The following is a 47429-nucleotide window of genomic DNA, read 5'->3' as shown; positions in this document are numbered from 1 at the left end:
AACAGTACGTTATGAGTGTTTAAATCAGCAGTTATTTCGAGATATTGAAGACGTTCAGAACTATACAACAGCATGGCAATACTTCTATAATCATGAACGACCACATATGTCAGTTGATGGTAGACCACCTAATTTTAAACAATAATAAAGGCTTAGGATATTCTACTTATAGATTCGATTAATAATGGGGGTATTACCAATAAATATAGACAAAACAAAAAGCCAGAAAAGAATCAGCGCATTACCAAGCGTAATTCCACAATTAATCAAAAATGCGTTAGCACGATTACTGTTTAATATCGTCATCAACAATAAGAAAAAATCTGGTCCTGGTGATAACAATGCTAAAAAGTGTGTCATTGCGATCACAATAAATAATTCCATTAAAAGCTCAACCATAAAAATATGATGCAAGCTTAAATCCGAGGCCATAACCTTTATTGTATAAAAGTGCGCAAAGAACCCTCTTGGAATTGCTTAGGTGTTACCGCCACATATTGTTTAAATACTTTATGAAAATGACTTTGATCAATAAAACCTAATGTATGTGCAATTTGACTAATGTGTTGTCCTTGTCTTAATAATTGTCGTGCTTGCTGGATCTTCAAATTAAGCTGAAAAGCATGCGGTGTTATCCCGATATTTTTCTTAAAAAGACGAATGACCGCATAGCGACTCATCCCAACACTCTGCGCCAAATCATCCAAACCAATAAAAGTTTCAGCAGATACACATTGTTCCACTAATCTTTCAAATACACTTTGTCCATATCTAGGCTTAAAAGTTGGTTGCCACCGAAAATAAGGGAAAAGAATTTGGGTTAAATATTCTATCAACCCCTGTTCTTTTTCTATAATTAAAGCTGATGAATCAAACAACAACTGATTGAGTTGACAAAAGGACTTATACAAGTCGGGCTTTTGTAAAATATAAGGCTGCCATTGCGGTATAGCTTCAAATATATTTTCTGCTTGCAATTCATCTAGCAACACACTAAGCCAAGAGGCATCCAAGTGGAGCATTTGATAGCTCCACGCTTGCCCAGCTTGTGGATTACATGAATGCTCGACATGAGCAGGAATCACCACAAGACTGCCTTTTTGAATCACTTGAGCTTGAGCGAAATAACTACTAAATGTGCTCTCACCCTCATCAATAGCACCAATAGAAAAAGTTGGATGGCTATGTGATTGATAGCAAACCCGACTTTGACATGCTCGGCGGGTTTCAATATAAGGCATACGTGGATCTAGCCAAAACTCAACCGTTTTATCCATCCATCACCCATAACAGTACGCCAAATATCAACATAAAAGAAAATCAAATACCTAAAGCAGATTCTATGTCTGCCTCTAAATTTTCGGGTTTGGTTGTCGGGGCAAAACGATTCAAGACCGCACCATCACGCCCAACCAAAAACTTGGTAAAATTCCACTTAATTCGCTGACTACCTAAAATACCTTTGGCTTCGTGCGAAAGCAGACGAAAAATTGCATGTGCTTCAGGACCTTTCACATTTACCTTGGCAAACATTGGAAAACTAACACCATAATTTTTTTGACAAAATGCGCCAATTTCATTATTGGCAGCGGGATCTTGTCCACCAAACTGGTTACACGGAAACCCGAGCACCACCAAACCTTGATCTTTATATTTTTGATATAACTGTTCCAAACCTGCAAATTGCGGTGTAAAACCACATTTACTGGCAGTATTAACAATCAATAATACTTTACCCTGATATTCCGCCATGGGCTGAATTTTTCCATCTAATCGCTCGGCTTCAAACTGATAAATGTTGGTCATGGATAGGTATCCTCATCACTTTTTTGTTGTGTTTTTAATTCTAATGAAGCCGAATTTACGCAATAACGTAAACCGGTGGGTTGCGGACCATCTTCAAAAACATGACCTAAATGCGCATCGCACTGATGACAGACAATTTCAACACGATCCATCCCATGAGATAAATCTTCGTGCTCCTCAATAACTGTGTTATTTAATGCCTTAAAAAAACTGGGCCAACCACAGCCACTGTCATATTTTGCATCAGAAGCAAACAATTCTGTACCGCAGCAACGACAAGTATAAATTCCTGACTGATGACTATTCCAATATTTTCCCGTAAAGGGCGCTTCGGTTCCTTTTTGGCGTGTAATTCGATATTCTTCTGCTGATAATTCTCTTTGCCACTCTCTATCTGTTTTATTCACTTTAGCCATAAATTGTCCCTCATTCTTCCTTCCTGTTGACTGTCTTCATATTTACGTGATTCGTCAGCAAATTTCTAGCCCTTATAGCATAAATTATTAATCCAATTAAAAAGCAAAAAGAAAGCAAATTCACGGTAAATAAAAAAGCAATTTTATGTAAAAATACTTTTTAGTAAGCAACAATAGTGATAATCTTAGCTCGATCTAGACTTAGGCAAAAAAAATGTCGCAGAAAAAAAGTGTGCTGTTTAAGAATTTGCTACCCAATATCAGGCAATACCAAGACAATGGTTTTACCCATGAAAAAATCGTAACACTCCTTAAAACAGAACATAATCTTGACTTGGTCAGTATCGAAACATTTAAAAGTTACTTATATCGCTACGCCAAAACCACCCCGACGCCTTCAGAGAACGATAAGATGAATACCACGCCCCAAATTCCACGTGAAATCAAAAAATCATCGAAACTCGAGCATGTTTGCTACGACATTCGCGGGCCAGTTTTACGCGCCGCCAATGAAATGGAAGAACAAGGGCACAAAATTATTAAGCTGAATATTGGCAACCCTGCCCCTTTTGGCTTTGAAGCACCTCAAGAAATTATTAACGATGTTGCCTTTAACTTACCCAATGCCATTGGCTACACCGATTCACGCGGCATTTTCCCTGCGCGTAAAGCCATTTGCCAGTATTACCAACAAAAAGGCATTCTCAACATGCACGTCAATGACGTGTACATTGGCAATGGTGTTTCTGAACTAATTGTTATGTCGATGCAAGGCTTATTGGACGATGGCGATGAAATGCTCGTTCCAATGCCCGACTACCCGCTTTGGACTGCTGCGGTAAATTTATCGGGTGGTACCGCAATTCACTATAAATGCGATGAAGAAAATAGCTGGTATCCAGATATTGCTGACATGGAAGCCAAAATCACACCACAAACGCGCGGCATTGTAGTCATTAACCCGAACAACCCAACAGGCTCAGTATATCCTCGACATATTTTGGCGCAAATTGTGGCACTGGCGAAAAAATACGACCTGATTTTATTTGCCGATGAAATTTACGACAAAATTGTTTATGACGGCATCGAGCATGTAGCACTTGCCTCTTTAGCAGGCGATCAACTCTGCATTTCATTCAATGGATTATCGAAAGCCTATCGTATTGCAGGTTATCGTTCAGGCTGGATGGCAATTACGGGCAATAAATCTCGCGCAACGGACTACATCGAAGGCTTAGATATGCTAGCTTCGATGCGTTTATGCGCCAATCACCAAGCACAATACGCGATTCAAACCGCTTTAGGTGGTTATCAATCCATTAATGACTTAATTCGCCCGAATGGTCGCTTATACGAACAACGTAATATTGCATGGAATATGCTCAATGAAATTCCCGGAGTAAGCTGTGTGAAACCTGAAGGCGCAATGTATTGCTTCCCGCGCTTAGATCCCAAAATCTACCCAATTCAGGACGATGAAAAACTCATGCTGGATTTATTACGCGCAGAAAAAGTGCTTTTAGTACAAGGCACTGGGTTTAACTGGCCAACACCAGACCATTTCCGCGTGGTGTTCTTGCCTGCCGAAAATGAGTTAAGAGAAGCCATTACTCGCATTGGCCGCTACTTAGCCACCCTGCGCTAATTATAGAAACAAAAAAGCCAGTCCACACGACTGGCTTTTTTTATAGCAAAAACTTGGTCAATCATTATTAAAAATCAATAACACCACTGGATTAGATGATCACAGCATCATATTTACTCAGTCATTTTTATAATCACATAAAAAAACAGGCAATAAAAAAGCCCAACCAGAGGTTGAGCTTCTTTCAAATTTGGCAGAGGATCAAGGACTCGAACCTTGACGAACGGTTTTGGAGACCGTCATGCTACCATTACACCAATCCTCTATTTTATGAATACTAACATTTTAGCTTCATAAAAAAAGCAAGAGTTTTAATCTTGCTTTAAAACTTGGTGGGGGCGAAGAGACTCGAACTCTTACACCTCGCGGCGCTGGAACCTAAATCCAGTGCGTCTACCAATTTCGCCACGCCCCCAATAGCTCGCTATATTAGCGACCCAACCACGCTTTAGCAAGACCTTTTTAAATCAACTGGTTATAAAATAAAACATCTACTTTTTAATGGCTATTTCTTATTCAGAAAAATTTACACGCAATAAAAAAGCCCAACCATAACAGGTTAAGCTTCTTTTAAATTTGGCAGAGGATCAAGGACTCGAACCTTGACGAACGGTTTTGGAGACCGTCATGCTACCATTACACCAATCCTCTATTTTATGAATACTAACATTTTAGCTTCATAAAAAAAGCAAGAGTTTTAATCTTGCTTTAAAACTTGGTGGGGGCGAAGAGACTCGAACTCTTACACCTCGCGGCGCTGGAACCTAAATCCAGTGCGTCTACCAATTTCGCCACGCCCCCAATAGCTCGCTATATTAGCGGCGACACTTCAAATTGACAAGTATTATTTTTAAAACAGCCAACCAAGTGTTCAAATAAAAAACACCTTGTCTGAAAAAAGCACTTCATTCATGTGACTGTTATCGAATTCAGATACTGAATTGCTTGCTGTGAGGTTAAAAATCTGTCTTTAGCATGTCGAGCAAGCAAACCATTGATAAAATCTTGAAAAACCGAGAATGACTCATCAAGTAAAAAAGATGCCTGCTGACAGTGATACAGCGCCCAATCTTCATAGCGTTGAATTGCTATTTTTTGCTGCGTCAGCCATTCATATAAAATTATGCCTAAAGCATATAAATCAGTTTGTTGGGTTTTAGCGTTTAAATGAAACAGTTCAGGCGCCATATAACGTGGCGTCGCATTCATAACCAAAGCTGTTTCACCTAAGGCTAAATTTTGCGCTTGCTCAAAATCTAATAATCTTACGCGATGTTCATATAAACGCAGATGGGAAGGTTTTAAATCGCCATGTAACCAACCTGCCTGATGTAACTTCACCAAAGCTGCCAATATTGCATGCATTTTTTGTTTAATGTGTAAAATTGATAATCCATTTATCTCTAACAACGCCGGCGCTGCATGAACAAGCCTCAAAAAATTTGGCATATGTTCCGATGAATCTTTAGTAAACAATTGATATGGCAAGCCACAGCCATCTAATATGCCCTGCTGATATAACTGAATTTCGTTGTTAAAACTTAAAACAAATTGTGGATGCCCTTCTGGTTCTTGAGATTTCAACCAATAGCATTGATCGCCTTGTTTTAATAGATAAATTCGGCGTCCCAAAGCACGACTTGACTGCGGTGTTTTGTCGATCATGCAGGTATAATCTTGCGGTTGAAACTGTGGCATTTGCATACTTATTTCATAAACATCATTTAAGTCGTGCTTTTTCCTGTGCCTGCAAGTCATCCAAAACATGCTCAATGGTTTTACCAATCCGCGCATGTATTTCTATTGCAGAAACCTTCGGCCATGTGGCGCGCTCGCCTTCTTTTTGCAGCAATTGAAAAATATGCGGACGTGGATTTTGCAGCAGATACAGATAATGTTTTAAATTATGATGGGCAAAAATATTTACATCGCCATAATATCGTTGATCAACAATGCCGTGCACATTATCTAGCAAGCGCCGAACTTGTGGCACATAACCAATGCGCTCTCGGGTAAAATCCATAATCCCCTTAGTAATCACCTTGCCTTGGCGGCGAATAATGCGCTCTGGCCAACTCAGCAAATCACGACGGTAACGCTCTGCATCACTTTGCATAAACGGCACAATATGCGGATTGGCCTGACTGGCAATGGTGTAATTAATGTTATACAAACGGGACATTTTTTCTTGCGGAAAATCGCTACGCATGCTGCCATCAACCCAAAATGTATTAGCCATAAATGGCGTATGCGTTCCATCGTAACGTTTGGCGGTTAAGCGGATGGGCGGAAATAAAATAGGTACCGCACACGAAGCTAAGGTTGCACTCCATACCAATAAATCTGGTGCCGTAAAGCGATTCAGAATTGACGCATTTTGAGATGCATCATACGGCGCAACCGCGATATTAATATTTAAACCTGAACGTTTATAGGCCTCTTCAAAAGTAAAATCACCCAAATTTTCTACCAAGAATCGTTTTAAATGGCGTACATCGGCAAAACCACCACGTTCTTTCAACAAGGTTTTTAAGGAACGAAAATGAAAGGCATCGCCGACCACATGTTGTCCAGTTAAAATTCGGTCGGTTTGTTCAGGTTCAGATACGCCCAACATCGCCGCGATAATTGCGCCTGCACTTGAGCCAGACAACACGTTTGGCATCAGGTCTTGTTCACGTAGCACTTTACATACGCCACTATGAAATAAGCCCAGCGTTGCACCACCTGAAAACATTAACGCAGGCTGACCATAGGCAATTTTGCAATGTCTAAAAAAACTGATTTTGGCTTCAAAATTAAACTCGGCCGATTCAACTTGAGCCAGATATTGCAGACCTAAATGCACCTCATTGACATATTCTTCAATAATTTTTTTGGTTCCCATGTAGCAAACCACGAACAACATAGGATGACAAATATTGGCAATATCGTAAGTGAGTCCCTCACGTAAAATATGCATTAAGTCTTTGCTGCGGTTTTGTTGGCGATATTTTTTTAATAATCCTAACCGATACGAAATGACTTCAGCATCAAAATAAGGTGATGAATTTTCATATTTCCATTGTTGAATGCCAGATTCTTCATCCAACTGTAAAGCGATTTCTTTCCACTCTTGATAGTTTTGTGCATGCGCAAGCTGCTTTTTCAGCTCATTCATCCGAGATTTTTGAGTGTTTTCAGTCAATAGCTTAAGCATCTGTTTCCTCAGTCACCAAATCATCTTTATGGTTGAAGTTAAATGGTTATTCCTTTCAACTTAACTTAGGGCTAATATGAAGATCAATTGCTATTTTGATCATATCGCAAAAGAGTGATCTTGCGTTATTTTTTTCATTTATCTAAGCGAATCCCTATGGCACAGCTCGAACTTTCTAATGATATGCTCCATCTAATCAAAAATGTACTCGAACGATTGCAGCAGACGTTACCCCCCGTAGAAACTGAAATTGATTTCTCAGCACCGGCATATAAGTGGCAAAAACAACAACTTAAGCCGATTCATCAGCCTAAAAAAATTCGCTTGGCCGATTTAAAAGGCATTGAGCGACAAAAAGCAAAGATCATTCAAAATACCTTACAATTTTTAAATGGCTTCCCTGCCAATGATGTGTTGTTGACTGGCTCAAGAGGCACCGGAAAATCTTCGATGGTTCGGGCATTACTGACAGAATATGCCGATCAAGGCTTACGTTTAATTGAAATTGAACGTGATGATTTATCAGATTTGGCTGAAATTCAAAAACTTATTCAAGATCGTCCTGAAAAATTTATTGTGTACTGCGATGACCTTGCTTTTAATGCTGAAGATGAAAATTACCGCAGCTTAAAAAGTGTATTAGACGGCGCTTTAGAATCGGGACAGCATAATTTTATGATTTATGCGACCAGTAACCGCCGCCACTTATTGCCCGAATTTATGCATGAAAATACACCCATCACAAAGGTAGATGTTCCGCAATATACAGAATTGCATCCGCAAGAAGCGATTGAAGAAAAAATCTCTTTGTCTGATCGTTTTGGTTTGTGGTTGTCTTTTTATCCTATGGATCAAGCGTTGTATTTAGAGATTGTTGAATCGTATTTAGCACAAGCTGAAATTCCATTTAACACAGAAACTCGTGCAGAAGCCTTACGTTGGTGTCAAATGCGTGGACAACGTTCAGGACGTGCCGCTTATCAGTTTTCTAAACATTGGATTGGTTTGAATCAATTAAATCAACTGTAGTTTGCATGTGGCATCTTTTCTTTCATTATTTCAAGCAAAGCATTTGAGTTACTCATGCTTTGCTCTAGTTCAGTGTGATCAAAGATTTTTTTGTTGTTTGCACACACAAAGCAGATAAATCGTTCAATTCATCTGCTTTATTTTAGCTCTAAGATCGTTAAAGCATGTCTTATATTGCTTTAAATCACTTCACATCAAGGCTCGTGTAAAGCTTTTTTGCATAATTCTGAAGATCTTTTTGGGTAATACGATCTTTTTTACCCGCAATACTTTGGAATTGCTGTGTAAAAATCAGATCATATTCGCTCTTTGCTTTGGCAGAATGCTCATCATATCGTTGGGTAAATTCAGTGACATATTCTTGCTCAGACAATACCAAATCTTTATTGGTATCGGTTGCAAAAAATTGTTGGTCGCGATGGCTTAAATAATCGCCCAATGTCACATACGAGTTATTATTTACCGCATACATTTCGATAAAATCATTCACGGTAGATGGCATTGGCATTGAAAGTGGTGATTTGATTTTTAAGCCATCGTGCGTCCCTGTAGGGGTTTTGTCTAATTGTGCATCCGCCGCATTTACAAGACCATCTTGGTTTTTATCAAAATGATCAAAGGTTTTTAAACCCACCGCCTGATATTCTTTTAACGTAATTTTATCGTCTTTATTACTATTTAATACTCCAAAACGAACATGTGCTTGTTTCACCGACATATCACGGCGTTGCTGCATCACCGATGTTAATCGTGCCTGTTCAAATTGAACATATTGTTCTCGATTAACGCTTTTTTGATTTTTAAATAGGTCGTTATAGTCTTCAGCAAAGCTTTGACTAAATGTAGATGCATTAGTATTTTTTACTTCTGGATGATGCAGCGCGTACAAACCATAAGCTTGTGTTTGTAAAGAGTTGATTGTGGGTACAGCCATTGTCATGGAACTACATAAGACTGCACAACTCAATACGGCTAATTTAAGATTTTTCATACAAATTACTCAAAACATTTCTGACTAAAAATTAAAATTTAAACTCTAAACTTGCGACAACGTTACGACCCGGCATGGTGGCGCGGTCGATTAAATTGTCTGAGGTTAATGTGCCAACTGTTGCGTATTCCCAATATTTTTTATCAAAGATATTATTCAGATTTAGATTGATTTTCATAAATTTAGTGATATTCCAATAGCTCGATAAATCGTAAATACTATAACCTGCAACACGGCGATAGTTATTGCCAGAACTGTCAATACTGGCATCTTGTGTTGCCAATTTAGAGCCAACGGCTGTGGCTGTTAGTCCTAAGCCAAATACATGTTCTGGTGCATCATAACCAAAGGTAAAGCTGGCTTTTTCAGGCTGCACCGAATTCACACTGGTTTTATCCCCCGCACTATTTTTGGCATTGCCTTTGGTCTTCCCTGCCACAAGTGCCAAACTAAATCCATCGGCATGATCAATAAATTGCCCTAAATCAATCCGTGTAGAAAGCTCAGCCCCCCAAATATTTACATTGGCAATATTCTGTAATTGGTAAGTAAACATATCACGATCAAGCGCTTGAGGCAGTTCGGCATAATCAACAAAGTTATGATATTTCGTATAAAAACCTGAAATATTAAAACGAACACCTTCAATTGGTGTCATTTTTAAGCCCAATTCAAAGGCATCACTGGTCTCTTTTTTCAAATCGGTATTGCCAATAACAGAATAGCCACGCCCAGGGTTATAGCTTCCAGCCATTTCCGTAGCACTTGGCACACGCACACCACGGTTGTATTTTAAATAACTGTAATAATCAGGACTTAACTGATAAGAAATAGCAAAATTTGGCGCGACATAGTGACTACTGTTGGCTTGAACTTGATCTTGCTTTTGTGACGTTAACAATACCGTTGAAGTATTTTTAGGGTCGAACTTTTGATATTCTGCACGCAACCCAGGAATCACCTGTAAATCACGATCTGCCAGATTAAAAGTCATGGTGTCATTGAAATAAGCTGCATATTTTTGTGTGTCGGATGCCACCATAAAATTCGTATTCGTGACCGCACCAGTGGTTAAATTGGTCGAAATCCATGGTCGATCATCTTTACTTTGGTTGGCATCGAAACCGTAATTAAATTGATGGTTTTTCCATGTTTTTTGAGCTTGAGTATTTAGCCCCCATACTTCACTACTAAAATTATTTTGAATTTTTCGCGGATACGTTAAATAAAAAGCATTCAACAAATTATCATTCGTGGTTTTTTGATAATACACCTGAGCACTTAAACGATCTAAAAGTACGGCATCGCTTTTTAATACATAATCCAGCGCATAACGACTGCGTTCTGCCACTTCATTTTGTGTCCCTCCTCGTGGATAAGTCCGTCCAAGAGTTTGACTATCGATGAAACGATCTACATTACGTTTATAATAATCGAAGGTAAATCCAAGTTGTTGATTTGAAGTAAAGTTCCATAGCGCTTTTGCTAAAATTGCATCGGATGTCCAATCCACTGGATTCTCTGCCAGTTTACCTTCACTTTTTGTTTCATGACCATCACGATGCGCATATGCCACAAGCGCTTTTACCTTTTCATTGCCCGCAGCCGCTGTCAATGCACTAAACCACGCATCATCAGCAGAGCTATATCCATTTTTAAAACTTCCACCAAATTGCTTTGTACTGCTCAAATAATCTTCTGGCGATTTGGTTTTAAATGAGACACGCCCACCAATACCATCTTTTTCTACACTACTTGTGCCTGATGCAATCTCAATTTCACTGAACATTTCAGGGTCAATATAATCTCGTCCAACACCAAAACTATTGCCTCGTAGCGATGCAGGTTCAGGCGCAGCACTGGCTAAGTCGATGCCATCAACATCCAAGCCAATACGGTTACCATCGACACCACGAATATTATAACCACTTGTTCCCGCACCATCCCAAGCACTTCCGCCACCACTCACCGCTTTAGGCGCAGTCACGAGCGGTAAATATTTTACGATATCCGACATGCTTCCCGCGCCTAGTTTATCTAAATTATCTCGGTTTATTTGAGTCACCGTTTCAGGTTTTTTCGGCTCTTGATTTGCATAAACCGTAATAATTGGTAAATCGTTGGATACTTGCGCAGTAGGTGTTTCTTCTGCCGCTAATACTTGACCTGCCATCCCCATCATCACGACTGACAAACAAAAAGATAAGTACTTCTGCTGAAAAAAAGAAGTTTTTTCAGTCAAATTAGAGTTTTTTAAAACTGCATTTCGATAATGTTGCATGCTAAAACGGCCTTAATTGTTCAAATAATATTGATCGTCATTCTTAAAATAAGTTTTTGATTCACTCTTTTATCTTTTTAGATAAGTGCAAACGAAAACAAACAAATGCGAATGATAATCAACTTTATTACTATTTACAAATATTTCTTTAACAATACATAAAGTCACTGAATTAAAAAAAAATGAACACTGAAATTGATATAGATGTACGTAAAACAGATTCTTAGCCGTGTACCTCATCGCAAAGATATGCTAAAACGATAGCAACAATTCTGGACGTATAACGCCATTAAAACCCTCAACAAGGATATTAAAATGAACATCATTGGGCACTTCATTCAAGGTGAAATTTCTACTGAAGCGACGCGCACCCAAGCGGTCTATAACCCAGCGACCGGTGAAATTTCCAAACATGTGGCCATTGCAAGTAAACAAACTGTAGAAATTGCTATTGCTGCTGCACATGCCGCCTTCCCTGCTTGGCGGGATACGCCAGTCATTAAACGTGCGCGTGTGATGTTTAAATTTAAAGAATTACTAGAAAAAAATGCAGAAAAAATTTGTGCGTTAATTGGTGAAGAACACGGAAAAATTGTGCATGATGCCGCTGGTGAATTACAACGCGGTATTGAAAATGTCGAATACGCCTGCAGCGCACCGGAATTTTTAAAAGGCGAATTTTCTAAAAATGTCGGGCCAGATATCGATTCTTGGAGCGAATTCCAACCGCTAGGCGTTGTTGCTGGAATCACCCCGTTTAACTTCCCAGTGATGGTGCCACTTTGGATGTTTCCAATGGCAATTGTTTGCGGGAACTGTTTTATTCTCAAACCGTCTGAACGCGATCCATCTTCAACGCTATTTATTGCCCAATTACTCAAAGAAGCGGGCTTACCCGATGGCGTATTTAACCTAGTTAATGGGGATAAAGAAGCGGTCGATACCTTACTGCATGACAAACGCATTAAAGCGGTGAGTTTTGTCGGCTCAACGCCAATTGCAGAATATATTTACACCACAGCAACAGCCGCAGGCAAACGCTGCCAAGCTTTAGGTGGTGCTAAAAACCATGCGATTGTTATGCCAGATGCAGACATTGATAATGTCGTAGCCTCATTACTTGGCGCAGCATTTGGTTCATCAGGTGAACGCTGTATGGCGCTTTCAGTTGCCGTTGCTGTTGGCGATGACGTTGCAGATCAATTAATTGAAAAATTAAAACCTGAAATTGCCAAGTTAAAGCTAGGTCATTTCTCCGATAAAAGCAACGACTTTGGCCCAGTAATTACTGCTGAACACAAAGCAAAAGTGATTGGATTTATTGACAGCGCAGAACAACAAGGTGCAAAAGTGGTTGTGGATGGCCGCGCCGCTGCACCACAAGGCTATGAAAATGGCTTTTTTGTCGGTCCAACCTTAATTGATCATGTATCTAAAGACATGAACAGTTATCAGCAAGAGATTTTTGGCCCTGTTTTGCAAATCATTCGCGTAAATACTATGCAAGAAGCCATGCAACTGATTGATGATCACGAATATGGTAACGGCACGTGTATTTATACGCGTGACGGGGAAGCTGCGCGCTATTTTAGTACGCATATTCAAGTCGGCATGGTAGGCATTAATGTACCGTTGCCTGTACCTGTGGCCTACCATAGCTTTGGTGGTTGGAAACGCTCATTATTTGGTGATTTATACGCTTATGGCCCAGATGGTGCGCGTTTTTATACCCATCGCAAAACCATTACCCAGCGTTGGCCTTCAGCCAGTGTGCGTGAAGCCAAGCAGTTTGCGATGCCTTCATCAGAATAATTTAAGTCAAGCAGCCATCTCTTTATTTTTAGAGATGGCTTTGCGATTTTATTAACAGTTAAAAGGGCTAAATAAAAATAAGCAACTCGTTTTAAGATACGCTTGCTGCAAAATGAACTCCGTTTCGCCCCAACCTTTTAACACGATACAAGGCTCTATCTGCTTCTTCCAACCATTGCAAAGTCGATTCACAGTGTTTAGCCGAGGCAACACCAATACTGATACTAATTTTAAAATTAGGTGCATTCGGTATGGTTAATTGTTGCACTTTCAAGCAAATTTGCTGCGCTAAATCACGCGCTTGTAATTCATCATACTCAAAAATAATCAATGCCAATTCATCGCCGCCATAACGCGCGGGAATATCTTCGGGATGAACGATATTTTTAAGGATATTTGAAATCTCAAGCAACACATAATCGCCTGTTTCATGGCCATAAGTATCATTCACCGCTTTAAAATTGTCGACATCTAGCAACATCAAAAAAGCATTATATTTGCCGCGCTGAGTTTGTATAAAAGTATTGACCAAGCGCTGCTCAAATAACCGTCTATTCGGAATATGCAATCGCGGATCCATTAAAGCAATCCGTTCCATTTTTTTTAATTTATTACTCAGATGTGTCGATAAATTACGCGACACAATACTTAATGCAATCACATACAAGGTGGCTAATGGCAGCGTAAGCCACATAATCTTTTCAGTAATAGCGAAGTTGATTGGAAAGCCCAACATGAACCAAAACAGAAAAAATCCACCAAAAAATGCCAAAATTGAGGTTCTTAATAACCGCCATCCCCCTGCGGCATAGCGATCTGCAATAAAAATAGACACCAACACTAAAGATGGAAATGGATTAAGCCCCATAATAGCAACCCAGCAGCCACCCAAAAAAGTGTCTGCGACCAAGCTATATTGCTCGGTTTTAATTGCATCTTTGGAATGAATACTAAGAAAATAAGCCGCGATTGGCCAAATTAATGCATTTGCTGCAAGCAACAACCAAACTATTGGGCCATAACCCATATCTTTAATAACTGAGAAAAAAGGGATAAAACAAAGAATGACGCCGAATTGTCGTAATAAAAAGACGCGTCGAACAAAGCGCTTATTTCTTATTTTTTGTAATTCTTCATCTTGCACTAAGTAAGACATGGATTATCCAATAATCTGATTATTTTGCTTCTCTCAAAATCATTGGATTGTCCTGTAATCACTAGGATTTTTCAATTTTTGAGTCTTTACTACAGCTTTAGTGTAATTTTTTTTAACTGATCAGAACAATAGCATAATATTTAAAAGTATAAATTTTAAAATTGTGTATTTTATAGCCAACACAAACTCTTTAGATCGCTAAAATAAACACTGAAAAGATCAGGTTGCTACCCAATCTTTTCATGTTTTCACTAATCGTTAAGCATAACGGCTTAAACGTTCAGTTAATAAGTCAAAAAATCCATCACGATTAATGGTATTTAAGAATTCAGCATTTGCCGTACGACCCGTTACATACCACCAGTCTGCAACTGTTGCACCCACTGTCAGTGGACTATCTGCTTCAATTTCTACATTAATTTGGCGGCCAGTAAATAATTCAGGTTTTAACATATAACCAATCACACATGGATCATGTAACGGTGCGCCTTCTGAACCGTATTTTTCCATGTCATAACGCTCAAAGAAATCGGTCCATGCAGCAACTGCCGGCCCAACTTGATTGTTCATGGCACGTAATCCATCTACCCATGCTTTAGATGTCAGCGCCTTATGGGTCACATCTAACGGAACAACGGTTAAAGGAATACCCGCAGCAAACACAACTTTTGCCGCGTCTGGGTCAACAAACATATTAAACTCTGCAGATGGGGTAATATTTCCACCTTCAAAGAAACCACCGCCCATAAGTACAATTTTGGCAATACGCGATGCAATATCCGGCGCTTTTAAAAGTGCCTGAGCGGTATTGGTCATTGGGCCAAGCGAGCAAATGGTAATGGTTTTTTCAGGCGCATTACGCAAAGTTTTAATAATAAAGTCTACTGAATGCTGTGCTTGTAATGGCATGCTTGGTGCTGGTAATTCAATGCCGTCTAGACCAGTTTTGCCATGTACATTTTCGGCGGTAATTAAGTCCCGCTTTAACGGTTTGTCACATCCTGCAAATACAGGAATATCTGTACGGCCAGCTAATTCACAAACTTTGCGTGCATTCACATGGGTTAAAGCTAAAGGCACATTGCCCGCGACTGTGGTAATTCCCAAAACGTTTAATTCTGGACTGGCAAGCGCCAATAAAATTGCCACTGCATCATCTTGTCCTGGGTCGGTGTCGATAATGATTTGAGTCGGTGCTTGAGACATTGAATTACCTTTTATCATAACTATAAAAACGAGTACTTCGTTTGAGGCGTGTATTTAAACCGATCTCAGCTCAAAAACCAAATCGAATACTCAGCAAGCGAATATTATTCAACCATAAGAACGCAGGGTCAACTAAATCTGATTTTTTTGGTGTTTATTGTTTTACTATTTAAAATATCATCCCAATACAGATATCTATTTGAATACAATCTGTTTTGGGCAAAATAAAGTATTTTCTAATTTCAAAAATGACATATTAAAAAAAAAGGAACTTTAAAAAGTTCCTTTTTTGCATACAACACGAAATGCTTAAGTTTTACATCGAGAAACCTAAACATAATCCAGCAATGGTTGCACTCATTAAGTTAGATAAGGTTGCTGCCAAAAGCGCACGCATGGCAAGTTTAGACAATACTGGCGTTAATGAAGGTTCCACCACACTAAATGCACCAATAACCACACCAATTGAACTGAAATTTGCAAAACCACATAAACCAAAAGAAATAATTGCCGCCGTATGTGGAGAAATTGAGTGATCGGCTAAATGTGGTGCTAAACCTAAATAGGCAACAAATTCATTAATCGCTAATTTTTGACCTAATAATGAACCGGCAAGGCTTGCATCATTCCAATCTACGCCCATCATATAGGCTAAAGGCGATAAAATATAACCAAAGATCGAATCAATACTTAAACCAGAATAACCAAATAGTCCGCCTACACCGCCAATTAAACCATTTAACAATGCCAGTAAACCGACAAATACCATAATCACGGTACCCACACCAACGGCAATTTTTAAGCCGAGCATTGCACCTGTGGTTGCTGCTTCAATGATATTGCTTGGTTTGTGTTCACCAAAGCTAACATCTTTAACTTCAACGGTCGAAGCTTCAGTTGCTGGGCTAAGTAACCGCGCGAATAAAATACCCCCGGGAATAGCCATTAACGATGCTGCAAGTAAGTATTCCATTGGAACCCCTAAACCTGCATAACCCACCAATACAGAACCAGAAACTGCCGCCATACCGCTACACATAGCAGTAAATAATTCATTTTTATTCATTTTTAATAAGAATGGACGCAGCGCAGCAGGCAATTCATTTTGCCCAATAAAAATCGTGGTTACCGCAGCGAACGATTCAATTTTGCTAATACCGAGTAACTTTTGAAAGATTGTGCCTAACACTTTAATCAACACATTCATTACTTTTAAATAATAAAGAATCGAAATTAAAGCAGTCACATACACAATTGTAGGTAAAACTTTAAAAGCGAAGATAAACCCTGCGCCATCAAAGACTTTATTCATCTTGTCGCCCACTAACGCGCCCAACAAGAATGAACTGCCCACATCGGCATAACCAATGACTTTATTCACGCCCATGGCCAACTGTTCGAACAGATATTTACCCGCAGGCACATATAAAATGACAATACCTAGCAAAAATTGTAAGCCCAACGCCGGTAAAATGGTACGAAGCTGAATTGATCTTTTATTGTTTGAAAAAAGATAACCAATCAACAACAGAATCAGTATTCCAGCCAAGCCGCGGTAATAAAACATACAGTTCTCCGTAAACCTAATTGTTCGACCACGCCCGACGTCATTGACCTAGTTTAGGCAGGCTGACGCGCTGAGCAGATAAATCGCGACAATTCAATTTACAAAATATTGAATTCAAAAGATTTAATACAAGCAGCACTCAAAATGAGTGCAAGAAACAAGACCACGCGCCTCTTTGGCAAGCGACATCGCGATTGTCTTTGTTTGGGAGAAATACTACTTGTATATCAACACAATACGCACAAAAAAGAAGCAATTAAAATTAATCCATTGTTACTAAACAAAAAATTAATTTTAACTACTTCTAGGTTGCTAAATTTAACAAAAATAATAAAAAATATCGACCATTTTTTTAGTTATTCTATTTTTTCATAGAACTAAAGATCAGACAGGAAAAATTAAGTCAATGATATAAATAATTTTAAAACAGTATTTTTATTTTTTAATCGTTCAGCCAAACAGAAAAAAACAATCAAAACGCATAGCCATTATGTAAATAATATAAGCAAATAAAATAAGTTTTACATCAATTTTGCAGTAAACACGGTATCATTTAGCAAATTTTTGCTTTTTCAATTTAGGTTATACATGAGTTCTAGCCAAAAACTTGTTGTTTTAGGCAGTATTAATGCCGATCATATTTTAACGCTTGAGCATTTCCCACATCCCGGACAAACCTTGTCTGGCCGCGATTATCAAATTGCTTTTGGTGGAAAAGGTGCCAATCAAGCGGTTGCAGCCGGTCGTAGTGGCGCGGATATTCGCTTTATTGCCTGCGTGGGCGAAGATGATATTGGTCAACGGATGATTGAGCAATTTAATAAAGACCGAATTGATACTCAGGCCGTAAGCCCAGTCCAAGGACAGTCGACTGGCGTGGCGCTGATTTTTGTAAATGCCGTTGCAGAAAACTGCATTGGTATTTTTGCAGGTGCAAATGCGTGTTTAAGCACCGACTATGTTCAGCAACATGCGAATCTTATTCGTTCATCGAATGCGTTGTTATTACAACTTGAAACGCCGCTTGAAAGTATTATTGAAGCAGCAGAAATTGCGCAAAACTCGGGTGTAAAAGTCATTTTAAACCCTGCCCCAGCACGCGAATTACCTGAAGCTTTACTGCGTTTGGTCGACATTATTACCCCCAATGAAACTGAAGCGTTAAGCTTAACAGGGGTGATTATTCACGATGAAAAAGATGCCGCAGAAGCGGCCTGCATATTACACAGCAAAGGCATTAAAACTGTGGTGATTACCATGGGTTCACGTGGTGTTTGGCTGAGTGAATCTGGTCAAGGGCAATTGGTTGCCGGTTTTAAAGTCAATGCAGTTGATACCATTGCCGCAGGCGATACCTTTAATGGTGCATTTGTTACTGCTTTACTTGAAGGCAAAACTGCGCTTGATGCTGCCCGTTTTGCCAATGCCGCAGCAGCCATTGCCGTTACCCGTTCGGGTGGGCAACCTTCTGTGCCATGGCGTGAAGAAATTGATGCGTTTCTTAACGCACAAACAGCACTATAATTTTAAATTGTTTTGTGCTTTAATACGCTCAGTTTGAGATGAGCCTCATACAGTATATGACTTGATTCATATACGACTAGCCCCGCTAATATGCGGGGCTTTTTATTATTTACTTATCTTTTCCTTCTTGATTGGCATGCCCTGTACATGATGCCGCACCACCACCAAAACCGAGTTTAGATTCACATGAACCAATTGGGCGACCACTTGAATCAAATGTTTTAACTGTTGATGCACAACCGGTTAAAAAAGTCCCGAATACCACTAATGACAAAATTACGTTTTTCATGTTTAAATCCCCTTTCGATGTAAATTAATAATGACCTAAATAAATTTTAGAACTTTCTGGAATATCTTCTAATGCTTCACCTGAATTGATTAATTGATTTGCATAGCCATAACAAGCCGCTTTTCCACCAATTAAAAAACCTTTCGTGGCTTTACATGAACCTGTCATTTGACCCAAACGGTCATAGGTAACAACAGTAGATGCACAGCCAAATAAAGGTGAAATGATTAGACTAAGAATCAAGATCTTTTTTTTCACATTTTAACCTATCTTTACTTATATGTAATTTTGTGTAAATAATAACGAAGAATATAATAAATGTATATCTTTTTATAAAAAACAAATAGATAAGGGCTGATGAATCAGCCCTTATCTATTACATACTAAAATTTTACGTTTATACACAGAGGGAGCAAAGCTCCCTCATCGCGCGTATATTATATTAAGTCAACTGAGCCGCAGCAATTTTCTTAGTATCAACACCATCTGCAGCTTTAGTATATTCGCCCATCTTATCGAAGTTCAAATACTTGTAAATGTCGGCAGACATGCTGTCAATTTGCGCAGCATATTGTTGATATTCTTCTGGTGTTGGCAATTTACCCAAAACCGCAGCAACAGATGCAAGCTCAGCAGAAGCCAAGTACACGTTAGAACCTTGACCTAAACGGTTCGGGAAGTTACGTGTAGAGGTTGAAACAACCGTAGTGTTTGGCGCAACACGTGCTTGGTTACCCATACACAATGAACAGCCCGGCATTTCAGTACGCGCACCTGCACGACCATAAGTGTTATAGAAGCCTTCTTCCATTAACTGATGTTCGTCCATACGTGTTGGTGGTGCTAACCATAAACGTGTAGTCAATGAACCGCTTGGCACTTTTTCAAGCAACTGACCCGCTGCACGGAAATGACCAATGTTGGTCATACAAGAACCGATGAATACTTCATCAATTTTGTCGCCTTGAACGTCAGAAAGAAGTTTTGCATCGTCTGGATCGTTCGGGCAGCAAAGAATTGGTTCTTTAATATCAGCAAGATCAATTTCATACACTTTAGTGTATTCAGCATCAGCATCGGCTTGAATAAGCGATGGATTTGCCAACCATTTTTCCATGTTTTCAACACGGCGCGCCATAGTACGTGCATCACCATAACCTTGTGAAATCATCCATTTCAACATGGTAATGTTTGAACGTAAGTATTCAGCAACTTTCTCTTCAGAAAGCGTGATTGAACAGCCCGCAGCAGAACGTTCAGCCGAAGCGTCAGACAATTCAAATGCTTGCTCAACAGTTAAGTCAGTTTCCATTTCTGTTAAGTCGATTTCTAAAATACGACCAGAGAAAATGTTTTTCTTACCTTTTTTCTCTACAGTCAAATCGCCTTCTTTAATTGCGTAGTAAGGAATGGCATGCACAAGGTCACGTAAAGTGATGCCCGGTTGCATTTTTCCTTTAAACTTCACAAGTACAGATTCAGGCATATCCAGTGGCATAACACCAGTCGCTGCTGCGAATGCAACCAAACCAGAACCCGCTGGGAACGAAATACCAATTGGGAAACGCGTATGCGAGTCACCGCCAGTACCAACAGTATCTGGCAATAACATACGGTTTAACCAAGAGTGGATAATACCATCACCCGGACGAAGTGACACACCACCACGGTTCATAATGAAGTCAGGTAAGGTGTGTTGCATTTGTACGTCAACTGGTTTTGGATATGCCGCAGTGTGACAGAATGACTGCATCACAAGGTCTGCAGAGAAACCTAAACATGCTAAGTCTTTTAGCTCGTCACGTGTCATTGGACCCGTGGTATCTTGCGAACCAACAGTAGTCATTCTTGGTTCACAGTATGTGCCTGGAACAACACCCTGACCTTCTGGTAAACCACATGCGCGACCCACCATTTTTTGTGCTTGGGTAAAACCTTTACCGGTTGCAGCAGGTTGCACAGGGGTGCGGAATAATGTTGATGGTTCAAGGCCTAACGCTTCACGCGCTTTTGTGGTTAAACCACGACCAATAATCAGGTTAATACGACCACCTGCACGAACTTCATCTAAAAGTACTGGTGTTTTTAAATCTGATTCTGCAATTTGCTCGCCATTTTTAAACGCAGTGACTTTTGCAGCCGTGCGATCAATTTTGAGAACAATTTCGTCACCCATGTTCATGTTGGCAACATCAATCTCTACAGGTAAAGCACCCGCATCTTCCATGGTATTAAAGAAAATTGGCGCAATCTTAGAACCTAAGCAATAGCCGCCTTCTTTTTTGTTTGGAATATGTGCAATTTCTTCACCGAAGAACCAAAGCACTGAGTTTGTTGCAGATTTACGGCTTGAACCGGTACCAACAACGTCACCCACGTAAGCCACTTGATGACCTTTGGCGATTAAATCTTTAATTTGATTTAACGGACCAACTTCACCTGGTTTTTCAGGGTTAATGCCATCACGCTCGTTTTTAAGCATTGCATTGGCATGTAATGGAATGTCTGGACGGCTCCATGCATCTTGTGCTGGCGATAAATCGTCAGTGTTGGTTTCACCTGTTACTTTAAATACCGTCAGTTTAATTTCTTCAGGTACATCTTTGCGACTGGTGAACCATTCAGCGTCAGCCCAAGATTGTAATACAGCTTGTGCGTTGCTATTGCCCGCTTTGGCTTTATCGGCAACGTCATGGAACGCATCAAACACAAGTAAGGTTTTTTTCAATGCTTCAGCAGCTAAAGCCGCTAATTCTGCATCTTCTAAAAGTTCAACTAAAGGCGCAACGTTATAGCCACCAAGCATTGTACCCAATAAGTACACTGCACGTTCCTTGGTCACTAATGGCGATGTTGCTTCACCTTTTGCAAGGGCTGCTAAAAATGCTGCTTTTACATAAGCCGCTTGGTCTACACCCGCAGGAATACGGTTTTCAAGCAAGTCCACAAGGAATGCTTCTTCGCCTGCTGGTGGATTTTTTAATAATTCGACTAAGTCAGCAGTTTGAGCATCATCAAGGGGTTTCGGCGGGATTCCGAGTGCGGCACGTTCTGCAACGTGTTGGCGGTAAGCTTCTAGCACGGTGATATTCCTCTTTTTGTAAAGAATTACTTATGAATTTTAGCCTGTCCTGTAGCCTCATAAGTAATATGGACATTGTAAATTCTACTAAATTTGAGCCCAAAAGTTAATGCACACAAAGTATTTGTTTATGATGACCATTATTTTTCTACGAAATAATCATCGCATGAAAATGAGCTCATATGTGCTTGCTTTGGCTTATTTTTAGCTTAAATAAAAATAAAAGAGCCTAAAAGCTCTTTTATCGTTTTATCTTTTATCCGCATTTCAAATGAATACGCCAAAAAAATCATTTAGATGATGATTGATTTTTGGTAGGTATTATTTTTGCTCTGCTTGTTTTAAGCACGACTCATACCGATTTTTGCTAAAATCTTCCATGGCTTGTTGCTGCTGCCCCAATTGCTGATAAATCGGCACTTGATATGCTTCTTCAATTAAAGCGATTAAATATTTCTGTGCGTGTGGTTCTTGCACTTTTTTGGCATGTTCTAAAGCCGCCGTTTTTTGAATATTTTGCTGGCGGTCCGTCATAATGTTATAAGCAGCGCCGGGAATGTTCTTACAAAAATTCTGCCATGCTTCTGCTGAAGACACTTGTTTCGATTGACCACAACCGACCATACCCAAAACAGGAATCATCAAGAGCATCAATTTTTTCATATGTTCACTCCGCACACCGTGCAAAAATGGCTGATCTGCCAAAATCGGCAGATCAAATTTTAATTAAAAGCGCCAGTTATAGAAAAGATCTATCGCGCGTTCTACCGATTGACTCGCTTCAAGATACAAGCGTTTGTTCATTTGATAGCGTAAAGTTAATTTATTGACGTTGGTAAAAACACCCACACCATAACGTAAATATAGATCTGGTGTAATATACCCTGTTACACTCACCTGTGTATCATCGCCCGTACCCTGAGCGTCTAAAGCCAAGCCACTTAAACCGAAGGTACGACCAATTTGGTTGGTAAATGCACGCGTCCCCCCTAAACCTAAACTAATTCCTGCAGCGGCAACGGTATTATTTACATCAGATTTAAAGCTTTCAGTTTGGCTTAAACTGCTACTGCCTTCATTAATGCGTCCTGTCACCAAGGCATTCAGTGCTTCTTGTTCAGACAAACCGCCATCATTATATACCTGAATACTTGGTACCGATGCTGTACCCGTCACACGCACGCCAACTAAGGTGCTTGAAATACTCTTGGTTGCGTCAATATCTAGCGTTGGGTTGGCCAATGGTCCATTAAAACGCGCAATGGCACGGTTTAAATCGAGGGTTTGTCCGTACGCTTCAATTTTCACTTTTTGGCTCACCCCAATTGCACCATTGGCACTCATGGCTGTTTCAAGACCACGTTGTGTTAAAAGCATGCGTCCGGCCAATGGAATTCGACTATTAAAGCCTTGGAAAATTACTTGTTTGCCAAGACTTAAATCGATATCTGCCTGAATATCCCACGGACGGGCTTGGCGCAATAAGGTCAGCGGGTCTTCACCTGCATGTAACACCCGAACATCGGAAGATACGTTCACCACCGATTTGGTCGACTCCGGCATATTAATTAATGCACGCGGCACGTCAATGCTTCCTTTTAAAGACACACTGCGCTTCAATGGATACACATTTAAGGCCATATCAGAATTAATTACCGCGGTAATCAGCGGAGCTTGGCGAATTAATAAATCGTTGCCTTTTAGATTTAATTGCAAGCGTGGCTCACCCGACCAATCGAACAGACCATCGAGTTTCGCTACACCACGACCGCTATTAAACGCACCAGTAATTGAGGCTTGGTTTTGGCGAATTGCCGAATACACCTGTAAATTATTAATATTCACAGGTAAAGAAATCATACTTAAATGACCATTTTTCAAGCGTAAATCGCCAGTCATTAATGGCTGAGTCAATGTGCCGTTAATTTTACCAGCAACACTGAGAGTTCCACCAATTGAACGTACATCTTGAATAAACGGTTTTAAAAAGCTTAAATCGACTTGATCAAAAGCAAATTCACCTTGCATCGGCAAACGATCGTCATACGGATTAACCACCACATTGGCATAGCCTGTTCCAATATCAGCCGTTTTTGCATCTAAGCGTAACTGCAAACCTTGCGTAACACTTTTGGCGATTAAACTGAGTTGTTGGTAACTTGTGGTAGTCGATGGATCATCCGGATCATCCGCAGTCATGCCGATTTGACCATTTTGGGTAATTAATTTTGCGTCAATTTGTGGACGTTTGCCATTTGCCCATGCCGCTTTGGCATAACCATTCATTTGTCCTGTCATGGCCAAACCATCTGGCATAAAGGCAGAAAAATCATTCAAATCCAGATTTTTCGCAACAAAAGAAACGTTACCTGCGCTTGGGTTAATTTGAATCGGTTGATCAAAACACAATTGGCTTTCGTTGCTTAACCAACAATGTGCCGACACATATAACTGCTTATTGGCTGCACGATAAATCACATTTGCATTTTGCTGCTGTTTTAATACCGCGCGCACCGAGTCAAATACGCCTTGCTGAATTTGCCCAGTCCAATCATTATTGGCATTAAAGCCGCCAGCTAATTGGGTGTAAAACTTAGAATAATTATTCCATGCTTGCAGTTGTAAGATATGCGCCTTACGCGTGCCGCTCATGGTGGCCGCAGCATATTGAATTTCGCGTTTTCCCCAACGCATGTTATTAATTTCAGATTTTAAAACGGTTGATGCCGTGTCTGAGGTGGGTAATTCACCACGAATTCTGACTTTTTGAATGCTCAACGTGTCTTTAAATCCAAAATTATCAATCGCCAAATTAGCATTGGCCTTTAATCTTGGTTTGGTTTCTAAGTCTAAATAACCATATGCCCGACCACGTAAACCGCTATAAACCGCATACAATGCTGGAGCATTAATCTGTAGATGTAACTTTTGCGCATCACCTGTGGCTTGTAGTTGATTGCCCGCATAAGCCAAAAATAAATCGTTGGCTTCAAAATGTTGTGGCACTAAACCATTTTTGCTGCTGTTCAATAAAACCGATAAATTACCTTTACCACGAATGACTTGGCGATTTAACACACCCGCCAAATTCAACTGTTGAACGGCAACACGTTTAAGGTGATCTGACCAAACGCCATTGGTTTGCAATACCCCAGAAATTTCACCTGTCGCATTGGACACAAAATACTGCGGTTTAAAACGCACCAACGATGCATTGGCCTTCCAACTAATGCCATTTTTAAGGCTGACAGAACCATCGGCTAAAATTTTTCCGGCCACACCGTCATGAATAAATTTACTAATTTTAATAAAGTCGGATGTACCAGAAAGATTAAACTGCAATAGTCCGGCGCTATTTTTAATCCGTTCCGATTGCAATGCGCCAAGATAATGCACTGCATAACCTTTTAGTCCGCCACCAGCTTTTTCATCATTGAGAATCACGGCAATGGTACTGTCGCCAGTTAAATGCACCATTTCATTATTTTGCTGTGGAATGCGCCCCAATAAATCTAAACCTTTTAAGGTAATGATTTGCTGATTCTTTTGCGCGTAACCATTTGCATTCACGCGACCATTGACTAAATCAATGGGTGAACTGGTCGACACCGTCTGCGGATTAAAATTTTTCGCCTCTAATTGTGCATTCCATTTTAGCTCGCGTTTGTCTGTAGGTAAAGCAACAAAGGCTTGTCCAGTTAAACCGCCTTTATCGGTGATATATTTAAACGCAGGAATGTGTAAATCATTTTTATCTACAAATAATTTTGCTTGATATTGACCCGTTGGCAATAAACCTTGTTCATTCTTTTGAATTTGAGTATCGACCACAATATCTTGTCGGTCTGTATTTAAGGTGATATTGGCTTGACCATTTTGACTATTTAACCAACCAATATACGGCATGGCACGGTCAATTTTTTCCCAGCCCACGTTGAGTAACATTGGTGGGACTTTATTTGTGGTCTGTTCCGCCTGATCGAGCTTCAAGTTCCAAGTTTCAGCCTGATCGAACTTTAACAGCCCAGTCACATGCAATCCTTTGTCTAAATTACCAGTCGATGCCAATTGAGCATCTAGGATTTTAGGCAAAAAGTCTTTCACCGTTTGTGGCAAGGTTTTGTCGTTCGGTTGCATGCCTTTCATGTTGCCATGCACATCCCAATACACCGCTTTTTCCCAATTCACAACGCCTGTGGCATTCAGCGCACCTTGCAACACTTGTCCAGTCAATTGGGTTAAATTCAATTGATGAACATAATCGGTATACATGCTTGCGTGGTAATTGCCTTCAGGAATATTCTGACCACTCAGTTTGGTATCTAACTGAATATTCATACCCGATGCTGTGCCGTTTAATTTGGCAACTCCTAACGGCGCAAAAAGTTTATAATCGGTCAGCAACGGCAAATGGTAGTTTTTAAAATTCAATTGGCCATACATCGGTACATTTTGCCGAACAGGATGAATAATTATACGACCCGTGAGCATATCTGGCGTATGTGTTGCCACCCCTGCGGTAATGGTATCTAACGTGCCGATTGCATGCACAGAAATATCATGAACATTAATGCTGTGTAATGAAGGTAAATTCGCCTTAGCTGTGACTTGTAAAGGATACTTACCTTCAAATTTCATTTGGCCTGTAGCCTGCTTCACATTCAAATAACCCATGTCAAAACTTGAGTTTTCAAATTGAAGTTTGGTGCCCGCCCACAAGGCTTTATTTAAATGAATGTCTTTAAAATCTACCTGCGCCGAGGTTGTTTTAATAATGAGTTGATCCAGCGTTGCGCGGTCAAAACGCAAGGTCACCGGCAAATTAATTGGGCTAAATTTAAACGCTTCATTTGACGGAGGTTTATTGTCAATAATTTCAAGTTTTTGAATATTTGCCCGACTAAAATGCACTTCTTTTTGTACGATGGCGCGCCAACCAATCATCACATCGGCACGTTGGGCTTTAATTTGAAGGCCATCTAAATGCACATCAATTTGACTTAAGATTAAGCCTCTTAAAAAGTTACCACCTTCATATTTGTACTCAATCATCTTTTGATTTTTGAGTACGCGGTCTAATAAGAACTGACTACCTTTGTCGGTAGAAAACATGACAGCAATTGCCCCAATCAGCAATACCAATAAGACAGCCAATGCATAGATGATTTTTTTCATTACAGCACATTTAGGTACATGGGTATTGTCTGTGCTTTGTGGTGCTTGTTGCTGTTGTTCAGCCATAAATTAAACACATCCGAATTAAAGTTGTGAACCAATAAAGAAATGAATACGAATTGGATGACCTTCATCCGAAATACCCGAAGCCACATCTAGACGAATCGGTCCAATCGGTGACTGCCAGCGCACACCCAAACCCACACTGTAAGCGGTTGGATTAGAAAATTGACTATCGAAGGCATTCCCCACATCGGTAAATAACGCTGCGCGCCAGCCGGGTTTGAACTGATAATTGTATTCTAATGAGCCAATGGCTAAAGCTTGTCCGCCAATTTTATAGCCATCTTCGGTTGGAGATAAGCTCTTGTAGTCAAATCCGCGGATACTTTGGTCACCACCAGCAAAGAAACGTAAATTATAAGGCACGTTGGCAAAGTCATCAGTAAAAATATAACCTAGCGAAGCCGAGGCAATAAATTGATGATTATAATTTTCACCCAACGAATAAATAAAGCCCCAATCTACATTTGCAATCGCCATGTTGGCATCTGAAAGCACAGATTTTGAACCCAATTGAATTTTATAGCTTTGCTTAAAGCCTTTGGTTGGATTCACAGGATCATTACTGTCTGTTCTAGACAACTGATAACCCAGCAATAACGCTTGCTGCTGCGGATTGGAGCCCGGTTTTAAGAAGGCATCCGGCACATCGGCGGTATTGACTTGCCCATTTTGGGTAATTTGATCGAGTCGGTATCGAACACCGTAATTTTGTTGCCAATGACCCAATGGATTTTTAATGACACGTTCAGCCCCAACCACCGCAGACTCGGTGGTTAAGCTCATACCGGGGCCAACACCCTTAAATTCTTCCCGTTCGTAACCACCCAAAATATTAAAATAATCATTCAATGGATGTTTATATGGAATGCTATAACGGGTATCTATGGCTTGGCGAATTTGGGAGACTTCCATATTCGCATCGAATGAATGCCCCGAACTATTCACAATAGCACGGCGGTATTGCGCACGAATACGTGCACCTGTATCTGTGCCCCAACCTGCACCCAGCTCTGCACTATTTAATTTATCTGCATTTAAGGTGACCACAACCGGAATGGTTTTCTCGGCTCTGGCCTTCTCTTGCATTTTTTGCTTGTCGGTTTTTTCTTGTTCATGTTGTGCAGTAAGTTGCTTTTGTTCTTCTGTTTGCGCAATTTGCGTACCAGCAAATTGATTTTCATTCACAACGTTTTGACTGACTTCGGTTGCAGAAACAATCGACTGTTTAGCATTTTTGTCTTGAACTTGCGCAATGGCCTGACCGCTGGTAATTTGTTGTTGATCTACATAAGCTTGCACATCTGGCGGTAATTCCAACGGCTTTTGAATGGGGTCGGGCTTAACTGACTCAACCAAACTCCAGTTAAAATAACGAGAGTTGGTTAAATTGTTGGCCAGTGTATTTACACGCCAAAAGGTATAATCATCGCCGGCTTCCCAAGGCACCATGCTTTGTAATACTTTGAGCTTTAATGGCAACGGCTTCGATGGATCGCTCATTTTAAATTCGACATTATCGATTTTATAGCGCTCGCCAGTTTCGTAACGTAAATTAATATCGGCTGTATTATCAGGTAGTTGTACTTTTACATCACGCAAGCGCCAATACGCATCGAAGAAACCATTATCACTGGCAGTATCGATTATTTTGGCTTTCATTTGTTCGTATAAGCCATGATTCAACACATCACCAACCGCCAAATCGGGAATTAAACGAATCAATTGGAATTGCGGTGTCATCGCGCCCGCACCGGTAATGTCGATATTTTCGCTGGCTACTTTCACCGGTTCGTTCGGAACCACTGCAACTTTTAAACCGTGATCTGCGGTACGTTTAAACTGAAATTTGGCATCATAATATCCCATCGCTTGGGCGGCTTGAATGGCCATGGCTCGGAGTTGAGGCAACGCCGAGTTGTAATCATCAAACGATTCTTGGGTAAAACTCGATAATTTATTGCTAATATTTTCAGCCAATTCGGTAGGCGCACCTTCAACCGCCACATTAATTTTAGGCGTAGAAACCATGGTATTCATGGCATTACGTGGACGTATTTTGTTGATCCAACGTTTAATTCGGCTTTTTTCTGGTGCTGCCGAAGTATCTAAATCGAAGGATGCATCATTTAAAACACTGGCATTTTGTTTTTGATCCACCGCTGCAATATCAATGTGGCTTTCTTGCTGCACTTTTTGAATGACTTGATCGACATTTACAGCGGGGACATCCGCGTCAACTGCAGAACTTGCTTGAACAGCAATAGGTTGAATTGGGGTATGACCTAAGCGCTGATTAAGCGCCTCTTGTTTTGCTTGCTCGGCCTGCCGATTAATTTCATCGAGCATGCTTGGATTGGCTGACGGCGCCGGAAGTTGATCTAAATCATCTAAAGTGATTTTTTTAAATTCAGCAAGTTGTGGATTCTGCTGTTGTTGCTGCAACATTTGCAAGCTATCAACAGCGCCTGTATTTGCAAGAGTAGAAGAAGATGGGTTTGATGCATCCGATGTGTTGTTTGCATCTTGCGCCATAATGCTTGACGAGCAGATACACAGAAATAGCCCTGTGCACATAGATTGATGAACTGCTGTTTTTTTTAAAATACTTTGTAAGCTTTGTGTCAACAGCATTTTTTTAAAGTGTGTTTTAACATGCATAAAAACAACAACCGTTTATTTTCAAGTTTAAGCTATTTTTTCTTTAAATCTTGGAGATTTATTCGCAAGCAAGATTCAAACATCAAAGTATCATACATGATTTTTTTTTGTGATACTGTTCTACACACAAATATCCAGGTTTAGAGTGTAAAAATAATGGAAGAACAACAGAATTTACTTATATCGCGTCGTTTTTTGCCCATTTTTTTAACCCAGTTCTTTGGCGCATTAAATGACAATGTATATAAGCAAGCCCTTTTGTTAGTCATTACTTATGGAATTATCCAGCAAGCTGCATCGAATGTAAGTACCTTAAATAATCTTGCGGCATTACTTTTTATTCTGCCTTATTTTATTTTTTCAGCCACGGCTGGGCAAATTGCAGACAAATACGAGCGCGCTTACTTAATTCGAATGATCAAGCGCATTGAAATTGTGATTATGCTGATTGCCAGTGTTGGATTTATGACGCATCAACTTTGGCTGTTACTCTTGGCTTTATTTGGCATGGGTGTGCATTCAACGTTTTTTGGTCCGATAAAATACGCCATTTTGCCCGATATTTTAAAATCGGATGAACTGATGTCAGGCAATGCGCTGTTCCAAACAGGCACATCACTGGCCATTTTATTCGGCATGATTTTAGGCGGTGCCATTATTTCCATTTCACATGACAACCTGATTTGGGTGTGCGTCACAGTGATCTCTATTGCTGTATTGGGTTTTATTTCAAGTAAATTTATTTTAAAGCAAAGAACCAATGAACCAGATTTAAAAATCGACTGGAACTTTTTTCGTACCAGTTGGCAAACCATTCAATATGCAAAAAACATCCCCATTATTTTCCTTATTTTATTAGGGAATTCGTGGTACTGGTTTTATGGCGCATCGTACTTAACCCAAATTCCAGAACTGACCCACCGTTACTTAAATGGTTCAGAAAATGTGGTCAGCCTGCTGCTGACCTTGTTTTCTCTTGGCATTGGTCTGGGTTCAATTCTGTGCCGTAAAATTGGCGGCTCTGAAGTAAATATTAAAATGGTACCAATTGGCGCAGTTGGACTCACCTTACTGGCTTTTTATTTGGCGTGGGCGATGTCGGCAATTCCGGCACATCAGCACACTTTAGCGGTTTTGGATATGTTCCAAAGTGGCCCGATTTACTACCATATCATGCTGTCCATTTTCTTACTTGGCGTAAGCGGCGGATTCTATATTGTGCCGCTGTACGCCTTAATGCAGGCTTATTCACCACGCTCACACCGCGCGCGCGTTATTGCTGCCAATAATATTTTTAATGCCATTTTTATGGTTGCCTCCGCCTTAGTTTCTATTTTGGTTTTAAGTGTTTTAAAAATTGAAATGCAATGGCTGTTTTGCATGACTGCAATTTTTAGTGCATTTTTTTGCATTTGGTTATTGCGCCGATTAAAGCCTTTGCTTAATACTACGCCTAATGCTTTAGAGGATTAAATCATGCGTCATTATACCGCTGTAGATCGTGTCATTCAGTCGTTTGATCAAGCACTGCGCAGTTTAGTTCCAGGCGCAACCGCTGCACATCGCCAAAACCCTTCACAAGATAGCGATGCAGCACTTTCTGTTAGCGAAGCGCGTCATGTTGCAGGCTTAATGCGGGTGAATCATAGTGGAGAAGTCTGCGCGCAGGCGCTCTATCATGGTCAGGCGCTCACCGCAAAATTACCGACTGTACGTCATGAAATGGAACAAGCCGCCATTGAAGAACAAGACCATTTAGCATGGTGTGAAGACCGCCTAAAAGAACTCGACAGTGTGCCAAGTTTGCTCAATCCAATCTGGTACGGCTTGTCTTTTGCAATGGGTGCAGGCGCAGGCTTGGCTGGCGACAAATATAGTCTAGGTTTTGTGGCTGAAACAGAAAAACAAGTCAGTGCGCATTTAGAAGACCATTTACGCCAACTTCCTGCCCAAGACCAGCGTTCACGACAAATTTTAGAGCAAATGAATACCGATGAGTTGCATCATCGCGATACCGCATTACATGCAGGCGGCATCGATTTACCCTTTCCTGTTCGCATCGCCATGACCGGAATTTCAAAATTAATGACCAAAACCAGTTATTACATCTAAGCACTGGTTTTTAATTGAAGAATCCGCCAAGGCGGATTTTTTAATTTAATCGATGCTGATATTTAAATTGCTCTAACTTCCGGATTGCATCGCGATATTCACTTTCTATTCGGTAAGAATCACGCTGTAAATCGTTTAATTTTTTTAAGTACCGATCACGTTCTTCAGGTTTTAAGCTCATATCGGATGCACGGCGCGTATATTCCATCAAATGATCTTGATACTGTTGATAATGTCTTTCAGCCCGATAATAATCGTTTGCAACCTCATAATAAGGGCGTAATTGCGAACGTCGCTGTACAGGACAAACTTGATAATTCGCATTGCCTTTTAAAGCTTGATAAAAAATGGTATTGGGCTGGCAATAATAATTTTGACCTCTTATATAGCCTTGTTCGTATAAGCTTTGACTCGGCATAATATCAGCCTTAGAACAGGCCTTAAAATACTGCGCCAAGCGGCGCTCTTTACCGCTTGAACCATCTTTTTCGCCAATAGCACTCCAATTGGCTGTTTGACATTCACTGACAGACATCGCCGCACAACCAGAAAGTGAGATGAACAAACCAATAGCTAAAATTTGCTTTGTTATTTTCATGCTTCCTCCAATCTAACAAGATAAGATATCTACTTAATCAGCCACTTAACACAGCACCAAGCTTAAAATCAACTTTGGGAAAGATACAACCGGTCACCTTCAACTCGTGATGCGGCCACAGTTCATATAAAGGAATCTTAACATCTAAAGCAAAGGGCTGTTTTTTCTCATTCCATTGCATGGTGGATAAATCATTGCCCCATGCAATTAAATCCACATCTAAAGAAATTTGATGCGAAGGACGCACGCGTCCAGACAGCCGCTCCAACTGTTTTAAACGCAGTTGCATTTCTGGCAATGTGAACTGCGTCATTAATAAACAAGCCGCATTCCAATATTCATGGCCTACACCATCTCGACATGGAATTTGATAAATGCTCGACAACTCAAGCTCACCCCACGACTGAATATGCTGATACGCCAAGTTAAAATGCTGCTGTTTATTTAAATTACTCGCAAGTGCGAGTGCAAAAATCATGTCGTTGGCGCTCAAGGCGAATTCCTACCGAGTGGGCTTCTGCAATAATTGCAGGTTTACGAATCGTTAAGGTGATGCGTTGAATTCCTTCAAAACACTCAAACAATTTTTCTAAAACCAAATGTGCCGCGTGTTCAATCAGTTTAGGCTGAACCGTTTGAATGACCTCTGCACAGAGTTCACAAATTTGGGCGTAGTTGACTGTATCGGCAAGTTCATCAGACAATGCAGCAGCTTGTAAACTATGCTCGACCACCAAATCTAACAATAACGGCTGAGAAATTTGACGTTCCCACGCAAAACAACCAATCACTGTATCGACTTTTAAACCTTCAATTAAAATCGCATCGCACAAAGAAGAATCACGCATGATTAATTTCCTAGTCCAGATGCTTGAATCATATTTAAACGTTGGTCGGCGTAAATATCGGTATAAGGTGCTAACACGCGCATAAAGCGATCGAAATACAACATTTGTTTAAACAGCAACGCAAAATCGCGTGGGAAATGAATTCCATGTCGCTCACCAACCGCGACCATATCTAGCATAATGTCATTTAAGTCTGATGGGTTACTGGCCAAAATTTGCTGCGGGTCTGCCAAGACAACACCCCCAAATAATCGCTCAATATCTGCGGCCAAAACAGCCACATCTATTTGCTGATCGGTCATGCCCATTTTAAGCATGTTTTCAGCCATGGTGGTATATTCGGTGCGTTGCAAGGCATCCATAAAGGCAATACACGCACTCCAAACCTGTGGTTTTAGCTGCCCAACAATGCCAAAATCAATAAAGCCAATCCGGCCATCTTCAAGCAACATTAAATTGCCTGCATGTAGGTCGGCATGGAAACTATTACACATCATTAGGCTACCAAACCAAGTATTCATGGCGGTAATCAGGACTTGAGATGGATCTTTACTATATTTTTTAACGACATCAAAGTCAGTCAATGGCACGCCATATAAGCGCTGCATGGTTAACACGCGCCGAGTGGTATATTGATGATACACCTTCGGTGCGGTGGCAGCCTGATTTTGAGTGTCATTTAAATATTGAACAAAATCATCTAAATTCTTGGCTTCTTCTATAAAGTCGACCTCGCGCACCATGCGTGTTTTAATTTCATCGACAATATCGGCCAAAGAGGCAAAGCGAACTTTTGGAACTGCTTTTTCTAACACTTTGGTGGCAAAATGCAGCACATTTAAATCGGTATATAAAATGGTTTCGACACCCGGTTTTTGCACTTTAATGACGACATCTTCGCCGCTGACTAAGCGTGCAGCATGCACTTGAGCAATCGATGCCGATGCAAGTGGTGTTTCATCAATCGATGCAAAAATCGTGTGTAAATCTCGACCTTCAAACTCAGCCTTTAAAACATCTTCAATATAGCTAAATGGTAATTTCGGTGTTTGATCTAAACAGCCTTGAAATTCTTCAACAAATTCACGTGGAAAAAGTGAAGGTGTACTGGCAATAAATTGACCTAACTTAATATAAGTCGAACCGAGCGACTCAAAGGTTTCACGCAGTAATTTGGCGTTAGATGGCTTTTCTGTGGCGTATTTGATGCCCGCTTTTGCAGCAACAACAGCCGTTTCGCCCATACGCGCAACAGAACGCAGACTATCTAATAAAATCTTTTTTTTCATACGTGATCATCAAGCCAAATCAATCAAGTTCAAGTGTAACAAAAGCATAGGCTTCTGCCTATTCACACCGACAATGTAAACAATAAGGATCTTTTTCGAAGCTTAAAATTCGTTGTTGCATGGTTTTGCCGTTCCATAATAACAATTTTTGTTTCAATGGGGTCTGATTTAAGCCTAAATACAACAATGCGTGATGTGCTTGTAAACTTGCCAGAATATTGGGCGTTGTGGCTAATACGCCCGAATTGGCACAGCGCAATTGTTCATCGTCTTGCTCAACTTTCGGAAATAAACAGCAATAACATGCGCTGCCCGGCATGACCATAAATAATTGTCCTTCTAAGCCAATCGCCGAAGCACTCAGTAACGGAACTTCAAATTCGCAGCACACGGCATTAATTAAATATCGGGTTTCAAATTGGTCACAGCCATCTAACACCAAATCTTGAGCTTGAATCCATTCGGCGGCATTGGCTTGCGTCAGTCTTTGATTAACATATTCAACTTGAATATATGGATTAATCTTTCTTAACCGCTTCACCAAAGTTTCAGCTTTAAACAGACCAATATCATCTGCTGTATATGCAATTTGGCGCTGTAAATTACTCACTTCAATGTGGTCAGCATCCAGAATGGTAAGTTTACCCACGCCGGCACGCACCAGCAGCTCGGCACTTAAGCAGCCCAAACCACCTGCACCCACCAATAAAACATTCGATAATTTTAATTTTTCTTGTGCTTCGATATCCCATTCAGGCAGTAAAATTTGGCGGCTATAAAAAAGCATTTCATCATTGGTTAATTGCCCGTATGCCATGTCCTGCTGTAATGTCACCTAGATGCATCCTTTACATTTACAATAAGATTAGTTTAACCATTTTTTTAGCCAACACGATGGATACTGAAGATATTTTTCTTTTAATTAAACCCAAAAAAGTAATTATATAAAAATGACAACGTCATTACATTTAATGTAGTTATTAAAACTCTACTCCATGTAGCTTTATTTAAAAGCCTTTAGCTGGCTTGCAGCGAAGGAATCATCAATCTTTATGCTCAAAATTTTGAATTAAAATTATTTTTTTCGACTAGATTCTATGAATAAATTCGGTATGATCAAATCATATCCAAAGCATGAACTGATGTTTGCCCATGAATGTTTTTTATTGCCAATATTGTCAGCATCAGGTGTTCTTTCCAAATACCTTCTGCGAAAGCTGTTCAAGTGTTCTTGGGTTTCAACTCAATCGTAACACCATGGGCACCTTTGCCAAAATTGATAGCTACACATGGCGCAGCTTAGACCCGCAGGATCAAAATTTATACTACAAACCTTGCTATAACTACTCTCACTATCAAGCATGCAACTGGGTTATTCCAGCAGAACAAGCCAACCCTTACTGTGAATCGTGTCAACTCACGCACTTAATTCCAGATCTATCCGATCCGCAAAATTTAAACTATTGGAAGCACATTGAAGCGGCAAAACGGCGTTTTTTACATTTAACCAAACAACTCGACATTTTCCCGCGTCCGAAGAAAGATCCGAACGATCATTTTGGTCTGCAATTTAATTTTCTCATGCCGTACGACAATCAACCGGTCATGACTGGTCATGCCAATGGGGTGATTACCTTAAATGCCAGCGAAGCAGATGTTGTGGTTCGTATCAAAACTCGTATGAGCATGGAAGAAAATTATCGGACGTTATTGGGACATTTTCGGCATGAAAGTGGCCATTATTATTTCGAATTAATGCAGCATTTTTGTCCGAATTGGATTGATGAATTTCGGGTTTATTTCGGCAATGAACAAGCGGACTACAGTCAAGCACTGGCACAATATTATGAAAATGGCCCACAAGCCAACTGGTCAGATTTTTATGTAAGCCGATATGCCTGTGCACATCCGTGGGAAGATTGGGCAGAAACATGGGCACATTATTTACATATGTTAGATACACTAGATACGGCCTATCAATCTGGTCTAACGCTTGACGGAAAACTCAGTATAGACCCGCACATTCATTTTGAAGCCCCCCCTTTATTGGCGCAGGACTTTGAATTAACCATTAATAATTGGTTTGCATTGACCTACATTTTAAATGCGCTCAACCGCAGCATGGGCTTAGACGATGCCTATCCATTTACGTTGTCCAACCCAGTTTTAGACAAATTACGTTTTATCCACCGCTCCTTGCTGCAAATTCACAACGAAGGACATACCTCGAGCATGCGTCAGGGCGAATATTAATCGCCCTGACATTTTTTGTTTAATCCGTATTTTTTGATGTTTCATCGGCTGAATAATACTGCACACCAATTTTAATGCGATCTCGCCCTTGGCTACGGCGGAAACGATTGGTATCACGCAGTGAATACACGCAGCCGCAATATTCTTGCTGATAAAACTCTTCGCGTTTGCTAATTTCAATCATACGATGCGCGCCGCCATTTTTGCGCCAGTTATAATCCCAATATTGAATGTCGGGATAATGCGAAGCTGCACGAATGCCACAGTCATTAATTTGCTGCATATTCTTCCACCGTGAAATACCCAGCGAACTACTAATCACTTTAAATCCATGCTCGTGTGCATATAACGCAGTACGTTCAAAGCGCATATCAAAACACATGGTGCAACGAATACCCTTTTCTGGCTCATCTTCCATACCTTTTGCCCGTGCAAACCAATTGTCGGTATCGTAATCGCAGTCAATAAACTCAATATTATGTTTTTCGGCAAATCGAATGTTTTCTTCTTTACGAATTAAATATTCTTTTACAGGATGAATGTTCGGATTATAAAAAAAGATTGAAAAATTAATGCCGGACTCGATAAGTGCTTCCATAACCTCACCCGAACAAGGTGCGCAGCACGAATGTAATAGTAATTTATCTGCTTGTTGTGGCAGCTCTAACTTTATTCTTTGCATGGAAAATCCTGACATCAATTTTAAATTGGCATTTCGTTTAATAAATGCTTTTTCAGCCGCTATTATGCCACGTTTTTAACTAGACTCAGCGAATATTGAGGATGACCGTTTTTAAATGCTTATTCTGATTTTGCAAATTTGAAAAATATGAAGCAATAAAAAACCCCAGACTAAAGTATGGGGTTTTTGAATACGAAGCAAAAAGCAAATTAACGTGCTTTAACAACGCTGATGTTGCTTGCTTGTAAACCTTTCTTACCGTTTACAACGGTAAATTCTACACGTTGACCTTCGATAAGAGTTTTGAAACCTTCAGAAGCGATTTCGCTGAAATGCGCGAAAATGTCTTCGCCAGCGTCAGTGCTGATAAAACCAAAACCTTTAGTTTCGTTAAACCACTTTACAGTACCTAGAGTTGTGTTGCTCATTTTTAAATCCTCATAAATTGAACTTATAAAAAATATACGATGAACCTGATAAATCTTTTACAAACGAAGGATTAAAAATTAAAACTACGAAGCAAGGTGACTTTACTGAAACATGAATATTTTTCTAGTTAACCCTTACTATACAGAGTTACACGTCTTTTACAACCACTTTTATGGATTAATTTCATCTACAGATAAACGGGCTGCCGTTATAGAATAATTTGCAGGCAAAATCACCCTTGTCACAATAAATTCACTTTACTATCGATGATTGATAATTGTTACTAAGCAACTGCTGTACATCTAAAATAACACCGCGCATAAAAAAGCCTGTTGACGAATCAACAGGCTTTTCGCTTTATTATTTATTGAGTAACGACTAACTTAGACGCTTAACATGCTGCTTAAAGTTTCAGTCACATTTTTCGACTTCACCAACGGTTGCAATGCTTTTAATGCATTTTGAACATGGCTTCGCTGTGGTTCTGCCAATGTGTACCAGCGCGATAAAACCTGTAACAAGCGTGAACCCAATATTGGATTTTTTTGGTCTAAATACTTGGCCAACTCTAAATAATGTTCAACACCGAAACTCCATGCATTCACAGGGTTATTGCTTAATCCGCCACTGACCGAGCGAATACGGTTCGGTGTACCTAAATCATAATCAGGATGCTGCGTTAAAGCCCGAATGCTGGCTTCTGTTGCATTTGGATTAGCCGCTTGCACCATAAACCATTGATCTAACGACAATGCTTCATCTTTGTAGCGCTGGTAAAAATCTTGTAATGCCTGCGCCGCTTGCGGTGCATCGTTCCAAACCAAAACTCGCAATGCGCCTAAACGCTCCGTCATGTTTTGCGTGGTTTGATACTGCTGATGCGCCAATTCAAATGCGTGTTCATCGCCTTGACGCGCCAACATTGCAAGGGTGATATTCTTTAATGCGCGCTCACCCATCGCCTGTGAAAATTCGCTTTGTAAGGTTGGATCAAGCGACAAATAGGTGTCTTTCCAAAAAGATCCCAAAGCTGTTGCCAAGGTATTTAACACCGCATTGCGCTTGGTTTGAATGACTTCTGGCTGATAATCATGGTCAATACGGCTACCCAAATACCCTTCAGTCGGCACATCGAATAAACGCGATGCTAAAAGTGGGTCGTGTTGTACCAAATCTGGAATGGTTTTTTGTAAGGCTTGAATGTACGGTTCAACCGAATGATCTTTTAACAACACGCGCTCAAGCAAAGTTTGTGCAGCTTGCCATTGGTTAAAGCCATTGGTTTCATACTGAATTAAAAAAGCCAGCTCGTCATCGCTATAGTCAAACTCTAAATTAACTGGTGCAGAAAAATTGCGTAGTAATGACACCACAGGTTGCTCGGTTACGCCGCTAAATTCAATGCTTGCTGTGTCTTGGTCAAATAAATACACGCCATCTTTCACCGCATTAACAAACAACGCGTCTGAATGCAGTGTGAGTTGCTCGCCTGTTTTGGCATTAAATAATGCCAAAGCCACCGGAATAGGAACTGCCTTTAAGTTGGGATATTTTGGATGTTCTTTTAACGATTGGCTCAAGTTCAAACGGTAGCTTTGCTTTTGCGCATCGTATTCTGCGGTAACTTGAAGTTTTGGTGTTCCCGGTTGATTATACCAAGTCAGGAAGTTCGATAAATCGACACCAGAACCTGCCGTTAACGCATCTACCCAGTCTTCTACAGTCACGGCTTGGCCATCGTAACGGTTAAAATATTCGTCCGTGCCTTGGCGGAATTTTTCTTTACCTAGCAAAGTTGCCATCATGCGGTTAATTTCCGCACCTTTTTCGTACACTGTTGCGGTATAAAAATTATTAATTTCGACAAAATGATCGGGGCGTGGCGGATGCGATAACGGCCCTGCATCTTCAGGAAATTGATGCGCTTTTAGCACGGCAACATCATCAATTCGTTGTACCGCAGCAGATTGTAAGTCTTCCGAAAACGATTGATCACGAAAAACCGTTAAACCTTCTTTTAAGCATAACTGGAACCAATCGCGGCAAGTAATTCGATTGCCTGTCCAGTTATGAAAATATTCATGTGCAATCACCGACTGTACCCGCATAATGGCGGCATCGGTGGTGTATTCTTCATCGGCCAATACACATGACGTATTAAAGATATTTAAACCTTTATTTTCCATTGCACCCATGTTGAACTGGCTTACCGCAACAATCATATAATTATCTAAATCGTAGGGACGGCCATAATGTTCTTCATCCCAACGCATAGAATGCTTTAAGGCTTCCATAGCAATATGGCATTTAGGAATATCTTTTTCTACGGCGTAAATTTCTAAAGCAACATCTCGCCCTTCAGACGTGGTGTAGCGGTCTTTAAGCACCGCTAAATCGCCAATTACGCACGCAAATAAATACGCAGGTTTTTTGGTTGGATCTTGCCAAATTGCAAAATGACGGTTTTCGTCAACCTCACCCGTTTCAAGCAAGTTACCATTGGCCAATAACACCGGATATTTTTTATCGGCTTCAACGCGCGTGGTAAACACAGACAAAACGTCAGGACGGTCTGGATAAAAAGTAATTTTACGGAAACCTTCAGGTTCATTTTGTGTAACAAATAAATTGCCGGCTTGATACAAACCTTCAAGTTGAGTATTGCTTTCAGGATGAATAATGACTTGAGTTTGAATGCTGGCTTGGTCAGGTAAATTGCTTAAGCGCAATTGCTCGGCATCCAGTTGATACTCGGTTTCAGATAACAACTCGCCATTTAAACGAATACTTTTTAGTTCTAAATCTCGGCCCAATAAAACCAAGTCGCCCGCGGTTTGGCGTTGCAGCACCAAGGTTGAGTCGACCACGGCATGATCATCATACACTTTAAGGTCAAGATGAATTGACTCAACTAAAAATGTTGGTTTTTTATAATCTTTTAAATAAACAGTGTCGTTATTTTCAACCACTGGATTTGCAGCAATATTCATTGATTCATCCTAATTTTAACCATCACAGCGCATATCATGTCGTTTCAATGACATGCGCTGTTCTGTGTTTTCTGTGCTTATTTCAATATATTTGGGTCAAAACAACTTTTTCAATTCAAATCACTTAAAACAATCGCGATTCAGCATTTAAACTAGCAATTTTTAAACCATCTTTACGATTCGAATTACATTACAAGCTTTTTTGATTACAATACATAATCCATCCAATGATTGCTCAAATATCTTAAGCGAGCGCATTTTCTCTAATGATAAGGTCTTTTACGTGATTCAAATTCTTCAAAAACAACTTGATGCCAGTACACAGTGCCCATTGTGCCGTGCAGCAATGTTTTGGGTCGAAGCTGAATTTTCCGATCAAGAACTGTTTTTTCATCAATGCAGTCATTGCGAACACCGCCTGTTTCAAAATGACCGACATAGTTGCCACTGCGAAGCTTGTCAGAAAAAACGTAAAAAAATGATGAAAGACACCCGCCAACAAGAACGGCGTGTGCTTCAATCCAAAAAAGAATTAGAGGTTCAATCGTTAAATAAAATTTCTTTTTTACATAAATTATTTTTATTGGCGCTGCTAGATGATGTTGCCCGTGAAGATGTGCAGCACCATGAATATATCGACTGGGAGAAAATTAAATTTTCCTCAATTTCACCCAATTTCCAATTCCAACAGCGTGTATTTAAACAACTGGTTCATGAACAAATTTTAGTTCCAACCCAAGTTATTGATGATCCAAGTACCTTTTATATTAATCTGCGTTTAGATGGCTATGCCGAACCCAGTTTATTTAGTATTACCCAACGGTTACGGTTGTGGTTTTATGAAGATTTGCGCCAAGGCATTCCATTTAAACAAAGTAGTGAAGTCAAAGACAGCTTGTACCAAATGCTGTATCAAGAAATTATTCAATTTACCCAAGCGGTGTGTCGCAGTTGGCAAGTTCAATTTTCAAGCCATATTAGTTTTGAACAGCTTTGTTATCGGCTATTAGATACTTTGGCGGTCGAGCAAATTTTTTCGCTCATTCATACCGCGCTGTCTTATTTGCAGCAACAAAAAGCACTTGAAGCTCGAAATGATGGTTTTATTAATACGCATCGGCTCAAAAAAACCTTATTGCAATATCGTGAACGCGCCTTGTTAGAAAAGTGGGAAACCACCAATTTTAGCCGTCCTGAGCATTTACCTTTCAGCCGCATGAGTGAAATTTTGTATTTTAAATTTTTAAAGTACGATCAGCGTATTTTCAGTCAGCCTATTCAGCATTTATGGCGTAAGATTGAGCCTAGATTAAGCTTTTATTCAGACAAACGCTGTATGCACTGTGGTTCAAATCAGCTGAATGTTGAATACGATGCCGGAGATTATGTCACCCTCACCTGTCGTAAATGCCAACATCAAGATCACTATTTTACCCAATAAAAAAGTTCAAATAGCGCTGCCGCCATTTGAACTTTTTGTATAGCAATCTGGATTAAAGCTGCACTTCTGCTTTGGCATAATTGGCCACAGGCATTTCTAATAGTTCAGCGCAAAGCTGTAAATTTAACGTATACGCCTCATAACCTTTAAAGTTTTTTAACGCGGTGAGTAAAGTCTGACTTAATTGCTCGCGCTCCTCTGCGGTTCGTCCTTCTAAAATAAACAAGCGCGTATGAATATAGGCTTGTGACAAATCATTGTCGCCAATCACATATACATCGCTTTTATGAATGCGAGATTTAATATCCGCAGGTTGAAATAATCCGGTTGTAATCAGTGCTTGGTTTAAATGTTTTAACAGCTTTTCCTGTGCTAAGTTATGAATATTTCTTGAATAATCAACAATCAGGTGTGGCATAACTTTTCCTTAGTTTACATGATAAATAGCAGCGCTAAACGGACTTGATCATAGCCCATTTTGGGCTGAGTTGCGTCAACAATTGGTCGTAATTTAATAGAGCCATCGTCATTAAAATGTTCGGCGCGTTTGGTTTTTTGTAAGCGCTTATAAATTTTGCGTACCTGTTCCACCACGTCATCGCCCGGATGCGCCACCGAAATATCTAAGCCTTGTTCGCGATGCAACCGCCCCAAATGATTAATAATGGTTGCAGGTGTTAAGGCGCGCTCAACCGCAATATCTTGAATTTCATAACCATTTTCAAATAACTCTTTTGTTTCGTCTAAAGTTGCCGCGCTATAACTGGCTTTGCCACCCGACTTACTCAGTTTTTTCTCATTACGCGCAATTTCAGTTTCATTCAACGTGCCACCACAATGACGAATAAAGTTTTTATGCTGCGCGCTTAAATCTGCTTCGGCAAAATGTGTTTCTGCTTCATCGGACAATTCTTGAAAACGCCGATCGGCTTTAATGGCTAGACTGTCGAGTTCGAGCGCTTGGTCATTAAAACCTAACACTCGCAGACCGGTAAGCGACTTTAAGCGTGACAAAGCCACATAACCTTGTCCTTTTTCAAACGTATTCGACAAGTTAATTTCGGCTGCTTCCAAGGTCATGCCTTGGCTTTTATGAATGGTGATTGCCCACGCTAAACGTAATGGAATTTGCTGAAAACTGGCAATAATTTTACCCGCTTCGTTTTCCACCGACCATGTTTCAGGCTCGACCAGCAAAGTTGAGCCATCGTTCAGTTTTACTTTCGGCAAAATGCCGTGGGTTTCATCTTCTTCAAAACCGATAATTTCGCCCAAACTGCCATTGATATACCCCATATCAAAGTTGTTTTTCACAAACATGACTTTGGCATGTTTTTTCAGGTTTAAATCTTCAGGGGCACGCACCGATGATTTTAAGGTTTCAATCAACTTTTCATTGCCGTCCACCACCGCAGAAAATTGATGGCTATCGCCAGAAATGGCGTTTAAATGTTTAAAATTCAGGCTATCGACATCTAAATTATGCGTATATAAACGGGTAAAAGTTTCGCCAATATCGTGTTGTTTCGAGGCATGTAATGCTTGTAAATGCTCTGGCTGCAAATTTTGTGCACGAATGGCGTTTAAAATTTGATTTAAAATTTCATCGTCTTGACGATGCTGCTCGGTTAAATAACAAACCCGAAATTTTGCCTCAACCCACGCTTGAGACATAAAACAAAATTTTTCCCGATTGGTTTCGCCATTACGACCCACAGGTGGTAGCTGAAAAAAGTCACCGGCAACAATTACTTGAATGCCCCCAAAGGCCTCATCACTTTCTTTAAAATATTTTAAAACCTGATTGACTAAATTGAGTTGCTTGGCATGCAACATTGAAATTTCATCAATAATGAGCACTTGGGTATTTTCAAGATGCTCTTTTAAATATTTACGCTCTTTCATGCGTTTTAAGTCATCGTCGCTTAAGCTGTCTTTAATGCCAATGCCCGCCCAAGTATGAATGGTCATGCCATTCATATGGGTTGCAGCAATGCCTGTAGATGCAGTAATTGCAACGTTCACTTTTCTTGCTTTAAGATATTGAATATATTGATTTAAAGTATAGGTTTTACCCGCGCCTGCTGAACCCGTTAAAAATACATTTTCACCCGCTTTTAACAAATTTAATGCAGTGGCTTGCTTCATAACTTCAATCGATACCTAACTTAATTGCTATAGCTTACCGATTTTTAACGCAGAAATAAAATTGAGCTTGCAGTTTTTCACTTTTGCTAAATTGCTTGCCCAGTTTGCATCGACAGATCGCCAATCTTTTGGTTTAAATACCTTTATATTTTGCCAAAACTTGATGTGCAGGATGTGCCGATGGCAATAAATCAATTAAACATTCCACTGCGTCAATAGCATCGGGAGTATGCGACAAATGCCTAAACAAAATATCGGTATCTTTGGCTTTAAAAATGGCATCACTTAAACGCGATTCTAAACAATCCCGCCAAGCGCAGAGAAATGGACTTTCGGTTTTGGCTAAGAATGTGCCTGTGTAGCATTTTAATGCGGCATCTAAATAGCCCGCATCTAAAGCTTGCTCGACCTGTAAAAAGTCGGCATCGACCTGTGCCAATAACCGATAAGGTCGAGAACCCAATAATCCTCCTAAAAGATCACGCAATTGTGACATCTCAGCTTTGAGCGTCCCTAAACTGACTTTGCGTTCGCCATATAAGGCTTGATGCAAATTATCCAAATTCATACCTTGTGGACAAAGTGCTAAAATCGCCAAAATTTCAAATTGGCGCGGGGTTAGCACCAAAATTTTTCCATTTAAACGCACTTGAAAGACAGAAAAACCCTGTAAATATAAATGTTGCTGATGCTGTTCTAATAACGCGCTTTGAATAATCGACGCACAGCGTTCAACCGCTAATACACCTAAACTATTATGACTTTCCCATGTGGTAGATAAATCGACCACACCCAATACTTGTTTTGAAAATGGATCGATAATCGGTGTGGCATAACAGACCCAATCATGCACCGACTCCATATAATGCTCATTTGAAAAAACACAACACGATTCTTGAGTTTTTAAAGACAATGCCAAGGCATTGGTTCCCACCGCATCCTCACTCCATTTCGCCCCCGAAACAAAATGCACTTTTTCGGCAATATCAAGCATTTTATGACTTGCAGCCGTCCACATAATGGTACTGCCAATATCACCAATCGCCAAAACCATTGAAGATTGCTCAGCCACATGTTTCAGTTCACGCTCACAAGCATGCAAGGCACTGCTTAAAGTCGTATTGCCATTAAATTTGACTTTTTCCGCCAATGGTGCAGCCGTTCGTTCTTTAGGAATACAGGCCAAAAGACTACGCTGCCATGAACTTAAAATACTTTGTCCAATACGCTGGGCATGTTGCGGCGACGACATAATGTTTTGTCTGAGCTGATCAATAAGGCCTTTATGTTTTCGCAAATCTCGCTTACTCAACATTGTTACTTTCCTTAACTTTTTGTTCGGAAAAATCCAACCTTTTTCCAACCTATTTATGCTTATGATTCTAGATATAGTGTACGACGTACAGAGTACCGAATTTTCCACAAAAATAAATCAATTTGTGGAATGAATATTATTACAGCAAAGGAATTTTTATATGCGTTACATCGATCCTAACCAACCTGGTTCAAAAGTTCAATTTAAATCTCAATATGAAAATTTTATTGGCGGACAATGGGTCGCCCCTGTTAAAGGTCAATATTTTGACAATATTTCTCCTGTAGATGGTCAAGTGTTTACCCGTATTCCTCGCTCGACCGTTGAAGATATTGATCTGGCATTAGATGCGGCACACAAAGCCAAAACCGAATGGAATAAATCATCTCCAACCACGCGTTCCAATTTATTACTTAAAATTGCAGATCGTTTAGAAGCCAATCTTGAATTATTGGCTGTTGCCGAAACATGGGAAAATGGTAAGCCGGTTCGCGAAACCTTAGCCGCAGATATTCCATTGGCAATTGACCATTTCCGTTATTTTGCAGGCTGTATTCGTGCCCAAGAAGGTGGAATCTCTGAAATTGATGAAGATACTATCGCCTACCACTTTCACGAACCACTTGGTGTTGTCGGGCAGATTATTCCATGGAACTTCCCTATTTTAATGGCGGCATGGAAACTTGCACCAGCACTCGCAGCAGGCAACTGTATTGTGCTTAAACCAGCAGAACAAACCCCTGCCAGTATTTTAGTGTTGGTTGAACTGATTCAAGATTTATTGCCAGCGGGTATTTTAAATATTGTGAATGGCTTTGGTGCAGAAGTGGGTCGCCCGCTAGCAACAAGCCCACGCATTGCAAAAATTGCATTCACAGGCTCAACCCAAGTGGGCCAACTTATTATGCAATATGCAACTGAAAATATTATTCCTGTTACCTTAGAACTTGGTGGTAAATCGCCGAACATTTTCTTTGAAGATGTTATGGATAAAGAAGATGACTATTTAGACAAAGCCCTCGAAGGTTTTGCCATGTTTGCCTTAAACCAAGGCGAAGTATGTACTTGTCCTTCTCGTGCGTTAGTACAAGAAAGCATTGCAGATAAATTCCTTGAAAAAGCCATTGAACGTGTCAAACGCATTAAAACAGGTCATCCTTTAGATACCGACACCATGATTGGCGCGCAAGCTTCACAAGAACAGCAAGACAAAATTTTAGGCTGTATTAATACTGGTCGTAATGAAGGTGCGCAGCTTTTAACGGGTGGTGCGGCACGTCACGAAATTGGCGAAGGTTTTTATATCGAGCCGACCATTTTTAAAGGCAACAACAGCATGAAGATTTTCCAAGAAGAAATCTTTGGCCCTGTGCTTTCTGTCACCACGTTTAAAGACTTTGATGAAGCGATTAAAATTGCCAA

Annotated in this window: 38 protein-coding genes and 4 tRNA genes; 11 read left to right on the top strand and 31 right to left on the bottom strand. The window is 40.2% G+C overall.

From position 1 onward, the window contains the following. Positions 1–145, top strand: a 145-nt coding sequence (locus I2F62_RS10710) for an integrase core domain-containing protein (RefSeq protein ID WP_324625736.1), incomplete at its 5' end; no start/stop codon positions are given. Positions 146–184: 39 nt separating this feature from the next. Beyond that, the gene (locus I2F62_RS10705; RefSeq protein WP_324627001.1) at positions 185–409 is read left to right on the top strand and encodes a hypothetical protein; all 225 of its coding nucleotides are present in this window, start codon (positions 185–187) and stop codon (positions 407–409) included. A 28-nt stretch (positions 410–437) separates the two neighbouring features. On the opposite strand, the gene I2F62_RS10700 is transcribed toward I2F62_RS10705, so the two are convergent. From I2F62_RS10700 to msrB, 3 genes are read right to left on the bottom strand one after another with little or no spacing between them, the layout of a single operon-like run. After that, the gene (locus I2F62_RS10700) at positions 438–1277 is read right to left on the bottom strand and encodes an AraC family transcriptional regulator (RefSeq protein ID WP_324627000.1); all 840 of its coding nucleotides are present in this window, start codon (positions 1275–1277) and stop codon (positions 438–440) included. 43 nt (positions 1278–1320) lie between these two features. Next, positions 1321–1806, bottom strand: coding sequence for a glutathione peroxidase (locus I2F62_RS10695; protein WP_324626999.1), 486 nt, complete (start codon positions 1804–1806; stop codon positions 1321–1323). Then, positions 1803–2222, bottom strand: coding sequence for a peptide-methionine (R)-S-oxide reductase MsrB (msrB, locus tag I2F62_RS10690; protein WP_324626998.1), 420 nt, complete (start codon positions 2220–2222; stop codon positions 1803–1805). The genes I2F62_RS10695 and msrB overlap by 4 nt, the downstream gene beginning before the upstream one ends. 214 nt (positions 2223–2436) lie before the next feature. Between msrB and I2F62_RS10685 the strand changes: the two genes are divergently transcribed. Further along, positions 2437–3867 carry a pyridoxal phosphate-dependent aminotransferase gene (locus I2F62_RS10685; protein WP_324626997.1) on the top strand — a complete coding sequence of 477 codons (1431 nt, stop codon included), beginning with the start codon at positions 2437–2439 and terminating at the stop codon, positions 3865–3867. Positions 3868–4058: 191 nt separating this feature from the next. Here the strand turns inward: I2F62_RS10685 and I2F62_RS10680 are convergent. The 6 genes from I2F62_RS10680 to I2F62_RS10655 form a co-directional block, all read right to left on the bottom strand. Next, positions 4059–4132 (bottom strand) — tRNA-Trp (locus I2F62_RS10680). A gap of 65 nt (positions 4133–4197) precedes the next feature. Next, positions 4198–4282, bottom strand: a tRNA-Leu gene (locus tag I2F62_RS10675). Positions 4283–4444: 162 nt separating this feature from the next. Further along, a tRNA-Trp gene (locus tag I2F62_RS10670) sits at positions 4445–4518 on the bottom strand. A gap of 65 nt (positions 4519–4583) precedes the next feature. Next, positions 4584–4668 (bottom strand) — tRNA-Leu (locus I2F62_RS10665). 108 nt (positions 4669–4776) lie between these two features. Then, a complete protein-coding gene (locus tag I2F62_RS10660; RefSeq protein ID WP_324626996.1) occupies positions 4777–5571 on the bottom strand; it encodes a protein kinase domain-containing protein in 795 nt (264 codons plus the stop codon). A gap of 16 nt (positions 5572–5587) precedes the next feature. Beyond that, a complete protein-coding gene (locus tag I2F62_RS10655) occupies positions 5588–7066 on the bottom strand; it encodes a DUF3336 domain-containing protein (RefSeq protein ID WP_324626995.1) in 1479 nt (492 codons plus the stop codon). Positions 7067–7222: 156 nt separating this feature from the next. Between I2F62_RS10655 and I2F62_RS10650 the strand changes: the two genes are divergently transcribed. Next, positions 7223–8095, top strand: a complete 873-nt coding sequence (locus I2F62_RS10650) for an ATP-binding protein (RefSeq protein WP_324626994.1) — start codon at positions 7223–7225, stop codon at positions 8093–8095. Between the two features lie 184 nt (positions 8096–8279). Here I2F62_RS10650 and I2F62_RS10645 read toward each other — a convergent pair whose 3' ends face one another. Together I2F62_RS10645 and I2F62_RS10640 are read right to left on the bottom strand one after the other, a co-directional pair. Beyond that, on the bottom strand, positions 8280–9035 hold the full coding sequence (locus tag I2F62_RS10645) for a hypothetical protein (RefSeq protein ID WP_324626993.1): 756 nt from the start codon (positions 9033–9035) through the stop codon (positions 8280–8282). Positions 9036–9117: 82 nt separating this feature from the next. Beyond that, entirely contained in the window at positions 9118–11367 is a 2250-nt protein-coding gene (locus tag I2F62_RS10640) for a TonB-dependent hemoglobin/transferrin/lactoferrin family receptor (RefSeq protein WP_324626992.1), read from the bottom strand. Positions 11368–11682: 315 nt separating this feature from the next. On the opposite strand from I2F62_RS10640, the gene I2F62_RS10635 reads away from it, so the two are divergent. After that, complete coding sequence (locus I2F62_RS10635) at positions 11683–13179, top strand: CoA-acylating methylmalonate-semialdehyde dehydrogenase (RefSeq protein ID WP_324626991.1); 1497 nt, start codon at positions 11683–11685, stop codon at positions 13177–13179. Between the two features lie 91 nt (positions 13180–13270). On the opposite strand, the gene I2F62_RS10630 is transcribed toward I2F62_RS10635, so the two are convergent. From I2F62_RS10630 to I2F62_RS10620, 3 genes are all read right to left on the bottom strand, one after another. After that, entirely contained in the window at positions 13271–14335 is a 1065-nt protein-coding gene (locus tag I2F62_RS10630) for a diguanylate cyclase (protein WP_324626990.1), read from the bottom strand. A 258-nt stretch (positions 14336–14593) separates the two neighbouring features. Next, entirely contained in the window at positions 14594–15541 is a 948-nt protein-coding gene (locus I2F62_RS10625) for a nucleoside hydrolase (RefSeq protein ID WP_324626989.1), read from the bottom strand. 316 nt (positions 15542–15857) lie between these two features. Next, entirely contained in the window at positions 15858–17108 is a 1251-nt protein-coding gene (locus I2F62_RS10620; protein ID WP_324626988.1) for a NupC/NupG family nucleoside CNT transporter, read from the bottom strand. 588 nt (positions 17109–17696) lie between these two features. Between I2F62_RS10620 and rbsK the strand changes: the two genes are divergently transcribed. Then, positions 17697–18632 carry a ribokinase gene (rbsK, locus tag I2F62_RS10615; protein ID WP_324626987.1) on the top strand — a complete coding sequence of 312 codons (936 nt, stop codon included), beginning with the start codon at positions 17697–17699 and terminating at the stop codon, positions 18630–18632. 109 nt (positions 18633–18741) lie between these two features. Here the strand turns inward: rbsK and I2F62_RS10610 are convergent, their stop codons facing one another. From I2F62_RS10610 to I2F62_RS10585, 6 genes are all read right to left on the bottom strand, one after another. Beyond that, positions 18742–18921, bottom strand: a complete 180-nt coding sequence (locus tag I2F62_RS10610) for a hypothetical protein (RefSeq protein WP_324626986.1) — start codon at positions 18919–18921, stop codon at positions 18742–18744. A gap of 24 nt (positions 18922–18945) precedes the next feature. Next, complete coding sequence (locus I2F62_RS10605) at positions 18946–19179, bottom strand: hypothetical protein (protein ID WP_324626985.1); 234 nt, start codon at positions 19177–19179, stop codon at positions 18946–18948. 184 nt (positions 19180–19363) lie between these two features. After that, complete coding sequence (locus I2F62_RS10600; protein ID WP_324626984.1) at positions 19364–22003, bottom strand: bifunctional aconitate hydratase 2/2-methylisocitrate dehydratase; 2640 nt, start codon at positions 22001–22003, stop codon at positions 19364–19366. A gap of 321 nt (positions 22004–22324) precedes the next feature. After that, positions 22325–22666 (bottom strand): hypothetical protein, encoded by a 342-nt coding sequence (locus tag I2F62_RS10595; RefSeq protein WP_324626983.1) that lies wholly within the window; start codon positions 22664–22666, stop codon positions 22325–22327. 63 nt (positions 22667–22729) lie between these two features. Next, positions 22730–27244: a translocation/assembly module TamB domain-containing protein gene (locus I2F62_RS10590; RefSeq protein ID WP_324626982.1), complete on the bottom strand. Its 4515-nt coding sequence runs from the start codon at positions 27242–27244 to the stop codon at positions 22730–22732. A gap of 18 nt (positions 27245–27262) precedes the next feature. After that, a complete protein-coding gene (locus tag I2F62_RS10585; RefSeq protein ID WP_324626981.1) occupies positions 27263–29902 on the bottom strand; it encodes an autotransporter assembly complex family protein in 2640 nt (879 codons plus the stop codon). Positions 29903–30058: 156 nt separating this feature from the next. Between I2F62_RS10585 and I2F62_RS10580 the strand changes: the two genes are divergently transcribed. Continuing rightward, positions 30059–31375: an MFS transporter gene (locus I2F62_RS10580; protein WP_324626980.1), complete on the top strand. Its 1317-nt coding sequence runs from the start codon at positions 30059–30061 to the stop codon at positions 31373–31375. Between the two features lie 3 nt (positions 31376–31378). After that, positions 31379–32014 (top strand): 2-polyprenyl-3-methyl-6-methoxy-1,4-benzoquinone monooxygenase, encoded by a 636-nt coding sequence (gene coq7, locus I2F62_RS10575; protein WP_324626979.1) that lies wholly within the window; start codon positions 31379–31381, stop codon positions 32012–32014. Positions 32015–32054: 40 nt separating this feature from the next. Here coq7 and I2F62_RS10570 read toward each other — a convergent pair whose 3' ends face one another. From I2F62_RS10570 to I2F62_RS10550, 5 genes are read right to left on the bottom strand one after another with little or no spacing between them, the layout of a single operon-like run. Next, positions 32055–32612, bottom strand: coding sequence for a DUF2799 domain-containing protein (locus tag I2F62_RS10570; RefSeq protein WP_324626978.1), 558 nt, complete (start codon positions 32610–32612; stop codon positions 32055–32057). Between the two features lie 37 nt (positions 32613–32649). Then, a complete protein-coding gene (locus tag I2F62_RS10565) occupies positions 32650–33105 on the bottom strand; it encodes a 2-amino-4-hydroxy-6-hydroxymethyldihydropteridine diphosphokinase (RefSeq protein ID WP_324626977.1) in 456 nt (151 codons plus the stop codon). Beyond that, positions 33062–33460: a dihydroneopterin aldolase gene (gene folB / locus I2F62_RS10560; protein WP_324626976.1), complete on the bottom strand. Its 399-nt coding sequence runs from the start codon at positions 33458–33460 to the stop codon at positions 33062–33064. The genes I2F62_RS10565 and folB overlap by 44 nt, the downstream gene beginning before the upstream one ends. 2 nt (positions 33461–33462) lie before the next feature. Further along, positions 33463–34749 carry an ABC1 kinase family protein gene (locus I2F62_RS10555; RefSeq protein WP_324626975.1) on the bottom strand — a complete coding sequence of 429 codons (1287 nt, stop codon included), beginning with the start codon at positions 34747–34749 and terminating at the stop codon, positions 33463–33465. 58 nt (positions 34750–34807) lie between these two features. Beyond that, positions 34808–35566 (bottom strand): HesA/MoeB/ThiF family protein, encoded by a 759-nt coding sequence (locus I2F62_RS10550; protein ID WP_324627002.1) that lies wholly within the window; start codon positions 35564–35566, stop codon positions 34808–34810. Between the two features lie 335 nt (positions 35567–35901). Between I2F62_RS10550 and I2F62_RS10545 the strand changes: the two genes are divergently transcribed. Then, positions 35902–37002 (top strand): putative zinc-binding peptidase, encoded by a 1101-nt coding sequence (locus I2F62_RS10545; RefSeq protein ID WP_324626974.1) that lies wholly within the window; start codon positions 35902–35904, stop codon positions 37000–37002. A 19-nt stretch (positions 37003–37021) separates the two neighbouring features. On the opposite strand, the gene I2F62_RS10540 is transcribed toward I2F62_RS10545, so the two are convergent. The 3 genes from I2F62_RS10540 to pepN form a co-directional block, all read right to left on the bottom strand. Then, positions 37022–37699 carry an epoxyqueuosine reductase QueH gene (locus tag I2F62_RS10540; RefSeq protein ID WP_420713756.1) on the bottom strand — a complete coding sequence of 226 codons (678 nt, stop codon included), beginning with the start codon at positions 37697–37699 and terminating at the stop codon, positions 37022–37024. 194 nt (positions 37700–37893) lie between these two features. Next, a complete protein-coding gene (locus I2F62_RS10535; protein ID WP_324626972.1) occupies positions 37894–38112 on the bottom strand; it encodes a cold-shock protein in 219 nt (72 codons plus the stop codon). 384 nt (positions 38113–38496) lie between these two features. Continuing rightward, the gene (pepN, locus tag I2F62_RS10530; protein ID WP_324626971.1) at positions 38497–41103 is read right to left on the bottom strand and encodes an aminopeptidase N; all 2607 of its coding nucleotides are present in this window, start codon (positions 41101–41103) and stop codon (positions 38497–38499) included. A gap of 283 nt (positions 41104–41386) precedes the next feature. Here pepN and I2F62_RS10525 point away from each other — a divergent pair, with 283 nt between their 5' ends. After that, positions 41387–42544, top strand: a complete 1158-nt coding sequence (locus I2F62_RS10525) for a hypothetical protein (protein WP_324626970.1) — start codon at positions 41387–41389, stop codon at positions 42542–42544. Between the two features lie 52 nt (positions 42545–42596). Here the strand turns inward: I2F62_RS10525 and I2F62_RS10520 are convergent, their stop codons facing one another. The 3 genes from I2F62_RS10520 to I2F62_RS10510 form a co-directional block, all read right to left on the bottom strand. Then, positions 42597–42962 (bottom strand): 5-carboxymethyl-2-hydroxymuconate Delta-isomerase, encoded by a 366-nt coding sequence (locus tag I2F62_RS10520; RefSeq protein WP_324626969.1) that lies wholly within the window; start codon positions 42960–42962, stop codon positions 42597–42599. A gap of 14 nt (positions 42963–42976) precedes the next feature. Next, positions 42977–44692 carry an AAA family ATPase gene (locus I2F62_RS10515; RefSeq protein ID WP_324626968.1) on the bottom strand — a complete coding sequence of 572 codons (1716 nt, stop codon included), beginning with the start codon at positions 44690–44692 and terminating at the stop codon, positions 42977–42979. A gap of 133 nt (positions 44693–44825) precedes the next feature. After that, on the bottom strand, positions 44826–46007 hold the full coding sequence (locus I2F62_RS10510; RefSeq protein ID WP_324626967.1) for a transcriptional regulator: 1182 nt from the start codon (positions 46005–46007) through the stop codon (positions 44826–44828). A gap of 160 nt (positions 46008–46167) precedes the next feature. On the opposite strand from I2F62_RS10510, the gene I2F62_RS10505 reads away from it, so the two are divergent. Further along, positions 46168–47429 (top strand): aldehyde dehydrogenase family protein (locus I2F62_RS10505; protein WP_324626966.1); only part of this gene is annotated, 1262 nt, incomplete at its 3' end.

Origin of the sequence: Acinetobacter sp. MD2(2019), from assembly GCF_035615615.1 — a bacterium.
Taxonomy (GTDB): domain Bacteria; phylum Pseudomonadota; class Gammaproteobacteria; order Pseudomonadales; family Moraxellaceae; genus Acinetobacter.
This window is presented reverse-complemented; position numbering and strand designations above follow the sequence as displayed.

Excerpts from the sequence above, each read along its gene's own strand:
- I2F62_RS10570 (WP_324626978.1), bottom strand. The coding sequence starts at position 32,612 with ATGAAAATAACAAAGCAAATTTTAGCTATTGGTTTGTTCATCTCACTT.
- I2F62_RS10520 (WP_324626969.1), bottom strand. The coding sequence starts at position 42,962 with ATGCCACACCTGATTGTTGATTATTCAAGAAATATTCATAACTTAGCA.
- I2F62_RS10625 (WP_324626989.1), bottom strand. The coding sequence starts at position 15,541 with ATGTCTCAAGCACCGACTCAAATCATTATCGACACCGACCCAGGACAA.
- coq7 (WP_324626979.1), top strand. The coding sequence starts at position 31,379 with ATGCGTCATTATACCGCTGTAGATCGTGTCATTCAGTCGTTTGATCAA.
- I2F62_RS10650 (WP_324626994.1), top strand. The coding sequence starts at position 7,223 with ATGGCACAGCTCGAACTTTCTAATGATATGCTCCATCTAATCAAAAAT.
- I2F62_RS10555 (WP_324626975.1), bottom strand. The coding sequence starts at position 34,749 with ATGAAAAAAAAGATTTTATTAGATAGTCTGCGTTCTGTTGCGCGTATG.
- I2F62_RS10580 (WP_324626980.1), top strand. The coding sequence starts at position 30,059 with ATGGAAGAACAACAGAATTTACTTATATCGCGTCGTTTTTTGCCCATT.
- I2F62_RS10705 (WP_324627001.1), top strand. The coding sequence starts at position 185 with ATGGGGGTATTACCAATAAATATAGACAAAACAAAAAGCCAGAAAAGA.
- I2F62_RS10635 (WP_324626991.1), top strand. The coding sequence starts at position 11,683 with ATGAACATCATTGGGCACTTCATTCAAGGTGAAATTTCTACTGAAGCG.
- I2F62_RS10660 (WP_324626996.1), bottom strand. The coding sequence starts at position 5,571 with ATGCAAATGCCACAGTTTCAACCGCAAGATTATACCTGCATGATCGAC.
- I2F62_RS10585 (WP_324626981.1), bottom strand. The coding sequence starts at position 29,902 with ATGCATGTTAAAACACACTTTAAAAAAATGCTGTTGACACAAAGCTTA.
- I2F62_RS10620 (WP_324626988.1), bottom strand. The coding sequence starts at position 17,108 with ATGTTTTATTACCGCGGCTTGGCTGGAATACTGATTCTGTTGTTGATT.
- I2F62_RS10685 (WP_324626997.1), top strand. The coding sequence starts at position 2,437 with ATGTCGCAGAAAAAAAGTGTGCTGTTTAAGAATTTGCTACCCAATATC.
- I2F62_RS10545 (WP_324626974.1), top strand. The coding sequence starts at position 35,902 with ATGAATGTTTTTTATTGCCAATATTGTCAGCATCAGGTGTTCTTTCCA.
- msrB (WP_324626998.1), bottom strand. The coding sequence starts at position 2,222 with ATGGCTAAAGTGAATAAAACAGATAGAGAGTGGCAAAGAGAATTATCA.
- I2F62_RS10595 (WP_324626983.1), bottom strand. The coding sequence starts at position 22,666 with ATGAAAAAATTGATGCTCTTGATGATTCCTGTTTTGGGTATGGTCGGT.
- I2F62_RS10640 (WP_324626992.1), bottom strand. The coding sequence starts at position 11,367 with ATGCAACATTATCGAAATGCAGTTTTAAAAAACTCTAATTTGACTGAA.
- I2F62_RS10630 (WP_324626990.1), bottom strand. The coding sequence starts at position 14,335 with ATGTCTTACTTAGTGCAAGATGAAGAATTACAAAAAATAAGAAATAAG.
- I2F62_RS10610 (WP_324626986.1), bottom strand. The coding sequence starts at position 18,921 with ATGAAAAACGTAATTTTGTCATTAGTGGTATTCGGGACTTTTTTAACC.
- I2F62_RS10695 (WP_324626999.1), bottom strand. The coding sequence starts at position 1,806 with ATGACCAACATTTATCAGTTTGAAGCCGAGCGATTAGATGGAAAAATT.
- I2F62_RS10510 (WP_324626967.1), bottom strand. The coding sequence starts at position 46,007 with ATGTTGAGTAAGCGAGATTTGCGAAAACATAAAGGCCTTATTGATCAG.
- I2F62_RS10590 (WP_324626982.1), bottom strand. The coding sequence starts at position 27,244 with ATGGCTGAACAACAGCAACAAGCACCACAAAGCACAGACAATACCCAT.
- I2F62_RS10550 (WP_324627002.1), bottom strand. The coding sequence starts at position 35,566 with ATGGCATACGGGCAATTAACCAATGATGAAATGCTTTTTTATAGCCGC.
- rbsK (WP_324626987.1), top strand. The coding sequence starts at position 17,697 with ATGAGTTCTAGCCAAAAACTTGTTGTTTTAGGCAGTATTAATGCCGAT.
- I2F62_RS10535 (WP_324626972.1), bottom strand. The coding sequence starts at position 38,112 with ATGAGCAACACAACTCTAGGTACTGTAAAGTGGTTTAACGAAACTAAA.
- folB (WP_324626976.1), bottom strand. The coding sequence starts at position 33,460 with ATGCGTGATTCTTCTTTGTGCGATGCGATTTTAATTGAAGGTTTAAAA.
- pepN (WP_324626971.1), bottom strand. The coding sequence starts at position 41,103 with ATGAATATTGCTGCAAATCCAGTGGTTGAAAATAACGACACTGTTTAT.
- I2F62_RS10540 (WP_420713756.1), bottom strand. The coding sequence starts at position 37,699 with ATGTCAGGATTTTCCATGCAAAGAATAAAGTTAGAGCTGCCACAACAA.
- I2F62_RS10645 (WP_324626993.1), bottom strand. The coding sequence starts at position 9,035 with ATGACAATGGCTGTACCCACAATCAACTCTTTACAAACACAAGCTTAT.
- I2F62_RS10655 (WP_324626995.1), bottom strand. The coding sequence starts at position 7,066 with ATGCTTAAGCTATTGACTGAAAACACTCAAAAATCTCGGATGAATGAG.
- I2F62_RS10700 (WP_324627000.1), bottom strand. The coding sequence starts at position 1,277 with ATGGATAAAACGGTTGAGTTTTGGCTAGATCCACGTATGCCTTATATT.
- I2F62_RS10515 (WP_324626968.1), bottom strand. The coding sequence starts at position 44,692 with ATGAAGCAAGCCACTGCATTAAATTTGTTAAAAGCGGGTGAAAATGTA.